Here is a 57,671-nt window from a genome sequence, read left to right as displayed (position 1 = left end):
AACAATTCTAGGACGTTTGACTGTTTTTAAATAATTTAATTCTTCACGTAACGCATCAGCGCCGTGAACTGTCATTGGATATTGACTCATAATTTTAATCTTATCTTTTATGTAAAATGAAATAAGTGCGAGTAACAAAGCTCGTTTAGCTAAAAGCAAAACGGAACACATAGCTTAGTAATTCATATAACTACTAAGTATGTATTCCAACAGTGCTTGTGCTTAAAAAAGCAAGTTAGTCTGCTTATTTACAACGCTTATGTAATTCTTGGATAGACGTAACAGTATTTCTATCATCAGCAGCATGCGCTTGACAAGCTGCAAATGCAGCATTTAGTGTTGTAGTATATGCCACTTTATAGCGCAATGCTCCACCACGTAATACTTTAGAATCTTCAATAGCTTTACGCCCTTCGGTAGTATTGATGATATAAGTATATTCACTGTTTTTAATTCTATCAAGAATGTGTGGGCGACCTTCATGTACTTTATTAACTAAACGAACGGGTACATTAGCTTCACCTAAGATAATTGCTGTACCGTGTGTTGCATCAAGTTCATAACCTAAAGCAACCATTTGTTTAGCTAGTTCAACTACACGTACTTTATCAGAATTACGAACAGAAATTAATGCCCTACCCGACTTAGGTACAGATACCCCAGCACCTAAATTAGCTTTAGCATAGGCTTCTTCAAAAGTATTGCCGACCCCCATTACTTCACCTGTAGAACGCATTTCAGGACCAACTAATGGATCACTACCATGGAATTTGTTAAAAGGAATAACCACTTCTTTTACAGAGTAAAATGGTGGGATAACTTCTTCAGTAATACCTTGTTCGGTAAGCGATTTTCCAGCCATCACACGAGCACCAACTTTCGCTAAAGGTATAGATGTCGCTTTTGAAACAAATGGCACGGTACGCGCTGCTCTAGGATTTACTTCGATTAAGTAAACCTGATCACCTTTAACAGCCATTTGTGTATTCATTAATCCAATCACACCTAGCTCAAACGCTAGATCTGTTACTTGCTTGCGCATAACATCTTGAATTTCTTGGCTTAGGCTATAAGCAGGTAATGAGCAAGCACTGTCACCAGAGTGAACCCCTGCTTGTTCAATATGTTGCATAATGCCACCAATAACAACTCTTTCACCATCGCAGATAAGGTCGATATCAACTTCAATAGCATCATCTAAGAAGTGGTCTAATAACACAGGAGAATCATTTGATACACTTACGGCTTCTGTCATATAACGACGTAAGTCTTCTAAATCATAGACAATTTCCATTGCTCGACCACCTAGTACATAAGATGGACGAACAACTAATGGAAAACCAATAGCTTCAGCCTTTGCCATTGCTTCATCTAATGATGTAACAGTCGCATTCTCAGGTTGTAATAAGCCTAAACGATCAACCGCTTGTTGGAAACGCTCTCTATCTTCTGCACGATCAATCGCATCTGGAGAGGTACCAATAATTGGAACACCAGCAGCTTCTAAAGCACGTGCCAGCTTAAGTGGTGTTTGACCACCATACTGGACAATAACACCTTTTGGCTTTTCAATTCGAACAATTTCAAGTACATCTTCAAAAGTAATGGACTCAAAATATAATCTGTCTGATGTATCGTAATCTGTTGAAACTGTTTCAGGGTTACAGTTAACCATGATTGTTTCATAGCCGTCTTCACGTAATGCTAAGGCAGCATGAACACAACAGTAGTCAAACTCAATACCTTGTCCGATACGATTTGGCCCACCACCTAAAATCATAATTGATTCTTTATCTGTAGGATTCGCTTCACATTCTTCATCATAAGTTGAATACATATAAGCAGTGTCAGAGCTAAATTCTGCAGCACATGTATCGACTCGTTTGTAAACTGGGAAAATATTCGCATTATGACGCTTTTTACGAATCTCAGCTTCTGCAACACCAATAACATCAGCAAGACGAGCATCAGCAAAACCTTTACGTTTAAGTTTACGTAAATAGTCTGCATTCAGTATTTTCAATCCGCCTTCAGCTACTTTGGCTTCCTCTAAAACGATGTCTTCTATTTGTACTAGGAACCAACGATCAATTTTCGTTAAACGGAATACATCATCAACCGTTAAACCTAAACGGAATGCATCGGCAACATACCAAATTCTGTCAGAGCCAGCTTCTTGTAACTCATGCATAATTTTGGTTTTAGCACCAGGTTGCGTTACATCAACCATAGAGTCGAAACCATTTACGCCAACTTCTAAACCACGTAATGCTTTTTGCATTGATTCTTGCTGATTACGGCCAATAGCCATAACTTCACCAACTGATTTCATTTGCGTCGTTAATCGGTCTTCACAACCAGCAAATTTTTCAAAGTTAAAGCGTGGTATTTTAGTCACTACATAATCAATTGTAGGTTCAAATGATGCTGGTGTTTTGCCGCCAGTAATATCATTTGTTAATTCATCAAGCGTATATCCTACCGCTAATTTTGCTGCGATTTTAGCAATAGGGAAACCTGTTGCTTTAGATGCAAGCGCCGATGAACGTGATACACGAGGGTTCATTTCTATAATAACCATACGACCGGTATCTGGACAAACACCAAACTGTACGTTTGAGCCACCTGTTTCAACACCAATCTCACGTAGCACGGCTAGTGAAGCATTACGCATAATTTGGTATTCTTTGTCTGTTAACGTTTGTGCTGGCGCAACCGTTATAGAATCACCGGTATGAATCCCCATAGGATCGAAGTTTTCAATTGAACAAATAATGATACAATTATCATTTTTGTCACGAACCACTTCCATTTCGTATTCTTTCCAACCAATTAATGATTCATCAATTAATAACTCTGATGTTGGTGAAAGATCTAAACCTCGCGTACAAATATCATTAAACTCTTCAATATTATAAGCAATACCACCACCTGAACCACCCATCGTAAATGAAGGACGAATTATACAAGGGAAACCTAAGTTTTTGCTTGCTGCATGTGCTTCTTCAATCGTGTGAACAATTTCAGCACGTGGCGTTTCTAAGCCAATGGCTTTCATCGCTTTGTCGAAACGACTGCGATCTTCTGCTTTATCAATTGCATCAGCAGTAGCACCAATCATTTCAACATTAAATTCTTTTAATACACCTTGCGCCTCAAGTTCAAGTGCACAATTCAATGCAGTTTGACCACCCATAGTTGGTAGTACCGCACAAGGACGTTCTTTTTCAATAATTTTTCTAACAACTTCCCAATGAATAGGCTCGATATAAGTTGCATCAGCCATATCGGGGTCAGTCATAATTGTTGCAGGGTTAGAGTTAACCAAAATAACTCGGTAACCTTCTTCACGTAATGCTTTACATGCTTGCGCACCTGAATAATCGAATTCACAAGCTTGACCAATAACAATTGGGCCTGCACCTAAGATCAAGATACTTTTTAAATCTGTTCTTTTTGCCATGTCTCTATTCTCTCTTCTCTTGTCAAGGGTGTGGGTTAAGCCTGTTTTGCTTTGGCGTCGGTTTTATATTCGTTAATCAAGTCAATAAAATGGTCAAATAATGGTGCGGCATCATGTGGGCCTGGGCTTGCTTCTGGATGACCTTGGAAACTGAATGCGGGTTTGTCAGTGCGATGAATTCCCTGTAAAGAACCATCAAATAGCGATTTATGTGTTGTTCTTAAGTTATCAGGTAAATTATTTTCATCAACAGCAAAACCATGGTTTTGCGAAGTAATCATAACTACATCCCGGTCAATATCTTTCACTGGATGGTTAGCACCATGGTGACCAAATTTCATTTTAACAGTCTTAGCGCCACTGGCTAAACCAAGTAATTGATGGCCTAAACAAATACCAAAGACAGGAATATCTGTTGTTAAAAACTCTTTAATCGCGGTAATAGCATAATCACAAGGCTCTGGGTCACCAGGGCCATTTGATAAAAAGATACCATCAGGGTTCATAGCTAACACATCACTTGCTGATGTTTGTGCTGGTACTACCGTTAGTTTACAACCACGGTCTACTAACATGCGCAAAATATTGCTTTTAGCACCAAAATCATAAGCAACTACATGAAAGTCGAATTTTTCTGGTTCAGAGAAACCTTCCCCCATAGCGCTACCAAGTGCCCAACTACCTGAGGTCCATTGATATTGCTCTTTAGTAGAAACAACTTTGGCTAAGTCCATTCCTTTAAGACCTGGAAATGCTTTTGCTTGCGCTAAGCCATTAGTTTCTGCAGCTTGTAAAGTCTCATCATTAGCGTCATCAATAGTTAAGATACAACCATTTTGAGCGCCTTTTTCTCGTAAGATACGCGTTAATTTACGTGTATCAATATCAGCAATACCTAAAATATTATTGCTAACAAGGTATTCACTTAAGCTTTGTTCACTTCTAAAATTACTTGCAAGTAATGGTAAATCACGAATTACCAAACCTTTAGCAAAAATAGCGTCTGATTCTTTATCTTCACAGTTAGTACCTGTATTACCAATATGCGGGTAGGTTAGCGTGATAATTTGCTCTGCATATGAAGGATCGGTGAGGATTTCCTGATAACCTGTCATTGAAGTATTAAATACTACCTCACCAACAGCCGTTCCCTTTGCACCAATTGCGGTGCCTTTAAATACAGTACCGTCTTCCAGTACTAAAATCGCAGATATAGCCAATGTAACCTCCAAAAAAGAAGAAAAGAATGCAGAACCTTTACTTTAAAAATTAAATTTAAACTCTATTTAAATTGTCTTTAGTAGTAAGGTAAAACAATCACAAAATTTGTACATAAAAAATGCCAAAAAACGGCTTTGAGCTAAATTTTTGACAAAATCCACTTATTTTACGCTTGTAGACCACTTTCGTCTAGTGAAATTTTCAAAAACCTATTCTTTTATGTGATTTATTCACTTTTAACTGTCAAGCAGTTAAAAGTAGTAGTTATCTATTATTTCAAACCTAAAACATCTTGCATATCGTAAAAGCCATTATCAGCTTCACTCAACCAAAATGCGGCTCTCATAGCACCTAATGCGAAAGTCATTCGAGAGCTTGCCTTGTGAGTGATTTCTATACGCTCACCTAAATCAGCGAAATAAGCCGTGTGCTCACCAACAATATCACCCGCTCGAACCGTAGCAAAACCAATCGTTTCCTTACTACGTTCTTCTGTAATACCTTCTCGCCCGTACACCGCACATTCATTAAGGTCGCGCCCTAACGTATCAGCAATTACTTGCCCCATTTTAACGGCAGTCCCTGAAGGAGCATCTTTCTTAAATCGATGATGTGCTTCGAAAATTTCAATATCAGTATAATCGCCAATGGCTTTTGCTGTAATTTCCAGTAACTTAAACATTAAATTAACACCAACAGAAGTATTCGGCGCTAGCACGATAGGCGTTGATTGTCCGGCCTCTTTAATACGATGGACCTGTTCATCGTTAAACCCTGTAGTACCAATCACTAGTGCCTTATTATGTTCTTTGCACCAGTTAATATTTTCAAGTGACGTTTCTATTGATGTAAAATCAATAAAGACTTCAGCTTCATTTAATTGGCTTAACTCCGTAACCGTAGTTAGCCCCATCGCGCCTATACCCGCTAATTCACCAAGGTCGAAACCTGCAAATGAAGAACTACTACGAACGCTACCTCCAATCAATTCAATACTTTCATGTTCATGGGCTGCTTGAATAAGATTACGCCCCATTCTGCCACTACAACCTAATATTGCTACTTTTACTTTCATGTTTATTCTCTACTTTGAACCTGTCAGCATAACAGGATGATCTAATGTCTGTGAATTGGATAAGTCATGGGAAACAACATTAATAATTTTCAGCTTATTATCAACTAAAATTAAATGATAAATTGCGCAAAAATCAGCAAATATCTCCCCTTTTTCATCAAGAAACTCCCAATCTACACTCATTAAAAATAAATGATCAGTGACTAGAGAGTAACTTGCCTTTTTAATGAGTATATCACTGGTTTTTGCTTGCTGTAATTGATTAAAAATCTTAGTAAGCTCTTGCTGACATGCTTTGATATCTGTCACTAAAACAACTTGGTCAGGAGTATGCAGAGTACAAGGTAGGTAATAAGCAGTCGCAGCCTTATTCAAATCATAATGGGCAAATGCCGATAAATATTCCTTTAAAAATAATGTAACTTTTTTAGTCTGCATTCTATGTGTCACCAACAAGACAAGTTGTGTTAATTTTCACTTAAAAAAAAGCCCTCAACTGAGGGCTTTAAAATAACTAACTAGCTAACGATGCTAATTAATTCAACATCAAATACTAAGGTAGCATAAGGTGGGATAGCACCTTGTGAACCTTGCTCGCCATAAGCTAAGTTATAAGGAACTGTTAGCTTCCATTTACTACCTTCAGGCATTAACTGTAATGCTTCTGTCCAGCCAGCAATTACACCGCCAACTGGAAACTCTGCCGGCTGACCACGTTCAACTGAACTATCAAATACATCACCATTAGCGAAGGTACCATGATAATGAACACGAACAGTGCTAGCAGCTGTTGGCTTATCGCCGTCACCTGTTTCAATTACTTCATATTGTAAACCTGACTCTGTAACAGTAACTTCATCACGTTTAGCATTTTCAGCTAAAAAAGCTTCGCCTTCGGCTGCTTTTTCTTTAGCAATAGCTTGCTCTTGCTCTTGTAATTTTTTAGAAACTACAGTGAAAGCTTCATTTAAATCTTCATCTGATACTTGGCTTGCTGCATTAATTAATGCATCAGCAATACCTGCTTGTACAGCGGTAATATCAAATTCTTTAAAAGGGTTGTTACGTAATTGGTCACCTAATTGACGACCTACACCGTAGCTTACACGTTGCTCAATTGTTTCGTATTTGTTTTCAGACATATTTTTCACTTACTTTTTAAAAATTTGCGAGAGTCTATCATAAAGCTTAGCCAGTATGTAGGGTCGGAGTATCGCAATTTGTTATTTTTTATAAACGCTTTAAATATAAATACCAATCACTACTTCACACCACGTTGATTTAACGAATATAATAGGCAACGCATGTAACATTTATAATAAGAATTTATATTTATGACCACTTCTGCAGCAGAAGATCAACCAATAACGAATAAGAAAAGCCTCATTGCTTTACTGCCTTTTGCCGTATTTCTTGGCATATTTTTAGGTACTGGTATTATTTTAACGCTTCAAGGTGTTGAATTCGCTTTTTATCAACTCCCTGCCAGCATTGCTATTATTCCTGCTATTTTTGTGGCTATTTATCTTGGTAAGGTGTTAAGTAAAGAGCCTATTGATAAACAAATAGGGCAATTCATCAGTGGTGCAGGCCACGCCAACATTATGACCATGTGCATTATTTATCTACTGGCAGGGGCTTTTGCAACGGTAGCGAAAGCAACAGGAAGTGTTGATGCTAGTGTACAATTAGGTTTAGCATTTTTTCCTACTTATCTATTATTACCTGGTTTGTTCTTAGTTGCGGCATTTTTATCAACCGCGATGGGTACCTCAATGGGCACTATTGCTGCCATTGCTCCTATTGCTTTAGGTTTTATAGAGTCTGCAGGTATAGATTCAGCTTTAGTGGCGGGTTGTTTAATTTCAGGGGCTATTTTTGGTGATAATTTATCTATAATTTCAGACACCACCATTGCCTCAACACGTAGTCAAGGCGCTCACATGAAAGATAAATTTAAAGTGAACTTTAAATTTGCCGTGCCTGCTGCCATTATTTGTTTAATTATATTTTCAGTGTCAGGACAAAATATTGATTATCAATTGGCTAGTGATCCTGCCGTTTTAGGGCTGATTCCTTATATTGTTATTCTAATACTTGCCCTTTCTGGCGTTAATGTTTTTGTGGTTTTATCGTTAGGCATCGTATTAGCGGCAGCTATTGGTATGTTAACAAGCGACTATCAATTATCAGCACTAATAACTGATATCAATGCTGGTTTTTCTAGTATGCAAGATATCTTTATTTTGTCGTTGTTTATTGGAGGGTTAAGTGAATTAATTCGTCACCAAGGTGGCTTATCTGCGCTCACAAAAACTATTGAATCATTCGCACGAAAATTAAGCCCACATAATAAAAAGCGTGCCGCTGGTTTAGGTATTGCCGGATTGACTTTTGGTTGTAATTTTTTTACTGCCAATAATACCGTATCAATTATTATCACCGGCGAGACGGCAAAAGATTTGGCCACTGATGGGGAATTAACACCGGCACAATCTGCCAGCTTACTCGATGTGTTTGCCTGTATTAACCAAGGTTTATTACCTTATGGTGCACAGGCTTTATTATTAGGATCAACGTTAAGCATTTCACCGCTGGCAGTGATCTCTCATGCGTTTTACCCAATGATATTGTTCTTTACTGCAGGTATTGCATTCTGGCGAATGACAAAGAATTAATGTTCAATATAAACTTATACTTACTTTATTAACGTAGTGCTATCTTTTGTAACACTATAAATATCACTTGGTTTAAAGCCTAGAGTTATATGAAAATCTTTACTGTTTAGCAAAAAACGCTGACGAATTGATTGCCCATCAGCACTTTGAGCGACAACAAAGTAGGTTTTACTATCATCGCGTGCCACTGTACCTAAACCAAGTAAGTTAATATTAATCTGATTCGATAATTCGCCATTAACACCTGAAGCAAGTAACTTTTCAACTAATGCTTTATCTGCTAGTTGATATTCAGGTGGGCTAACTAATGTCATATGAAATAGTTGATGATCACGTGCCGCTTGAAATGCTCTATATTGCGGAAATTCATCCCCTAGTAATTTCTCTAATTGGGTTAAGTACACAAATAATTCTGCACGACTAACGACTGCACCTAAATAAGTTTGCCCTTGATTATCGGTCAATTTAGAGACTTTCAAACTAATAGTTTTGATGTTTTTACTATTGTCAGATGGTTGATGCTGATTTGCACTTAATGACTGGAGCGCCCTAACCTGCTTATTTGTCAGCTCAACTTTATCATCGGTTATGTTATGAGCTGACACATGAAACTGCATCAAAAGAATAAACATGGTTATCGATATTTTAATCATTAAATTCTCTTTATAATAAATAAGCTTTTATTTAGGGTTAGTTATGCTTTGCTAATAAAGCAACTAAATCGTCTTCTGTTAACACAGTTACACCTAAGTCTTGCGCTTTTGCTAATTTTGAACCTGATTTTTCACCAGCTACTAAAAAATGTGTTTTTGATGAGATACTCCCTGAGACTTTAGCACCTAAAAGCTGTAAAGCCGCTTTCGCTTCACTTCGCCCCATTTGCCTTAGAGTACCTGTTAACACAAATGTTTGGTCTGTTAATGGTAATTCCTCAGCAGTTTTAACAACAATGTCAGGCCAAGTCATTATTGCATCTAATGCTAATACAACCGCTAAATTGTGCTCTTCTTTAAAAAAGTTAACAATGTTTTTAGCGACAACCGCGCCTACATCATCAACAGCTTGTAAAGCCTCAAAACTTGCTGTGCGAATCGCTGTTAAAGTGTAAAAATAATTAGCTAAGTTAGCTGCAGTCGCCTCACCAACTTCTCGAATACCAAGACCATAAATAAATTTAGCTAATGTTGTATGCTTTGCTTTTTCCACCGAGGCAATTAAATTTTTTGCTGATTTTGCCCCCATTCGATCCATAGTACTAATATCAATTTCAGTTAAACTGAATAAGTCTGCAGGTGTAGAAATAAGACCTTCATCAACCAATTGTTCTACTAATTTATCACCTAGACCATCAACATCATGCGCTTTACGCGAGGCAAAATGTTTAATTGCTTCTTTCCTTTGTGCTTGACAAAATAGCCCAGCAGTACACCTTAGAACAGCCTCACCTTCAACTTTACTCACTTTAGAATCACAAACCGGGCAGGTTTGTGGAAATATAACGTCTTTAGCATCCTCAGTACGTTTTTCAAGTACAACCGAGACAATTTGAGGTATAACATCACCAGCACGACGAATAATAACTGTATCACCAATTTTCAAACCTAAGCGTTCAATTTCACTTTGATTATGTAATGTAGCGTTTGATACCGTAACGCCGCCAACAAATACCGGTTTTAAACGAGCCACTGGTGTAATAGCCCCTGTGCGACCTACCTGAAACTCAACATCTTCAATAAGCGTTAATTCCTCTTGTGCAGGAAATTTATAGGCCATTGCCCATCGCGGTGCTCGTGCAACAAAGCCAAGTCGTTCTTGTAATAAAATATTATCTACTTTTAATACAGTGCCATCTATTTCATAACTAAGCTGCTCTCGTTTACTTAAAATATCTTGATAAAAGCTTTGCACTTGTTCCTGATCATCAAGTAAACGAACTTCAGGACACATAGGTAAACCTAATGACTTAATTTGACATAAGCGTTGGTAATGGGAGTTTTTCAAAAAACCTTGCTCACCTTCAGGTGCATTATTTACCGTTAAATCACCGACAAAGCCGAGACCATAAGCATAAAAGTCTAAATTACGTTTAGCGGTAACTTTTGAGTCCAATTGCCGTAGACTGCCTGCGGCAGCATTACGAGGATTAGCAAATGATTTTTCACCTTTCTTTATCGCCATTTCATTTAAGCGCTCAAAACTCGCTTTAGGCATAAAAACTTCCCCTCGAACTTCAATAATATCAGGGTAGTCAATACCACTTTCGCCATTAAGCCTTAGAGGAATAGACTTAATGGTACGAATATTCTCGGTAATATTTTCACCTATACTGCCATCACCTCTTGTTGCCGCTTGAACTAAAAAGCCTTGCTCATAACGTAAGCTTACTGCTAAACCATCAAGTTTTGGCTCTGCACAGATAACAAGTTTTTCATCACTATTTAATCGATCACGAATACGTTTAATAAACGCTTGCCACTCGTCTATTGAAAAGACATTATCAAGCGATAACATAGGTATTTGATGGGTAACTTGGCTAAAAGCTTTTAACGCTTGGCCTCCCACTTTTTGGCTAGGAGAGTCAAGTGTTTTCAGCTCTGGGTGCTCTTGCTCTATTGCTGTTAACTCGCGCATTAACCGATCATATTCAGCGTCAGGGACAGTTGGTTGATCAAGTACATAATATTGATGATTATAGTGATTAATGTCTTGATGAAGTTGTTTTACTTTTTCAAATAACACTTGTGGAAGGTCAGTTGTCGACATGGGGTATTAACTCAAAAAAAGGCAGAGAACGCTTGGAAAGAGTCACTGTTTAATATAATTAAACAGTGACTAAAAATTTATTATCAAAATCGAGCAAGGCGATGTTGTCTATCAAACTCACGAATTTTACTAACATAATGCTGCTCTGTTTGCTTAGTCATTATATTACGTTTGTCATCAAGTAATTGTGCATTAAATTCATTAGCTAGCTGCTTAGCGGCTAATAACATTTGATCAAACGCGGCAAAGGGGTCACCGGCATTAGGAAGAGTCATAAATAAGCTGACTCCTTGTGTTACAAATGTTTCCATGGTATCCAAATCAAAAGAGCCTGGATTTAGCATGTTAGCTAAACTAAAAGTAACAGGGCCATTACCAGCACTATCTTGATGACGATGAAAAATGTTCATTTCTCCATATTTCATGCCCAAGGTTAATAAACTAGGTAAAAGTGCAGCGCCTGACATTTGGTGATTATCAGGCATTACCACACTAAGAATAATCACTTGTGTATCGATATTATTATTAACTTCAGCTTCGTTAGGGCCAGTTTTTTCCTGTGCATTATCAGCAACATTAGTGTTTGGCACATTTTCATCATCAATAGATACACCTTCACCAAAATTAATTTCCATTTGGTTTCTTTTTATTTCTTCTTTAGATAATGATTCGACCGGCTTAGTTGGTGTAAATTTTTTACTGGCAACTTGACTAGTATTGCCTCTTGCAGGTTTTGCATTAGTTACAGGCTGTTGATACATTGGCTGTTCTAAAGAAATTTCTTTTTTCGCTTCTATTTCAACTTGTGCCTGACTATTTTTTTGCTTTTTTAATTCAACATCATGCTCCGAAACTTTTTCATTAACAGCAAAGTCATTGTATAGCTCTTGATGCTGGCCGTTATCTAGGTGATTAATTTCTTCGAGACTAATAGTTTGTTCAAAGTCTTTTTCACTTTCTACTTTAGGTTCATTAGCCTGCTTTAATACTTTTACTTGGCCTACACCATATTGATCAAAACCACTATCATCAAAATTTCTAGAGACTGGCTCAACTTTTTCCTTGCTGGTTTTAAGTTTATAAGGATTTTTTTGCTTGCGAATGGTCCATAAACCATGAATAAATATAGCAGCAATAATAAAACCGCTAAGAATAATTAATGCGTTTCTGAAGTTATCTTCCATTGTTATGCCTGTCTTGTAATTCTTTTTTAAGGAAAATTGTGATTATTATTATAGTCTTTCTTATCATACTCATGTTACCTCAAGATATTTAATTCAGCGAGAAAAAAGTATGATGAATAAAAATAAAATACCATATAAACTCTAACAGAAATAGTGCCACTTTGTAACAAGTTAGTACTGTAATTACATGCAATCAGACTTTATAATCAGTCGATTAATATTAAGGTGTTATTATTTATACATGTCTAGATATACAAACAAACAATTTACTAATAAAAATTCCCCTTTAGCGCTAAGTGGTGCCGGCTATTTATTCAAAGGTTTTGAGCTTATTCGTTTAAAAGGTATTCGTCGATTTGTTTTTATACCACTATTAGTTAATTTAGTGCTTTTTAGTTGTGCCTTCTATTATATATATAGAGAATTAGAACATTATATGCAGCTAATGATAGGGTGGTTACCAAGTTGGCTTGATTGGCTTAGCGCAGTGTTATGGCCTTTAGCTGTAATAACGGTATTAATAGTATTTTCTTTTTTATTTAGTACTGCGGCTAATTGGTTAGCTGCTCCCTTTAATGGTTTATTATCTGAAAAAATAGAACATTTGTTAGTAGGGGAAACTGGCCCAAGTGAGAGTATGTTAACCATCGTAAAAGATACCCCTAGAGCTTTAGGCCGAGAATGGACAAAACTCGTCTATTACATTCCTCGCGCTATTGGCTTTTTTGTTTTAATGTGGATATTACCAGTTATAGGGCAGGTTATTTGGTTTTTATTTGTTGCTTGGATGATGGCAATACAATATAAAGATTACCCTTTTGACAATCATAAAATTTCTTTTTTTGATATGAAGCAAGCATTAAAAAAACAACAAGGATTAAGTTATAGCTTCGGTATAACGGTTACAGTCTTTGCCATGATACCTATTGTTAACCTAATTATTATGCCTGTTGCTATTTGTGGTGCTACAGCCCTTTGGGTTGATCATTATCGTAAAGACTTTTTATAAAAACGAAAGGAAGTTCTTGCTCAATAAACGACTTCAATTTGTCAGTATTTTTTATTGCGCGTAACCTCGTACTCTAATAAAGAATCATCTATATTGATAATAGTTGCATTAAAGGAATAGGAGTTTATTACATGAAAGTAAAAAGTATAAGTAGATACAGCATATTAATTGCAGCTATTATATTTAATTTAAGTGCTATTTCGATGGCAAGTGAGATAAATAAAAGCCCTATTATTACCGTACCTGTGTTAAAAGATGCGCATATATTTGCTGACTTTACCGATACGCTTCCCGCTGTTGTTAATTATTATACTTTAGCCACTAAAGAACAAATTATCACTTATTATTCTCAGCAATTTGGCAAGCCTATTTCACAACAAAACACACAAAACTATTTAACCCTACTCTATCAACAAGAACAAAAAATGATTAGAATTGTTCTCTCTCAACAAGAAAATCAGCGTCAAGTTGATATTATAATAGAGTCAAATAAAAGTTAGCGTATATTCTATTAGGTTACTTTTATTAAAAAAAAGCCCTGTAATTCATTATGAATACAGAGCTTCATTAATTATTATTGATAAGACTATAGTCAATAACTTTATTCTGGTTCTATTTGTGCTGTTTTTACTTCCATGTCATCAGCGACTGAATTACTACTCAGTATTGCTGAAACGGTCATTACAAATACTGCAAAAATAACCGTTGTCAACTTTAACCCTTTAGGGGATGACTTTCGCATTTTAGCTACCTAATTTTTATTTTAATTTTATCTCTTACGTTAGTTGTCTATTCTTATTATTTTATAAACGTTCAATTTATGTACTTTTAATACAAAAACACAAAAAAACATTAATGTAAACAACCTGATTAAAAACTAAACTATTTGATTTCATAATTCAAGGCAATTATTGATTTTTCTATTATTTATTATGTTTTTACAAAAAAATTTATTAGTAAGGTCTAATTGTTATGTGCTGTGAGGACTTTTATCATTATTTACCCTATTTATTTTTTACAAAGGAATTAAAAACTAAATCCCTACCATATTTCAATTTCTTTATTTCTTAATAAAAATCAATATATATGTTTTTTTACACAAAAATTATACTTATCACCTTAAGTAACCGAAAAAAAGATAAAAAATTATGTAATATCATTTGCGATATATCTGATGGTAGGAGAAAATACGCGCAATTCAATTATACCCTTTTAATAAAAAGTAAATCGGAGCTAATATGTCGTCGCGTCAAGAACTAGCCAATGCAATTCGTGTTTTAAGCATGGATAGCGTACAGAAAGCAAAATCAGGACACCCTGGTGCCCCTATGGGGATGGCAGATATCGCTGAAGTTTTATGGCGTGATTTTTTAAAGCATAACCCTACTGACCCTAATTGGGCTGACCGTGACAGATTTATTCTTTCAAACGGCCATGGTTCAATGTTAATTTATTCTTTATTACATTTATCTGGTTATGATTTATCTATTGATGATTTAAAGAACTTCCGTCAATTACACTCTAAAACTCCTGGTCATCCTGAATATGGTTATACTCCTGGTGTTGAAACAACAACAGGTCCATTAGGCGCAGGTATTTCTAATGCCGTAGGTATGGCTATTGCTGAGAAGACTTTAGCTGCTCAATTTAACCGCGAAAATCATGACATAGTTGATCATTTTACTTATTGTTTCTTAGGTGATGGTTGTTTAATGGAAGGTATTTCTCATGAAGCTTGTTCATTAGCAGGTACGTTAGGATTAGGTAAATTAATCACTTTTTGGGATGACAATGGTATTTCTATTGATGGTCATGTTGAAGGTTGGTTTACAGATAACACGCCACAACGTTTTGAAGCTTACGGTTGGCACGTAATTAGTGTTGATGGCCATGATAGCGAAGCGATTGCAGCAGCAATTACTGAAGCAAAATCAGTGACAGACAAACCAAGTATGATTTGTTGTAAAACTATTATAGGTTTTGGCTCTCCAAATAAATCAGGCACACATGATTGTCACGGCGCACCATTAGGTGATGATGAGATAGCTGCCACACGCGAATTTTTAAACTGGCCACACGCACCATTTGAAGTACCAGAAAATGTATATTCACAATGGGATCAAAAAGCAAAAGGCGCAGCTAAGCAAGTAAGCTGGAATGAAAAATTCTCGGCTTACCAAGCGGCTTACCCAGAGCTAGCAAGTGAGTTTGAACGTCGTGTAATTAAAGGTGAATTACCACAAGATTTTGAAGAAAAAGCCAATGCATTTATTCAGCAATGTCATGAGAATGCTGAAAATATCGCGTCACGCAAAGCATCTCAAAATGCTATTGAAGCTTTTGGTCCTGTATTACCAGAAATGTTAGGCGGCTCTGCCGATTTAGCCGGTTCAAATTTAACCCTGTGGTCTGGCTCAAAAGGTATAGAAACTGATCCAGCTGGTAATTACATATTCTACGGTGTACGTGAATTTGGTATGAGCGGCATAATGAACGGTGTTTCATTACATGGCGGCTTCATCAACTACGGCGCTACTTTCATGATGTTTATGGAATATGCACGTAATGCTGTACGTATGTCTGCTTTAATGGGTATTCAAAATATCTTTGTTTACACCCATGATTCAATTGGTCAAGGTGAAGATGGTCCAACTCATCAGCCGATAGAGCAATTAACAAATTTACGTACTACACCTAATTTAACCACATGGCGACCATGTGATGCTACTGAGTCAGCTGTAGCTTGGAAAGCTGCGGTACAAAATCAAAAAGCACCTTCTGCTTTGATTTTCTCACGTCAAGGTTTACCTGCAATGGCCCGTAGTCAAGAGCAAGTAAACGATATTGCAAAAGGTGGTTATATTTTACAAAATTGTGAAGGAACTCCTGAGGTAATTCTTATTGCTACCGGTTCAGAAGTAGCATTAGCGATTGATTCAGCTAAATCACTGACAGAGCAAGGTACCAAGGTTCGTGTTGTATCTATGCCATCAACTAATGTTTTTGACGCACAAACAAGTGATTATAAAGAATCTGTATTACCTGCTAACGTTACTAAACGTGTTGCTATTGAAGCTGCTCATGTTGATTTTTGGGCTAAATATGTTGGTTTAAACGGCGCGGTAGTAGGTATGACTACTTTTGGTGAATCTGCACCAGGTAATGTATTACTTGAACACTTTGGCTTTACCGTTGATAACGTTATCAAAACAGTCAACGCGCTTTAAGCTTACAGCTTAGCTTTATACTTTAGTAATAAGCAAGTAGAAAACGGTGGGCAAGAAATTGCCCACCTTACACATCTAGGTACAGTGAATAACATCACTTCAAGTAATTTATGATAAATATTGCTATTAACGGCTTTGGTCGTATTGGTCGAAGTATTGTTCGCTCGCTTTATGAAAGCGGTAGAAATAACACTTTCAGAATAGTTGCGATAAACGACTTAGCACCCGCAACCGGTATTGCTCATTTATTGAAATACGATACAACCCATGGACGGTTTGCTTTTTCTGTTGAACAAGAAGACGAAAAGCTATTTATTTCCAATAAAAGTACCTCACAAACTAACCAATTTAGAAATGAAATAGCATTACTTCATTTTGACAAAATTGAACAAATCCCTTGGCGTGAACACAAAATTGATATCGTTCTCGACTGTACAGGAAAATTTGGCAGTAAAGCCGATGGTTTAGCGCACATTAAACAAGGTGCTAAAAAAGTATTATTTTCTCATCCTTGCACCCAAGATATTGATGCAACCATTATTTATGGAATAAATCATCAAGAACTTACCAGTGATGACACGGTTGTATCAAATGGCTCATGCACAACTAACTGCATAGTACCTGTAATAAAAGTGCTTGATGATGCCTTTGGTATTGAAAGCGGTACTATAACAACAATTCATTCTTCTATGCATGATCAACAAGTCATCGATGCTTATCACCCTGATCTACGACGTAGTCGTGCTGCTAGCCAGTCTATTATACCTGTTGATACAAAATTAGCGGTCGGCATTGAACGAATTTTACCTAAATTTAAAGGTAGGTTTGAAGCCATTGCTGTTCGAGTACCAACATTGAATGTTACAGCAATGGATTTAAGTGTTACGGTTAATGAAGATGTCAGTATTCATGCTATTAACCAAATAATACAGCAAGCTGAAGCAACACCATTAGCTCAACAAGGCTTACAAGGCATATTAGCTTATACCGAAGAAGCGCTAGTTTCTGTTGATTTTAATCACGATACCCATTCTTGTATCGTCGATGGTAATCAAACACGTGTTAGCCATAAACGTTTAGTTAAAATGCTAATCTGGAGTGACAATGAGTGGGGATTTGCAAATAGAATGTTAGACACTGCTCAAGCAATGGCCTCTATTTAGTCCTCATCACTGAGCTAACTAGTCAGTTAAACCGAATATTATAAAACAAAAAGCAGCCATGTAACTTATGACTGCTTTTTTATGATCTCAGTACCACTCTATAGGCTACTCATGCATAGAAATAAAATACTTAGAAAATACAGTGTTGTTTACTTAGCTTTTTGATAAAACTTCATTAAACTGGCTGTTGAACAATCATGCTTAGATGATATTGTATTGCTCTCTAATTCTTGCTGTATCTCAGCTGCTAACCCCTTACCTAATTCAACTCCCCATTGATCAAAAGAACATATTTGCAAGATAATTCCTTGAACAAATATTTTATGTTCATAGGCTGCAATTAAACTACCTAATGTTTTGGGATCAATACGTTTTAATAAAATAGTATTGGTTGGCCTGTTACCTTTATGTACTTTATGAGGGGCCACTTTATCAATATAGTCGGCTGTACGACCTTTTGCTTTAAGATCGGCCCTTACTTGTTCTTCGTTTACGCCAGCCATTAATGCTTGGGTTTGAGCAAAGAAGTTTGCCATTAACGTTTCGTGATGACCTTTTACCGGTGTCACACTTTCTACAGAGCCAATAAAGTCAGCAGGTACAACATTATTACTTTGATGCAGATATTGATAAAACGCATGCTGCCCATTAATTCCCAGCTCGCCCCAAATAGAAGGGACTGTCGCATAGTCAACTTCATCACCATCCCAAGTAACCGATTTTCCATTACTTTCCATTTCAGCCTGTTGTAAGTAAGCTGAAAGCATATGTAAAGTTTGATCATACGGTAGAATAGCTTGTGAGCGTGCGCCCAAAAAAGTGGTATTCCAAACACTAATTAACGCCATTATCACAGGCATATTATTACGTAATGGCGCGTTAATAAAATGTTGATCCATATCACTAGCACCATCAAGTAGCTCTTTAAATTTATCAAAGCCTAAATCGAGCGCAATTGCTAAGCCAATCGCTGACCATAATGAAAAACGTCCTCCAACCCAATCCCACATATCAAAAATGTTATCAGCTTCAATACCAAGACTCATAGCATTCTCTTTGTGAGCAGTAACAGCAACAAAGTGTTTCGCAACTGACTTCTCATCAAAGGACGCACTTGTTAACCACTTCATCGCTGTTTTTGCATTAGTCATAGTTTCGGTCGTTGTAAACGTTTTGCTTGATACAATAAACAAAACGTTTTGAGGATCTAGCGGCCTTAGAACTTCAACAATTTGAGCACCATCAACATTTGAAACATAATGAACGTTCACTGCGCCATCACTATAATGCTTAAGTGCTTCCGTCACCATTTGAGGGCCTAAATTAGAGCCGCCAACACCAATATTTACAATATCGGTAATACGCTTACCTGAATACCCCAACCAATGCCCTTGACGAACTTTATTTACAAACGCTTCCATTTTTATCAGTTGTTTATCGACTTGCTCGGTAATATTTTCACCATCTAAAATTAATGCTTCGTCACTTTTACGGCGTAAAGCGGTATGTAAAACTGCTCGCTCTTCCGTTTTATTTATTTTTTCGCCAGTGAACATTTTAGTCCGCCATTGGCAGACTTCTGTTTCTTCAGCCAAATTCAATAAATTATCCATGGTTTCACAATCAATTAAATTTTTAGAGTAATCAAGTAACAAATTAGGCAACTCAATAGAGAATTTTTCAAAACGCTCTCCATCATTAGCAAATAAAGTATTCATATGCTGAGTTTTCTTATCTAACGCTAATTGTTGTAGTTTTTTCCAGCTAGGTAATATTTGACGATCTGACATAGTTGTTCCTGTAAATGACTCTCATGATGAGTAAAGTATTATGCTCGTACATAGTAAGGCTAACACATGACGAGATTATGTTTTTATAAACAATTATGGTACCCTACTCAAGAATGACAACGCTGTCAATTATTGGTTCTTAGCTTATTATGCTTTTACTGTGTATTTAATTAGATAAAAATAGTATTAGTTATTGCTGCATAGATAAAGAAGCACTACTCTACTGCTGTAGTAATGGCTGCTCTAAAAATAATAAAGGTTAAATGGATAGATGAAAGCAACAATTAATGATGTCGCCAGACTTTCGGGTGTTTCAATTAAAACCGTTTCACGTGTAATGAATAATGAACCTTCGGTTCGTCAAATTACCCGAGAAAAAGTACAGGAAGCGGTAAAAGAGCTGAATTATCAGCCAAATTTAGCGGCCCGAAACTTAGCAGGTACAAAATCTTTTACTATTGCCTATGTATATGACAACCCAAATGCTTATTATATTATTGATATGCAAGAAGGTATTTTATCTGCATGTCGTCAACAGGGTTTTGAGCTATTAATTAACCCTTGCGACTCCCAAAAGGAAGATATTACCGAAGATATTATTAATACAATAAAACATGCACGTGTTGCTGGTTTAGTATTAACACCACCATTTTCGGAACAACCTGAATTTGTGAAGCGTATTACTGCGCTTGATATAAAAGTAGTTCGCATTATGTCAGGAGACGTTGCACCTGATGAATTAAGTCCCTGTGTTATGGTAAACGATAGAGAGGCCGCACAAACGATCACCCAACACTTGATCGACTTAGGACATAAAAAAATTGGTTTTATTGCAGGTGGTGCTGAGCATATGTCTACGATTGAACGTTACAAGGGATATAGACAGGCATTAAAAGTTAATGATATAGCATTTAATAAGAATTTAGTGATTGAAGGTGAATACTCATTTGAATCTGGTGTAAATGGCGCTCAAAAATTAATGGCAAAAGAAGTAAGCCCAAGCAATACACCAACAGCAATATTTTCGTGTAATGATGAAATTGCCGCTGGTGCTTTATTTGCAGCTCGATTAATGAATATAAAAATACCTGAACAGCTATCAATTACTGGTTTCGAAAATAGCCCTTTTTCTCGTCAAACATGGCCAAAACTTACCACCTCTGATCAACCTAATAAACAAATAGCACATGATGCAGCAAGCTTATTAATTAGTCAGGTACGTAAACAAAAGGGAATAAATGTTATAAGCCAGTACATTCCACAACTAATCGTTAGAGATTCTACTGGAGCCCCTTAGGTAGTAGCTAGGTATAATTACAGTTTATTAATTTCCCTAGCAACGCTAAACTCTGAAGATGTTACATACTGCTCAATACGTTGTAGTTGCTTCTCTAAAGAGCCAAACTTTCTTCGAATATCATGGAAAGCTTGTTTGGGTGGTTCACCTGATTGCCAAACTCTTGTTTTCACTTTAATTGATTCATTTTCATAATCGCTAGCTGATGGGGGAGTCCCCCCTGATGAATCAGATTTTGACGACTCTGTCTGATGAAATTTATTAGACATCTTAGGGTCTTTATCAAGAATAAGCCAAGCCGCAATATAACCTAAAATTAAAAAAGGTATGCCAAAGAGCACCCCTGACACTACTAAAATTCGTACTAACCAAGTCTCCCAACCAAAATAATCTGCAATTCCCGCACAAATACCCGCTATTTTACCGCGCGAGGTATTTCGGTATAAGTCTCCCCCTTTAATCCTCATAATTTACTTCTCCATTCAGGAGTCTCTGCATCCAAGATTGCTTCTAGCGTTTTAATACGATCAGCCATTTTATCTGCCATCTCGGATAAATCAGATAACTGAATATACTCTTCTTCAGTCAAGCCTTGATTTACTTGTCCTTTACTACGGTAATGTAATATTAGCCAAATGGGGGCAACAATAACCATAAAAATAATGACTGGCGCCATAATAATCTCTTCCACGATACTCTCCTTAACTTTTTCTCTAACTTATTAGCTAACGGTTTAGCCATTGGAAGTAATAAATAAACTTATTACTTAAGGTTTAATTACGTTAAACCTTACACTTTAGAAATAATAACTAACTCGCTAATAGTTAATCCTGTTGTTTTTTCATTTTCGCTTTTAACGATGCAAGTTCATCATCAACTTTCTCGTTTGATTCAAGCTCTGCAATTTCATCAGCTAAAGATTTACTACCTAAATCATATGATTCAACTTGTGCTTCAATACCATCAATTTTACTTTCATAACGGTCAAAACGACTTAGTGCATCATTCACTTTGTTACTATCAATATTCTGCTTCACCTTTAAACGAGAATTTACAGTTTTTTCTCGCATAATAATCGCCTTTTGACGAGTTTTGGCATCTGCTAATTTATCTTGCAGTTGTGATATTTCATCTTGAAGTTTAGTAATATGCTCTTCAACATTCACAAGCTCTTGTAATAAAGATTGAGAGTTTTCAGTACTCTTTTTCTTTTCCATTAAAGCCGCTCTAGCTAAATCTTCACGATCTTTGCTTAGAGCTAATTCAGCTTTTTCTTGCCATTGTGCGGCCTCATTCTCAAAACGAGTTACTTGACGAGTTAGCTCTTTTTTATCCGCTAATGTTTTAGCAGAGCTAGAGCGTACTTCAACTAAAGTGTCTTCCATTTCTTGAATAATTAACCTTACCATTTTAGCTGGGTCTTCAGCTTTATCTAATAAATTATTGATATTAGAATTAATAATATCGGTAAACCTTGAAAAAATACCCATAACAACCTCTCTCTAGAATTAATAACTTCATTTAAACGTAAACCATCTATATTATACGCTTGTTGAAATTAGTATAAATTCGAATTTAAATTTATACTAAGTTATATTCATGTTTTACGCCAATATGACATAAAACATTAACCTTTTGTTTTAAAGAGTTTTTTTATAATATTAAAAAATTCTTTTCTATAACTAATTAATGAAATACACTATTTGTTAGTTAAATTAACTAATACCAAGTCTTTCCTGTTATTTCTTATCCAACAAGAATAAACTGTATGATATTGGTATCAATATTAGGTCAGGTAATGGGACGCTTTAATAAACAAGATAACTTGCTGGGACAATCAAATAGCTTTTTAGAAGTATTAGAGCAAATATCTCAAATTGCACCACTTAGTAAGCCAGTATTAATTATTGGTGAACGCGGAACAGGTAAAGAATTAGTTGCTGCTCGTTTACATTATTTATCAAAGCGCTGGGAGCAAAGTTATTTAAAACTCAATTGTGCCGCTTTAAATGAAAACCTACTTGAAACCGAGCTATTTGGCTATGACTCTGGTGCTTTCACTGGCGCAAGCAAACGTCATGAAGGTCGTTTTGAACGCGCCGACAATGGCACCTTATTTTTAGATGAAATTGCGAATACGTCAGGCTTAATACAAGAAAAGTTATTACGCGTAGTTGAGTATGGTGAATTTGAACGTGTAGGTGGCTCTCGTACAATAACTACTGATGTACGCCTCGTAGCAGCCACTAATGAAGATCTTCCATCATTAGCTGCATCAGGGCAATTCAGAGCAGATTTACTCGACCGCTTAGCATTTGATGTTATAACACTACCACCATTGCGTGAACGACTTGATGACATTTTAATGTTAGCAGAGCATTTTGCTATGACAATGGCACGTGAATTAGAGTTTGAATTATTTAGTGGTTTCACCGAAAAAGCGAAAAGAGCCATGCTTGAATACGCTTGGCCGGGTAATATTCGTGAGTTAAAAAATGTAATTGAGCGTAGTGTTTATCGCTGTAATAACCCGCACTTGCCTGTTAATGATTTAATTATTGACCCATTCGAATCTCCTTTTAGACCTAACCAGCGCATTAAAACCCATGATAGAGTCCATACACCACAACATGAGACAATAAGTGACAACGGCGTAGATTCGATTGACAAGAATACGAGTAATGAGATAATTCAGCCGGAAGTAACCGCTACCACAGCACTAATAAACACTCAATTCCCTCAATCATTGAAGTCCTTATCACAAAATTACGAAATAGAATTGATTAAATCAGCTTTGGCGCACTGTCAATATAATCAAAAGAAAACCGCACAAGCACTAGAATTAACCTATCATCAACTAAGAGGTTATTTAAAAAAATACAATTTGCTTGATGGTAATGACACTGATGAATAAAATTAAGGTTAATCTACTTGCTTGCCTGAGCCTTTTCGCATTATCCGCGTGTTATGATGAAAGCACAGTTTCATTAGATGAACACAGTGTTATATATTGTGCGGAAGGCTCTCCTGAAACATTTAACCCGCAATTAGTAACATCTGGTACCACCATTGATGCTACATCGAATCAGTTATACGATCGTTTATTGAGTTATCAAGGAAAAGAGAATACGCTTACACCTGCAATAGCAAAAGCTTGGCATGTAACAAAAAACGGTAAAAAGATCACTTTCTATTTACGTAAAAATGTTGCTTTTCATCAAACAGAATATTTTACACCAAGCCGATTTCTAAATGCTGACGATATTATTTTTAGTTTTAATCGTATTTTAAATAAAAATCATCCATTTCATTATGTATCAGGCGGTGATTATCCCTTTTTTCAAAATATTGAGTTTAATAGCCTAGTAGAAAAAATAGAAAAAATAAATGATCATACTGTTCGCTTTCATTTAACTCATCCTGATAATTCCTTTCTTGCCAATTTAGCAACTGATTATGCGGTTATTTTATCCGCCGAATATGCTGAACAACTAAGTAAACAACAAAGAAAAAGCAATATAGATACCGATCCTATAGGCACTGGGCCATTTAAATTAAAAGAATATCGCATTGGCTCTTTTATTCGTTATTACCGTCACGAACAATATTGGCGAGAGCCGGTAAAAATTGAACAATTAGTTTTTGATATCACGCCAAGTAATACTGGAAGGCTAACAAAGTTACTAGCAAAAGAATGTGATATATCAGCTTACCCTATTGCCCATAATAAAATAGGTGAAAATAAAAGCTTAACCTTAGAGTCAATTACGGCATTAAATGTCGGCTATTTTGGCTTTAATATTAAAAAGCCACCTTTTGATAATAAACTGGTTCGCCAAGCGGTTAGTTATGCTATTAATAAAAAAGTATTACTCGATACCGTTTATAAAGGTAAAGCAGTATTAGCAAAATCGATACTACCGAATACCTCTTGGGCATTTGACGATACGATTCCAACTCATGAATTTAATCCTGTGCTGGCAAAAAGCCTATTAAATACGGCAGGGTTTCCTCAAGGATTCACTATGGATTTATGGGCTATGCCGGTACAAAGACCTTATAACCCTAATGCAATAACAATGGCTAAACTTATACAAGCCGATCTAAATGATATTGGAATTAAAGTTAACATTGTTTCTTATGAATGGAATACTTTCTTAAACCGCTTAAAGCTTGGCGAACATCAGAGCTTTTTATTAGGTTGGTCAGCTGATCATCCAGATCCTGATAACTTTTTCTCTCCTATGCTAAGCTGCTCTGCAAGTAATACAGGGAGTAATACCACTTTTTGGTGTAACCAAGAATATGATGATATTATTCAAAAAGCCTTACAAACAACTGACTTAAGTCAAAGAAAAAAATTCTATTCCCAAGCAATGAAAATTATAGAAGAGGAAATCCCTTTAATTCCCATTGCTCATTCAAAACGTTATCAAGCACGTAATAAAGAAATTACGGGTGATATCCTAGCAGCCTTTGGGGGTATTAATTTTTATCATATAGATAAAAATAAAAAAACGCCCCTAAGTGCAAAAAGTAACAACGCAGTGAAAGTGGCTCAACCTAATGTAGGTGAAAATTAATCATGTTAATTTTTACTTTACGTAGATTAAGCTTATTTATTTTTACAATGTTAGTACTAACATTATTATCTTTTAGCTTAAGTTTTTTATTTCCAGGTGATTCAATCATCAACATCTCGGGTGCTATTAACGCAACCCCTGCTCAATTAATAGAAATAGAAAAACATTACCACACTGAAAGTAATATCTTTTGGCAATATATTACTTATCTACATAACATTGTTAATGGCGAGTTAGGTATTTCAATGGCAAGTCAATCTGATATAGCCACGGAAGTGCTCAACCTATTACCTGCAACTATTGAACTTAGTTTGGTTGCTTTATTTATTGCAATGTTTGTTGGTATTCCACTTGGTTTTATTGCGGCAATAAAACACAACAAAACCACTGATAATATTATCGTATCAGTTTCAATGTTGGGCTATTCAATCCCCGTATTTTGGCTAGGTATATTGGCTATTTTAACCTTTTCGATAAACTTAGGCTGGTTGCCATCAGCCGGACAGATTAGTTTATTGTTTGAAATTGAGTTGATAACTGGTATTCAATTTATTGATATATTACTCAGTGATAGCCCTTATAAATGGCAAGCTTTTAGTGATGCCACCGCACATATTATACTACCTGCTTGTGTTATTGCTGTAGCTCCTGCCACTATATTTATTCGCTTAGCTAGAACATCAATGATAGAGGTTTTAGAAACAAGCTATATTCGAGCAGCAAATGCAAAAGGTTTAACCTTTCGACAAATGATATTTCGCCATGCGATCAGAAATGCGCTAATACAAATAATTCGTCACGTTGGTTTACAGTTTGCCAACCTGGTAACGATTGCCATGGTCACCGAAGTTATTTTTAGTTGGCCTGGTATAGGCCGTTGGCTCATCGAAAGTATTTACCAACGAGACTATACCGCGATACAAAGTGGCTTGTTGGTGCTGTCGTGTTTTATTTTTATCGTGCACATTTTAACTGACTTTATCTATGCTGCGTTAAATCCACTAGCCCGAGGTAATAAGTATGGCTCGTGATAAAATTTATTTAGAAGAGATATTCCCTTCACCTTTTATGCAGCTTTGGCAGGTTTTTCGTAAAACACCTTCTGCAATGGCAGGATTGAGCTGTTTTATATTCTTAATAATTTTAGCTGTTTTTGCACCAATACTAGCACCACATTCACCAATTGATGGTCAACTAGATATGCTATTATTACCTCCTGCTTGGCACCCTGATGGAAATATAAGTTATTTACTTGGTACTGATGAACTTGGCCGAGATATGCTTTCTCGCTTAATGTATGGTACTTCTTTAACCTTTGGCCTAAGCTTTATTGTAGTTATTACATCACTTATTATTGGTGTTGTTATTGGCTCCTTATCAGCATTAACCACAGGGATAAAATCAAGCTTCCTCAATCACTGTTTGGATGTCATCTTATCTATTCCTTCATTGTTATTGGCTATCATCATTGTTGCTATATTAGGACCTGGTATTAGCAATACCGTATGGGCTGTAGTAATAGTACTGATACCTCAGTTTATTCACATTACACGTTACGCCGTAAAAGAAGAATCGCGTAAAGATTATGTACTTGCATCTCGGCTAGATGGTGCAAGTCCTTTTAGAATATTGTATTACTCTATTTTTCCAAATATTGTCGATCGAGTAATGAGTCAGGCAACCTTAGCACAATCAGCCGCTATTTTAGATATAGCTACATTAGGTTTTTTAGGCTTAGGTGCTCAAATTCCACTACCGGAATGGGGAGCAACATTAGCTAACGGTTTAGATTTATTTTACATAGCCCCTTGGACAGTATATTTGCCAGGTTTAGCTATTTTGTTTGCTGTTATAGTTACCAACCTTGTTGGTGAAGGTATTCGCCATTCTCTTAAGCTTCGCAAGGACAAGTAATGAATTTACTCGACATTAGAAACTTATCCATTGAACTTATCAGTGAAAATAAAAATATTTTAGCGGTTGATAAAGTTAGCCTGATCATGAAAGAAGGCGAAGTTCGTGGGTTAGTTGGGGAATCAGGCTCTGGTAAATCACTTTTAGCACAAGCAATTGTTGGTGTACTAAACGACAAATGGAAAGTACATGCTGATAGGTTCCATTGGCGAGGTGTCGATTTATTGCGTTTATCTATTGCGGAGCGTAAAGCGCTTATATCGCGAGATATTGCTATGATATTCCAGGAGCCTATGGCCTGTTTAGATCCAACAACCACCATCAAAAACCAATTAGCTGAAGCGATTGATACTAGTTCACTCACCGGTTTTTTCTGGCAGAAACAGCGACAGCGTAATGAGGCAGCTATTAAATTATTACATAAGGTCGGCATAAAAAAACATAACGCTTGCCTTAACAGTTACCCACATCAATTAACAGATGCGCTATGTCAGCGCGTTATGATCGCTATAGCCCTAGCTAGAAGGCCGATATTATTAATTGCAGATGAACCTACTGCAGCAATGGAGAATACAAATCAGGGGCAAATATTTAGGCTGTTGGCTAGTTTAAATCAATTAAAAAACATGTCGATATTATTAATTAGTCATGATTTAGAAAATATTACACATTGGACACATAAGATAACAGTGATGTACAGCGGACAATTCGTTGAAGCTGGAACTACTGAACAAATATTCAAAAATCCATTACACCCATACACTAAAGCTTTAGTTGATAGTAGCCCGAGTGCAAATATAGAGTTGCCTGCTAAATCAAGATTAATGGCATTACCTGGTACTATTCCAATTTTGCAACATCTTCCTATTGGCTGTCGTTTAGGGCCACGTTGTCCAAGAGCCCAACAAGCCTGTGTACAAGCACCGACAATCACTAGCTTTCATGATCATAAAGTTAGTTGCCACTACCCTTTAATACCGACAAAAGCTAAACGTAAAGCTATTAAAGAGGTATGTTAAAATGACAGAATTACTTAAAGTTGAAGAGTTAAGCAAGTCTTATCAGCAGAAAGGCTTTTGGTTTAAAAAGAAAGTTACTATTGCATTAGAGCCTATTTCTTTCAGTATTGAAGCGCATAAGACTTTAGCTATTATTGGTGACACAGGCTCAGGAAAATCGACACTTGCTAAATTATTAGTCGGAGCAGAGCCAGCCAGTAGCGGTCATATTTACCTGAATGGCAAAAAACTACATGATAGTAGTTATAAAGAAAGATGTCAGCATATTCGTATGATTTTTCAAGACTCAGGGACAACTCTCAACCCTAGCCTAACTATTTTACAACTATTAGATGAGCCGCTTAAACTCAACACAACATTTAATGAAAAAAAACGCCAAGAGCTGATCAGGGTTACCCTACAACAAGTTGGTTTATTAGGCGATCATATGAATTTTTATCCTCATATGTTTTCTGGTGGGCAAAAACAACGTATATCCCTTGCTAGAGCAATTATTTTACAGCCTCAAGTAATCATACTGGACGAGGCATTAGCAGCACTTGACCCTTCATTACGCTCTCAAATGATTAATTTATTATTAGATCTACAACAACAAATGGGGCTTGCCTATATACTCATATCCCATAATTTGGGTATTATTCGCCATTTTAGTGATGAAGTTTTAGTGTTATCACACGGGAAGGTAGTTGAATCAGGAAAAACAATGGAGGTTATGAATAAACCTCAGCATAAAGTCACGCAAAGATTATTAATGAATCAAAACTTTCAACTGAGATCTAGAACCGTAAAATAATATCAATGAAAAGTAGCGAGCTTTGTTACTCGCTACTTACTACCAACTAAAAGCTCGTTGGCGCTGCCACTGTATTTATCTTTATCTTTGCATCTAACTTTAATGAATCAACATAGCTTGCGTAAGCAGACTGCGCTAATTGAGAAGTTTGTTGCTGAGAAAGCTGCGGGTTATCAATAATAACTTTTGGTACATTCACTGCTTTTAGCTCTACTAGAGCCAAATCACCGTTACTTAAAGCAACTGAAGAGGCAGAAATACTCCCATCAACAGGGTGTGGTAATACAAATGCTTCACGAGTGATACTTTGATCTATATCTGTACCATAACGTGTCATATTTTCTTTGCTAGTAAAGCTTGCATAGTTTTCAAGTAACTGTTCAGTAATATCTTCACCCGCTTTAAACTTCGCAAGTAAATCATTTACTGTTGTCTGAGCTTTTTCTGTCGCTTTTTGAGAGACTAAAATAGCTTTTATTTGCTCTTCAACTTCAGCAAGTGGTTTAACATTCGCTTCTTGGTATTCATTTAAGCGTAATACTAATGAAACACTATCGCTTACTTCAATCACATCAGAATTCATATTATCTTGTAAAACTATATCTGAAAACGCTGCCTCAATAACTTTAGCATTATCAAAAGGTGCAGCATTGCCTGTAGGAGATAACCAAGAAGAAGTTTCTACAGTAGCATTCACTTCACTTGCTGCATCTTCTAAACTGTCAGGAAACTCAAAGCTAATACGCGCCATTTCTTGCGTTAAGGTGTAAAACTGCTCTTGAGCTTTATCACTACTTACCTTGATGTATAGCTCATCTTTAACGTCAGCTAAACTCTGAATTTCTTCAGGCTTAAGGTCAGTCAATTTAATGACATGATAGCCAAAGCTTGATTTAACAAGCCCTGTTGTATCACCAACAGTCGTTAATTCAAATGCGGCTTCATCAAAAGCCTCTCCCATCACGCCACGTTCTATATAATCTAAATCACCACCATTTTCACCGCTAAAAGTATCAGTAGATAACGCTTTAGCTAATTCGGCAAAATCTTCACCGGCAGATAAACGAGCTAATACAGTTTCAGCTTGAGCTTTAGCTGCTGCTTCGCTGTCATCATCACCTTCAGTAAAGCCAATTAAAATATGTGAAACACGACGTTGTTCTGCTTGGGTAAAGCTTGCAATGTTATCTTGATAATATGTTTCAACATCACTGTCAGACACTTCAATATTTTTAGCAATATCATCAACAGCTAAACGAATATAATTTACTTTAACTTTTTCTTTATTTTCAAAACGTATTTGATTCGTTTGATAGTAAGTTTTAATTTCTTCTTCACTTACCTCAACACCGGCTTCAAACTGTTTAGCTGATAGCGTTGCATAACGAATATCACGTGTTTGACCTTGCAAGTTTTGTTGTAGTTTTTCTTGGTAAGGTAAATTAAATTCTGTAGCTACTAGTGCTTGTGATAACTGACTACGTGTCATTTCTACACGTAGGTAATCACGAAAGCTAGACGACTGATAAAAACCGGCTTGATTAATAACCGCTAAATAACGATTGTTATCAAAAACACCATCCACCTGAAATTCAGGCATTACACGAATAGTCTCTTTAATGCGCTCATCTGAAACACGTATTGCAAGATCTTCTGCACTTTGATCTATTAATTTTTGATTAATTAAATTATCTAATACGCCTTGACGAAAGTTAGCCATATAGTTAGCGTCATTCGATAATGTATCAAACATTTCACCAAACTGTTGAGCCATACGATTGCGCTGTGCTTGATATGCTCTATCAAACTCTTGTTGACTTATTTTCTCGCCATTAACCGTTGCGACAGAAGTATCTACAGAATTAGTGTAGCTACCCAGACCTGCAACAGCGAAGGTTAGTATAATAAGACCAAGGATTATTTTGGCTGTTAAGCCCTGCGAGCTTTCTCTAATATCTTCTAGCATTTTTTTCTCTTATCTCCAAAGCCGATTTTTTAAAATCGATAAATATTAAACCGATAAAAAATATCGATACTTAAGCTATAGTTTTTGTTGCTCGCGATTTTAGCAGATGCGGACCATCGCTTGAAGTGCAAGATGTGTTTTATTTGATTAAATTATTTATAAATAATTTAATCAAATAAATTAAAAGCAAAAGACCACCTAAAGGTGGTCTTTAAATATATCTTTAATATAAAATCACGAAATGTAATTAATTATATTATTAGCTATTACAAGCATCTTTTAATGCTTTACCCGCTTTGAAAGATGGGATTTTAGCTGCAGCGATTTGAATAGTTGCACCAGTTTGTGGGTTACGGCCAGTACGTGCTGCACGGTCACGTACAGAGAAAGTACCAAAACCAACTAAAGCAACTTGCTCACCACTTTGTAATTCTTCAGTTACAGCGCCAATAAATGAATCTAATGCGCGACCCGCAGCAGCTTTTGAAATGTCAGCGCCTTCAGAAATTTTCTCGATAAGTTGAGATTTATTCACAGTGTATACCCCTTCAATTGTTATTATTACAACGCTATTTTACTTTTCTTTAATAAAAGTTTTAATAAAAGTTCGTCCTAAAAAAATAAAGATTCGTTATGTTATTTTATTTTATTGAACATCAAGCGCCGAGTTGAAAAAAAACTATTATGCCTAATCCTTTATTATTTATACCTATTGAGCAGCAGCCTCTTAGGTATACTAAACAAGGGGTCTAGCGACATAAGCGTTGTTAACTTACCATAGTTTCAGCGTTTGAAAAGCCTTTATTTCACTTTTTTACTGTTTTTTCGCGTTTTTTTGCTTTTTTTGCTTATTTCTATCAAAAATGCAACTTTTTACGCATAAAAATTACTCTGCCTTCCACTGCTCTACAGGGTGTTCAAGTGCTATAGAAAGTACGTCATCAATCCATTTTACAGGGTGAATAGCGAGATCTGCTTTAACATTTTCAGGTATTTCTTTTAAATCACGTTCATTTTCATGAGGAATAATAACCGTTTTTATACCACCACGATGAGCCGCTAGTAGTTTCTCTTTTAAACCACCAATAGCAAGCACTTCACCACGCAATGTAATTTCACCTGTCATAGCAACATCAGCCTTGACCGGGTTACCTGTTAAACTAGAAACAAGTGCCGTACACATACCTATACCTGCACTAGGTCCATCTTTTGGTGTTGCTCCTTCAGGAACATGAACATGTATATCTCTTTTTTCATAGAAATCATCGTTAATGCGTAATTTTTCTGTTCTGCTACGTACAACCGTCATTGCTGCTTGAATAGACTCTTGCATAACATCACCCAATGAACCAGTGTAGGTTAGCTTACCTTTACCTGGTACAGACGCTGTTTCAATAGTCAGTAATTCTCCGCCTACTTGTGTCCATGCTAACCCAGTCACTAAACCAACTCTATTCTTATCATCAGCTTTACCGTAATCAAAACGTTGTACCCCCAAATATTCATTTAGGTTTTCTTGGTTAACAACCACTTTTTTCAGCTTTTTATCGAGTAAGATAGCTTTAACTGCTTTACGGCATAACTTAGATATTTCACGTTCTAAATTTCGAACACCCGCCTCTCGCGTGTAATAGCGAATAATACCAATAATGGCACTATCTTCAATTTTAATTTCATTAGCCTTTAAACCATTACGTTGTATCTGCTTCTCAACCAAGTGACTACGCGCAATATTTAGCTTTTCATCTTCGGTATAACCAGACAAACGAATAACTTCCATTCTATCAAGTAATGGACCTGGAATATCCATGCTATTTGATGTCGCAACGAACATCACATCTGATAAATCATAATCGACTTCTAGATAATGATCATTGAAGCTTGAGTTTTGCTCAGGATCTAATACTTCTAATAATGCTGATGCTGGATCACCACGCATGTCCGATGCCATTTTATCTATTTCATCTAATAAAAAGAGTGGATTTTTAACCCCCACTTTTGACATTTTTTGAATAAGTTTACCTGGTAATGAACCAATGTAAGTTCGACGATGACCTCTAATTTCAGCTTCATCACGTACACCACCTAAAGCCATACGAATATATTTTCGGCCTGTAGATTTTGCAATAGATTGCCCTAATGAGGTTTTACCTACACCGGGAGGACCAACTAAACAAAGAATTGGACCTTTCAGCTGGCTAACACGCTGTTGTACGGCCAAATATTCTAATATACGCTCTTTAACTTTATCTAAGCCATAGTGATCTTTGTCTAGCACTTCTTGTGCTAACGCCAAGTTACGTTTAAGCTTACTACGTTTTTTCCATGGCACATTAATCATGCATTCGATATAGCTACGAACGACAGTAGCTTCAGCTGACATCGGCGACATCATTTTTAACTTCTGCAATTCAGCTAAGGTTTTATCTTTTGCTTCTGTCGGCATTTGTGCTTCATCAATACGCTTTGACATTTGCTCAAGCTCATCAGGTGTTTCATCACCTTCATTAAGCTCTTTTTGAATCGCTTTCATTTGCTCATTTAAATAGTATTCACGCTGACTTTTTTCCATTTGCTTTTTAACGCGAGTACGAATTTTTTTCTCAACTTGTAATAAGTCAATCTCACCTTCCATCAATGCCATTAAATGCTCTAAGCGTTTAACAATATCAACTATTTCTAATACTTTTTGCTTCTCTTCTAGCTTCAATGGCATATGAGCAGCCATAGTGTCAGCTAATTGCTCGGCATCATCAATTCCCGAAACCGAAGTAAGTACTTCTGGTGGAATTTTCTTATTTAGCTTTACATAACCTTCAAACTGAGAAATAGCAGAACGAATTAATACTTCATTATCATCTTCCGCACTATTTTCTATCGTTAAATACTCAATATTGGCACTGAAGTATTCTTCTGTTTCAATAAACTCAGTGACTTTAGCACGTTGCACACCTTCCACTAGCACTTTAACAGTGCCATCAGGTAGTTTTAACATCTGTAAAATAGTTGCTACAGTGCCAGTTTCATAAACATCCACAGCTTGAGGATCATCGACTGCAGCATCTTTTTGTGCAACTAAAAATACTTGCTTATCATTTTCCATCGCAAGATCTAAACAACGGATAGATTTTTCTCTGCCTACAAATAATGGAATTACCATTTGTGGATAAACGACAACATCTCTTAAGGCAAGAACGGGGATTTCAACTACACTAGTTAATTCTTCGGTCATGTGTGTCTCTTTGGAAAGTTTAAATTACTGATAAAATCTATATGGGGATAAATAGAAAACTTACAAGCAATAATAACAATTTGATTTTATTTATTCCCAACTCATGGTTGAGATTTATACATATTAAAGCACACAGAGCTTGTTAGAGGTAGCCCAACTTAGTTACCTTAATATCACTATTATGGCTGTTAAAAAACAAAAAAGAGCCCTTAGGCTCTTTATATTTCAATATTAATTTGTCAGCAATGATTTACTCTGATGCTGCTTGCTCTTGTTGACTATCGTAAATAACCAAAGGTTTAGATTCACCTTTAATTGTAGTTTCATCAACAACTATTTTACTCACGTTCTCCATTGATGGGAGTTCGTACATGGTATCAAGTAAAACAGCTTCAACAATTGAACGTAAGCCACGAGCACCTGTTTTTCTGTCCATTGCTTTTCTAGCAATGGCGTTAAGTGCATCTTCTCGGAACTCTAATTCAACATTTTCCATATCAAACAATGCCGTAAACTGCTTAGTTAATGCATTTTTAGGTTCTTGTAGAATTTGGATTAATGCTGCTTCATCCAATTCACGTAAAGTAGCAACTACCGGTAATCGACCAATAAATTCAGGAATCAATCCGTATTTTACTAAATCTTGCGGCTCAACATCTTCCAATCTTTCAGTTAAGGTGACTTCTTCATCTTTACCGCGCACTTCGGCACCAAAACCAATGCCAGTTCCAGTGTGACAACGCTGTTCAATCACTTTATCAAGGCCTGCAAACGCACCGCCACAAATAAATAAAATTTTAGAAGTATCTACTTGTAAAAACTCTTGCTGAGGGTGCTTGCGACCACCTTGTGGTGGTACTGAAGCGATAGTACCTTCAATAAGTTTTAATAAGGCTTGTTGAACACCTTCACCAGAAACATCACGCGTAATTGACGGGTTATCTGATTTGCGAGAAATTTTATCTATTTCATCAATGTATACTATGCCACGCTGTGCCTTTTCAACATCGTAATCACATTTCTGTAATAGCTTTTGAATTATATTCTCAACATCTTCACCAACATATCCAGCTTCAGTTAATGTCGTTGCATCAGCCATAGTGAAAGGTACATCAAGGAGGCGCGCTAAAGTTTGCGCTAATAATGTTTTACCTGATCCTGTTGGACCAATAAGTAAAATATTACTTTTACCTAATTCAACACCATTGTGTGAATCACCATTGCGTAAACGCTTATAGTGATTATAAACCGCTACTGCGAGTACTTTTTTCGCATGGTCTTGGCCTATAACATAGTCATCCAAGCTTTCACGTATTTCAACAGGAGAAGGTAAAGCTTCCTTTTCTTCTTTAGGAGAAATTTCTTTTATCTCTTCACGAATAATGTCATTACATAATTCAACACATTCGTCACATACAAATACTGATGGGCCAGCAATTAGCTTACGTACTTCATGTTGGCTTTTGCCACAAAATGAACAGTAAAGTAATTTACCATTGTCACCGTCACCACTTTTAATATCGGTCATGCCCTACCTCAAATCTTAATTCCGTTAATGATTACTATATCTATAAATAATTATAATATGGCAATCATTCAATCATCTTTTAAGTTGAACTTGATGAGTCAAATTCAACTTACAGTTAATATTAACTATTTCTTTGTTCTAATATGGAGTCAACTAAACCATATTCAACTGCGCTTTCAGCACTTAAGAAATTATCGCGATCAGTATCTTGAGAAACTTTCTCAAGAGGTTGCCCTGTATGCTCCGACATTAAACGATTTAATTTATCTTTAATAAACAATATTTCTTTCGCATGAATTTCGAAGTCAGATGCTTGCCCTTGGAATCCACCAAGAGGTTGATGAATCATCACACGTGCATTAGGTAAACAATATCGTTTACCTTTTTCACCACCTGAAAGCAAAAATGCTCCCATGCTTGCAGCTTGACCAATACATACAGTAGAAATATTAGGTTTAATAAATTTCATTGTATCATAAATGGCCATACCTGCTGTTACAGAGCCACCCGGTGAATTAATATAGAGGAAAATATCTTTATCAGGGCTTTCTGATTCTAAGAATAATAATTGCGCAATAATTAAATTAGCCATGTGATCTTCAACTTGGCCGCATAAAAATATAACACGTTCTTTAAGTAATCTTGAGTAAATATCATAAGAACGTTCACCCTTAGCTGTCTGTTCGACTACCATTGGTACTAAAGCACTCTCTGGGCTAGTCGCTGAATTTTGAGAGTTTGATTGGGAATTGAATTGGGAATTAAACAAGTGTGTTCCGTCCTTAAATATAAAATACATGATTACTTTAACTAAGCAGCTTAAATTAAGCTACATTCTTTAAGTAATCATTAAAATAATACGCTAAATAAAAATGGCTTGTATGAAGATATCCATACAAGCCATTAAATTTAAGCGATTGCTAAGCTTTTTGTCAATAAAAAAGCGATATTACTTCCCTTCAGGGTTCATAATTTCTTTAAAAGTTGCTTTTTTATTTTCTACTTTCGCTTTTTCAACTAAAAATTCAACTGCCTGCTCTTCTAAAGCGACATTTTGCATTTGTTGCATTAATTCTTTGTTGTTTGCGTAGTATTCAATAACTTCTTGTGGATCTTCATAAGCTGACGCTGCTGTTGCAATTAACTCATCAACTTTAGCCATATCAACTTTCAGTTCATTAACTTTAATCACTTCGCCTAATAACAAACCAATTTTAACACGACGTTCAGCTTGCTCTTTAAACATCTCGTTAGGTAGTTCAGGTAAGTTCTTCGGATCCATTTGACCTTGGAAACGTTGCATTGCTTGTTGACGTAATACGTCAATTTCTTGTGCAACTAAAGCTGATGGTAAGCTAACATCATGGCTAGATAATAAACCTTCAAGTACTTGCTCTTTAACTTTAGCTTTAACAGCTTGAGTTAATTCACGAGTCATGTTTTTACTAACTTCTTCACGTAAAGCTTCAACACCACCTTCTTCAACACCAAAAAGTTTTGCAAACTCTTCATCAACAGGAGGTAATACAGCACCTTCTGTTTTATGAACAACAATATCAAACTCTGCTTCTTTACCTTTTAGGTTTTCTGCATGGTAATCGTCAGGGAAAGTTACTTTAATTGTTTTTTCTTCACCAGCTTTCATACCTGTGATTTCTTTTTCGAAACCAGGAATCATGCGGCCAGCGCCAAGTTCTAGTTCAAAACCTTCAGCTTTACCACCTTCAAACTCTTCACCGTCAATGCGGCCAGTGAAATCAAGTACTAACTTGTCACCTTTCTTAGTTTTACGCTTATTTTCTTTCCACGTTTGGTGCTGCTTCTGTAATGTTTCAAACATTTCATCTAGATCGGCATCTGACACTTCAACATCAGGACGCTCTACTTTAATATCTTCTAGACCTTTTAACTCAACTACAGGGTAAACTTCAAAAGTTGCTTCAAATTTTAATTCTTTACCATCTTCATTGCTTTTTGCAACAAATGAAGGACGACCCGCAGGGTTAATTTTTTCAGCAACAATAGCATCAACAAAGCTGCGTTGCATGATTTCACCGGCAACTTCTTGACGTACAGATTTACCGTAACGTTTTTGAATAACTGATGGTGGAACTTTACCTGGACGGAAACCGTTGATACGTTGGGTTTTACTTACTTGACGAAGACGATTCTTAACTTCAACATCTACTGTTTCGGCTGGAACAGAAATAGTCAAACGACGTTCCAAACCTTGTGTAGTCTCAACTGAAACTTGCATTTATATACCTCAAAACTTAGCGTGTTACGCTTTCTTATATAGCATCAATTTTACTTGCTAATAATAGTAAAAAAAGTGCCTTGCTCATACGAACGGTTAAAATTTATGACGCGGAATTATAGCTAGACACAAAAGAAGTTGCAAGGGCAAGTTTCTGGCGGAAATCGTAGCCTAAATAAAGCCTCGTCGAGGATACTCTTACCTACAGCATAATGACTGTTACACCAACTACCAAGGTAGTTAAAATACATATACATTATAATAACTTACATATAAAAAAAGGGTAACATAAGTTTAAGTAAAATAAATTAAATACCATGAAAGTGATCAAATAACACTCGCCCCTCTCTTATAAAGGAACAAATTGTATTCTCGAACATTGCAAACAACCAAGATAATTACCGTAAAACATAATTTTCTACTTCATTGGTAAATGGCTTTTATTCGCCAAGTATAAGTTAAAAATTCATTATTAATGTAAAGTTCAACATTGCAACGGAACTTGATAACACCCAAACCAATTTTGGTCAGATATAGGAGATAATATTTTTGAAAAGTGGTCGGTGATGCAAGATTCGAACTTACGACTGAACCTGATGACACCCAAACCAAAATTTAGTGAATGATGAGCTTAATAAATATCAATCATGAATATGGAATTAAATTGAGAAGTTGTCAGTAATGAAGATTAGAACTTGCGACTGAACTTGATGACACCCAAACCAATTTTGGTTAGGTATAGGAAATAATATTTTTGAAAAGTGGTCGGTGATGCAAGATTCGAACTTGCGACCCCTTGGACCCAAACCAAGTGCGCTACCAAGCTGCGCTAATCACCGATTTTCAAATTCTTTGAGTAAGGAGCTCAAAGTAAATATGGGGTGGCTAAAGGGACTTGAACCCTCGACAACCGGAATCACAATCCGGGGCTCTACCAACTGAGCTATAGCCACCATTATATCTTTTCTATCTACTTTTAGTATGGCACGCCCTGCAGGATTCGAACCTGCGACCCACGCCTTAGAAGGGCGTTGCTCTATCCAGCTGAGCTAAGGGCGCACATTAACCTACAAAAGCATTATAACTTATTCACTGAATAAGTTATGCCTGGCGATTTATAATAAAATTCATGACTAAATGAACTTAATAAACACCAAAGCTAACACTTCATCTTTTAAATAATTTTTTAAAGAAATTAGTAAGAAAAAGTGGTCGGTGATGCAAGATTCGAACTTGCGACCCCTTGGACCCAAACCAAGTGCGCTACCAAGCTGCGCTAATCACCGACATTTGTTTAAAACAAACTAAAACATTAGCTGTCTTCAACGGGTGCGGATATTACCGATTTGCGCGTGCTCAGTCAAACTATTTTTATAAATAAATACCTGTTCGTTCACTTTTAATGCAACTTGCTTAATTAGTATCAAATACCTTATATATACAAGACAACACTAAGAATTAAGCATTATCAGTACGGGATGCCACTATTCAAACTTTTCTTATGAAATTATTCTCACTCTTAACTATAACTAGCGTAGGGTTTATGGCAAAATAACCTCAATTTTACAGCTCATTTATCTCATTAATTTATTTAAGGTTACAGTTAAGTATTATGACGGCATCATTAATTGACGGCAAAGTTATTGCCAAAAAAGTTCGCGACTCTATTAAAGAAAAAGTTAGCCTACGTAAAAATAAAGGTCAAAGAGCTCCAGGACTAGCAGTTATTTTAGTAGGTTGCGATGCAGCTTCTCAGGTTTATGTAGGTAGTAAACGTAAAGCTTGTGAGGAAGTTGGTTTTGTATCTCGTTCTTATGATTTAGCTGCCACCACTTCACAGGATGAGTTATACCAATTAATTAATGAACTAAATAACGACAATACTATTGACGGAATTTTAGTTCAGCTTCCCTTACCAGAAGGGTTAGATGCTAACTTGATTATTGAACACATCCACCCTGAAAAAGATGTAGATGGTTTTCATCCCTCTAACGTGGGTAAGCTTGCTTTACGTCAACCTGGCCTTCGCCCTTGTACACCAAAAGGAATTATGAAACTCATTGAGTCCACAGGTATTCAACCACATGGCTTAGATGCTTTAGTTGTTGGTGCTTCAAATATTGTGGGTAGACCAATGATGTTAGAGTTATTACTAGCAGGTTGTACCGTTACCACTACCCATAGATTTACTAAAGATCTAGAAGGTAAAGTGAGAAACGCTGACTTAATTGTCGTCGCAGTTGGAAAACCTGCTTTCATTCCTGGCGAATGGATTAAAGACGGTGCAGTCGTTATTGATGTAGGTATTAACCGCTTAGAGTCAGGTAAGCTTGTCGGTGATGTTGAATTTGATGTAGCTAAAGAAAAAGCCAGCTTTATTACACCAGTACCTGGCGGCGTTGGCCCAATGACAGTGGCTTGTTTGATTGAAAACACATTTATCGCTTGTGAGCAGTTCGGCAAATAAAAATTTTTGTTTTCTATGTATTATATAAATCCAAGAAAAGAGTGTACAAATAGTTTGTACACTTCAAATCATTATTAACGCTGAAATAATTAACTAATTATTCTTTCGCCAAGTTGTTTTACCTGCGCTATCTTCTAGAATAATATTCATCGCATTTAACTTATCACGAGCTTCATCAGCAAGCGCCCAATCTTTATCTATTCGTGCTTGATTACGTTGCACGATAAGCGCTTCAATTTCAGCGACGTCTTCATTCGCATTTTGCCCTTGTAAAAAACTTTCTGGCGCTAATTGTAATAAACCAATAACACCACCTAACGTTTTTAATGTTGCCGCTAATTTTTCAGCTTGTTCAATATTGTTACTTTTTACGACATTTAATTCTTTAGCAATTTCAAAGAGTACTGCTAATGCCTGCGGCGTATTAAAATCATCATCCATAGCCTGACAAAACTGTTTAACATAAGTAGAAGATTTATCTAAAATAAAATCATCACTAATATCAACGTCTCTTAAGGCCGTATAAATACGCTCTAATGAAGCTCTTGCTTGATTCAAATTATCAGTCGAGTAGTTTAGTTGACTACGATAATGCCCTGTTGTTAAGAAAAACCTAACCGTTTCAGCATCATATTGAGCAAGCACATCACGAATAGTGAAGAAGTTGCCTAAAGATTTTGACATTTTTTCCTGATCCACTTGTACCATCCCTGTATGCATCCAATAATTTACATAAGGTGTTTCAAGTGCACAACAACTTTGGGCAATTTCATTTTCATGATGAGGGAATTGTAAATCTGAGCCACCACCATGAATATCAAAATGATGACCTAACTCTTTTGCATTCATCGCTGAACATTCTATATGCCAACCAGGTCTACCCTCACCCCACGGTGATGACCAACTAGGCTCGCCGGGTTTAGCCGACTTCCATAAAACAAAATCTAATGGGTTGTTTTTGGATTGATCGACATCAACTCTTGAACCTGATTGTAACTGCTCTAAATCTTGTCCACTTAATTTGCCATAATCAGCGTAGCTAGAAACGTCAAATAACACATCACCTTTACCTGTATTATTGGTATCACTACTGTCTTTTTCACCCGCAATATAAGCATGCTTTTTCGCGATCAACGTTTCGATCATAGCAATAATTTCATTCATATGAGTCGTTACACGCGGCTCAATATCTGGACGAGCTATATTTAATGCATCAAAATCTTCATGCATATAAGCAATGGTACGCTCAGTAAGTTGCTCAGTTGTTTCATTATTTTGTGCAGCACGATTAATTATTTTATCTTCAACATCAGTAATGTTGCGTACATAATTCACATCATAACCAGAAAATCGCATATAACGCGCTATATTGTCGAAACTGATGTATGTACGTCCATGACCAATATGGCACAAATCATAAACAGTACAACCACAAACATACAATCCTACTTTACCTGGGTTAATCGGGGTAAAAGCTTCCTTTTTACGAGTTAAAGTATTGTATATCTGTAACATGAGGGTTTACGACTCCAGTAAATAAAATAATAATGTACTACATTGAAAATGGATTGTACCCCAAGCGTGTTATCGAATCACCATGCCAGATGCACTTTATATCAATTAATATCCAAGTAAATTAAATATATTAAAACCTCTATTTTTAATTCCGCGAATGATCGCGTACAATTCCGTTAAATTTTACCTTGTAGAAGAGAACGATATGATTATATTCAAAACAAGCCTTGGCGATATTAAAATTGAATTAGATTTTGAGAAAGCACCAATTACTGCAAAAAACTTTCAACAATACGTTGAAGAAGGTCATTACAATGGCACTATCTTTCACCGTGTAATTAAAGGTTTTATGGCACAAGGTGGTGGTTTTGCTCCAGGCTTAGAAGAAAAAGAAACACGCGCGAGCATTAAAAATGAAGCCAACAATGGTGTAAGTAACAAGCGTGGCACATTAGCAATGGCACGTACTCAAGAGCCTCATTCAGCTTCAGCACAATTTTTTATTAACTTAACTGACAATGACTTTTTAGATTTTAAAAATGAATCAGTACAGGGTTGGGGTTATTGTGTATTTGGTGAAGTTGTTGAAGGTATGGACGTGGTAGATAAAATGACTTTAGTACCAACAGGTAGTTTGCACGGTCATGGCGATGTGCCTAAAGAAGATATTGTTATTGAATCAGCAATTGTTGAGTAATTGTTAGCTGTAAATATTAACACTCAAAATTAGCACTCACTAATAGAAATAAGCACTAGAAGCAACTGCCAATGCCAAGTACAAATAACTCCGTAACATATTTCATTGCTGATTTACATTTAGCACAAAACAGACCTGATATTACCGCCTGTTTTTTACGCTTTTTGAAAAATGATGCAACACAAGCACAAACGCTTTATATTCTCGGTGACTTATTTGAAGCTTGGGTTGGTGATGATGATGACAGTGCTTATTTAGTCACAATAGCTAAAGCATTAACCACTCTATCAAACCTTGGTACCACTATTTATTATATTCATGGCAACCGAGACTTTTTACTAGGGGCTAGTTTTGCAAAAAAATCAGCCATGATATTACTACCTGAAGTTGAGTTAATCGACTTATACGGACAAAGCGTGGTCATTATGCATGGCGACACTCTATGCACACGTGATGTTGCTTACCAGCAATTTCGTAAAAAATCGCGTTCTTGGTGGTGGCAAACCATGATAAAAAGCTTACCACTATTTGTACGTAAAAAAATCGCTGCCGATTACCGGAAAAAAAGTGCAGCAGCTACATCAATAAAACCCCAAGATATTATGGATGTAACACCCTCGGAAGTGGTCAATTGTTTGGAAGCTCATCAAAGTCAATTATTGATTCATGGTCATACTCATAGACCTGCTGTACATGAGTTAACCGCCAATAACAAACCCGCAAAACGCATTGTACTAGGCGACTGGTATGAACAAGGAGCTTGGTTAAAAGTAACACCAAGCAATATGGAATTACTCAACTCCCCATTTAATCAAACAGATACGTCAGCATAAATTTATACTGACATCCCTAATTAATCTGAATTCATTGGGTTATAATATCTGTTATCAAAACTTATAAAAGGTTATAGCGCCATTGAATACCTAAGCTAACAATGGAGCTAACTTGTGATAATTCATTGCTTTCATCTCTCATCCATTCAGTACGTAATATAAAATCAGGATGAAATGCATAATGCCAACCAACACTTAGTCTGTTTGGTTCAAACCCATTATTACTTAAACCTACTTGCTCAATGAATGTCTCTGTTGTTTGAGAGAACTTATTATCAACACTTAAAATTTCATATTCAAGGTGAAGACTGTGCTTTTCTCTCTCTACAAAAGCGGCTAAACGATATGAACTTTGAACTGCATCCATGTAGGCACTTTGTGTTGTCGTTGAGATTTGACCATCTATTTGTGCTTGAATCCATTCAAACTCACCATGAAAACGCCATTGCTCATAATCCCACGTTCCATCAAGATATATACCTGTACTCAAGGTATCCCCCGTAAAAAATGATTGAACTACATTGTCTACCGATACACCATGGCTATGGCCTTCACTATAACGTACATCTTCCCTTTGCTCTGCTTTAGCATACATTACCCAAAGTTTAGCTATCGACTGAAAAGATTGTGACTGAAAAGTCAAATGGCTAAATGCCGATATACTGCCATCACCAGAAGTTGCAGGAAAATTATCACCACTAAATAACTCTATACCTAACTTATAACTTGAATTTAACTGATCAATTGAATTCATTAACGCAAATCGCGCGCCTATATCGGTAAAATGACGGCCAAATAATATATCTGCAGATAATGGTGCCTGACTAAAAATATCTATAGATGAATGATAATTAATGGTATCTGTTACTTCGGTTGAAATCTTCCCTGCTTCAATTTGAAACATTTGCTGTGCAAATTGAAACTCAGTACCAAACCAAAGATTTTCTAATTCAAGACTATTTTCACCGCTGTGACTATGTGCACTTAATTTAGCGGCAACATAGTATTCTTTATTTAGGTTCATGTACCCCTGCAGTTGTGCATCATCTAAGCTTGCACCGTCTTCTGCAGGTACTGCTTCACCACCAACTAAAAAACCTTGCGGTTGCCATATTTCACCGCTCTCTACTATTTGGTTGTTACGGTAAGTTATAGCAGCCAAAACTTTAATTGAGTCCTTCTCAGACAAAGAAACTTTTTGGTGAGCCATTACTGGTTGATAAACAATAGAAAGTAAAGGTAATAGCCATATTGGCTTAATACGCTTAAGCATTAATTTTCCTCATGCGGATTCGAAAATTTTTCGTTATTAATAAAATCATAATCAGAAAGTGACTCTAAAAAAGAGACTACAGCGTCAATTTCTTCATCTGTAGCCGAAAAGCCAAGTATCAGTGCTGATTTATAAGGGCTATTTTTTCCATCCCCCGCGTTAACACCATATTCTGTCAATGTTCCACCTCTGGCATAATGCTCAACAACCTCGCGTAAAGTACCGATACTGCCATCGTGCATATAAGGTGCTGTAAACTCTATATTTCGTAGTGACGGTGGCCTAAATTTACCTTTATCGGTCGGGTCAGACGATAAATCAAAGATTCCCTGATCTTCTGCAGGATAGCTTCCATCCGAATTTACGTTGTACAAACCGTTATTAAAAAATGGAAATAAAAGTGCATCATTCAACGTATTGGCATCTTTATATGACACAGTAAAGTTAATACCAGTATGACAATGAAAGCACTCAAATTTTTCACCATTAAATAAACTAAAACCTAGTTTTTGCTGTGCTGTTAAAGCCTCTTTATCACCTAATAAATATTCATCGTAAGGACTCTTAGCACTGATCATCGTTCGCACAAAGCTTGCCAATGAAAAAATAACTTTATTCATTGTTGCGCCTGAATCACTATCAGGAAAAGCAGCTTCAAACATCTCTTGATACTTCTCATCGTTATTAAAACGGCTTAATACGGTATCAAGTTCAGCATCAGTAACCCCTAATTCAATAGGATCATCGGCACGAATTGGTACATTTAATTGATCTTCTAACTCAAAAAAAGTGTCATTACTCCAAGTAAACGTTGCGTTATATGCCACGTTACTTAACCCTTGGCTGTTACGTACTAAAGCATGCCCTGTTGAGCCTATTGGTGTACTAATGCCATCGGCAAAGGCATCAGACTGAAAGTGACACGAACCACAAGATTGAGTTTGGTTAGCGGATAGCTGTTTATCGTAAAATAAAAAACGCCCCAGCGTTATTTTTTCCTTGGTGAGCGGATTAAACTCAGGAATAGCCGGTAAAGGCATATGATCGGGTAAGTCTAATAATGTACGTAAATCCTGTTCTGTTTCAGTTGAAGTAACTGTTGTCGTAGAAGATACATTGCAACCAGAAACAAAAAGCATCACGAATAATGACAGCGGTAAAAACATGAAACTCAATGAAGAATCAACTTCACTGAGTTTAGGCAACGTTAACCGACCTAGAGATCTAAATAGCATTTACTTATTCTTTAATAAATACAAGATTTGCATCAGCATCAGCACTACCATCAGTAATGTCTAAACCAAAATTTTCAAAAAGAGCAGTACAATCTGTTTGCGTAGGGTTAGAATGACAAGATACTGTAGGAGTTACTTCATCACCTGTTGCGGAAAATTGAACATTATTTAACATTGCATCAATATCAAGTACAACAACGTCGTTAACAGGATTAAAGTTATCAAGAGTCACTTTCGGCGTATTCACGAAATCACAAGTATCTTTCTCTTCTAAAGCAAGCAAACCATCACCGCCACAATCTCGACTACCCAAATGTATAAGACCTTTACCCTCAACTTCTTCAGTATTTTCAATCGTAAAATTCATCACAAAATGACGGTACCCACTTGCCCAAGACCAATATAATTCATTTAATGGTGTTGGCGCATCTTCTTGCGTGTTGGTCGCAATAACATCTTTCATAACCGCTTGTGGTACACCGACATCAAAACTAACGCTATTGACAGTACCAGTGCCACCAATAATCGTTCCACTAATAGCGGTATTTGTTCGCTCTGTACCACCTAAAGCATCATCTGTACACGCACCAGCAGTGTTGCTAGTAAAATCGATTAAGCCAACGAATCCTTGTTCACTATGACGTTGAAAGTCATTAGCATCTAACTCAGCACTAATTTCTTCATTATTTTCATTATAGAATTTAAGGTTACTTATATAAAAGCGTAAATCACTTACAGAAATAGCATGTAATTCTTCAGTACCAAATTGGTTGTGGCTAGTATCACAAGCCACAGTTTCACCAGCACTTTTTGCTGTAAAATCAAGTGTAAAAGGTGTGTTTTCTTCCGTTGGCGTACCTGTATCGACAGTACTTTCACTACTAGAGCCACAACCAGCCAATAGCACTACTGATGCGAAGGTTAATGATAGAGGAGATTTAATACCAGAAATAAAGCGTGTAAACATTATCGTAAGTTCCATTATAATAAGAATTACGTCATTATAGATTCACAACCTTTAATAACAGAGTGACAAATTGTCGCACTTCTGAAGAAAGTTCTATTTTACAATAATGTAAGTTAAGTTATTGGCAGGTTTAATTATTAAATTACTCAAAGCAGGCGCTAAGAGAAAAATATTCTAAGGCAAAAATTCGATAAAATGATCGGTGTCAATCACTCAACGCAATTGATATCTTATTAGTTTTTTACAATCACTATTTTAATTTATCATGCTGTATTATAAATAGGCTTTTGTTAGGTATTTCAGTAAATTCAGCAAGCTTAGTTTGGTTTTTTTCATAGCCTTTCGTTAAATAAACTACCCAATATTCTACGTGAGGTGACTCCCACTTTTTTATAAAAGCAACTCCGATTTCATCTTGCTCTTTATAGAAGTCAAGATCACCTAATAAATGTGTTCGATGAAGTTCCGATCTTTTAAAGGCATCCCAGACTTCTTCTGCATCAGAATAACCACCTGCAATAGCCTCTACTTGGTTGCTATTAAAATCATAACCGTAATAATATGGGAGTTTATAACCTACATTGCGTAAACGTGAATTTGGCCCCCCTTCAAGATTATGTACAACCAAACCTAATTCAGACATTTTTTTAGCTTTCGCTTCAGTAAGCAAGCTATTACAACGGATAGATATTCGTTTTTGCTGATTATCACTTTTAATTAATTTAACTAAAGCTCTTGCTTCATTATTGTTACCACATTCATCAATTTCATTAGCTAAAACAAATACAGGAAAAAAAAGAAGTATAATTATAAAATGCAATTTTGACATAAAGCCCTAATAGTTTCTTATAGAGGCTTTTCAGTACTGTTAGCCCTATAATTTTTGTTTATTGTCATTTAATATTGCACAAATCAAAAAAATTAGATAGCTTAAAACAACATGAAAAACAATTACTTAAATTTCATTACTATTAATAGCGGGAATATTTACTTATGATTCTGCTCTAAAAGGACTTAGTTTTAGAGCAAACAAATTGAATTTGGCTTACCTGAGTGAAATTTAAAATCGGTATCTGGTGATTGAATAAGTTCAGCTTCAATAGCACCAAAAAAAGTAACTCGCTCTGTTATATCTACTTTGGAAATTTGCTCTGCTAGTGCTAAGTAGTCTTGATAATGACGTGCTTCAGAGCGAAGTAACGATAAATAAAACTTACCAATTTTTGAGTCTAAATACGGTGCTATTTTAGCAAAACGTTCACAAGATCTTGCTTCAATGTATGCACCAATAATTAACTTATCAATAAGCGCTTCTGGTTCATAGGTACGAACATTTTTAAGCATCCCCTTCGCATACCGTGATGCAGGTATTGGATCGTAAGGAATATTATTTTCTTCAATAATTTCTAATACTTGATAAAAGTGATGTAACTCTTCTCTTATTAATAAAACCATTTTATCAACCATATCTTGCCCGTATGAACAATCAGACTTAGCTTTAATCGACTTAGATAAAACATTCATCCCTTTAAGCGTTTCAGTGTTACCAATACGTTTATAGGCAAACTGCTCATAAGGTTTCATTAGATCAGTTAATTGCTCTGCACCTTCTGCTGTTAGTGCATAACGTTTAAGTAAAAATAATGCACTTTGAGCGGCTTTTAATTCACAAATTAAATGATCCCGAAGAAGTATTGGTAAGTTTTCTGTTTTTTTTGCTTCTTCAACCCAAGACTCAGGAGTCTTACATTTTAAGAAAGCGTTAATTGGCGCTAATAATTCTTCGTACATTGTTTTTATAAGTTCAATATTATTGATAATTTAGAATAATTTTAACATGAAGTTTACTAAATATATTACTTTATTCTGCCGTCCTTAAATGAATACAGATAAACATTATGATTAATTTAACTTTTAATTAAACGATGACACTATTTTAAAAAGCAATAAATTGAGATACTAGTAGCACCTATACTCCGCAGGTTTTGATCATGACCCATAACTTTAAAGATAACGTCCCTAACAATAAAGAAGCAAAGAAGTTAATTGAGCAACATAATAAACTTGTTCATACCGATAATATTAAGGTTATCTCACATGTTCAACGTGAAGCTGATGATTGGGTTATTAATACGCTTATGTTGGAAGATATAAGTGTTGCTTTTAAATATAAACGAAAAAAATTATATAAAAGTTTAAAAGGGCAACGCGTAAATATTACTTACTACCCAGACAATGAAAATATCGCAGGTTTTGATATTGAAATAATGAAAATAGTTAGAATAAAGGTCGCCTAATGTGCATAAATAGAATTTAATGACGTACTCCCAATTCAAACTTACTTATATCCATACGTGATAAGTAAAATAGTTTTTACTTATATTCAATATAAAAAGTATTTATTTTCATCTTTTATTGTCTATTTACCGATCAAACCTTGACGAATGGGCTGGCATCTTACATAAATAGGTTATCGACAATATAATTTTTTTAATGTCGAATGTTTATTTAGTGAACAATAATAAATTTATATAAAATAGCTAAATAATTAATCGGGGACTGCAAGAGGAAGTTGTTATGATATTAAATCATATTTGGGGCTTATACACTCACCCAAAAGACGAATGGCAAACAATTGAAAAGCGCCACGAAAGTTTAACCTATAGCATGATACATATATTAGTAGTGGCACTCATCCCTACTATTTGTGGATACTATGCCGCTGCACATATCGGTTGGACAATCGGTGTTGGTGATCCAATAAAAATAAATCAAAGTAGCGCTCAATTAATGGCGGTAGCACTATATTGCGCTTTAATTGTTGGTGTATTAGCACTCGCCTACTTAATTCAATGGATGGCAAAAACCTTTGATGCAAAACCAAGTTTTGTACAATCATTAGAGCTTGCTGCATATACTTCAACACCTATGCTAATGGTTGGTATTGCTGCGTTGTACCCAGTACTTTGGTTTGTTGCATTAGCTGGAGTTGCCGCGGTATGTTATTCCATTTATTTATTATATTCAGGCGTACCTATTATGATGAATATTCCTGAAGAAAAAGGATTTATATATTCAAGCTCGGTAGTTACTTGTGGTCTAGTGCTACTCGTGGGAATTATGGCATTTAGTGCGGTATTATGGTCTATGGGATTTGGACCTGAATATATTTCTTAGCTAGTCATTTAAGAGTTACTAACAATAACAGCATAACGAGTAGCCAGTTGAAAATTAACCGCTACTCGTTACTTTATACTCTACAGTTTCTTTATCACTATTTAGATATAACGTAAAGTTACTCTGCACCTTCATTGTACATATCAATAACAGTATCAGCATTTTTATCTGATGCTTCTTTACTGCTATTATTTCTTTGTGCATCAAGTTTTTCTAAATAAGCATTATCTATATCGTTGGTCACATAGATACCATCGAATACAGAAGTATCAAAGCTCTTAATTTCAGGGTTCCCTGCTCTCACAGCAATAACTAAGTCTTCTATAGATTGGTAAATAAGTTTATCTGCACCAATTAATTCACAAACATCGTCAACGTCACGACCATGAGCAATCAATTCGTTAGCGCTTGGCATATCTATGCCGTAAACATTAGGAAAACGAACTTCAGGGGCAGCAGAAGCAAAATAAACTTTATTAGCGCCTGATGCGCGAGCCATTTCAATAATTTGTTCAGAGGTTGTGCCACGTACAACAGAGTCATCTACGAGTAAAACATTTTTACCTTTAAACTCTGCTCCAATTGCATTCAGCTTTTGACGAACAGACTTTTTGCGCTGCTCTTGTCCTGGCATGATAAAAGTACGGCCAATATAGCGGTTCTTAACAAAGCCTTGACGATAAGGTAAATTTAATTGTTTGGCGATTTGCAACGCAATATCACATGATGTTTCAGGAATAGGAATAACAACATCTATTTCAACATCATCCCATTCTTTGGCTATTTTTTCACCCAACTTCGTTCCCATTTCAACACGAGAGGCATAAACAGAAATTTTATCTATTGTTGAATCTGGGCGAGCAAAATAAACAAACTCAAAAATACACGGGCTGTAGTTAGGTTTATCAAAACATTGCTGGCTATGAATTTGACCATTTTCTGAGAAGAAGATGGCTTCACCTGGAGCAACATCACGAACAAACTCAAACGAACAAGCGTCAAGAGCAACCGTTTCAGACGCTATCATGTATTCGATACCATGTTCAGTTTCACGCTTACCAAAAACGAGTGGTCTGATACCATTTGGGTCACGAAACGCAACCATGCCATAACCAATAATTAAAGCGACAGTAGCATAAGCACCTCTAACACGTTTATGCACATTAGTTATAGCAGTAAAAATATCATCAGGTGTTAAGGATGCGCTCTCACTTTGCTGTAATTCATGGCCTAAAATATTTAACAGTAACTCTGAATCAGAAGTTGTATTTACGTGACGTCGAGCTTTAGTATTAAGCCAAGTTTTTAATTCATCTGCATTGGTTAGGTTACCATTATGTGCTAAAGAGATACCATAAGGTGAATTAGCATAAAAAGGCTGAGCTTCTGAGGAACTAGAAGTACCTGCAGTTGGGTAACGAACATGGCCAATACCTATATTGCCTTGTAATCTAAGCATATGACGCGTATGAAAAACGTCTTTAACTAAACCATTACCTTTTCTTAAACGAAATGTATCGTCATGGATAGTAACAATACCGGCAGCATCTTGTCCTCGATGCTGTAACACTGTTAATCCGTCATACAAATATTGATTAACCGGGGTTTTACCGACAATACCAACAATACCACACATGAATTTTTCTCCGCTGGGAAATTAGCTAATAGTTTTATGAATTAACGTTATGTTAGAAAACTTGATGATTGTTTGAGATACTCAAAAAACCATTCAACAACCAACCTGAACTCAGGTATTAATTGTGAACTTTTCCACCACTCTGTTGTTGCTGCACCAGTGAAAGCATCCATAAAGAATAACACTGCACTGATAATTAACACGCCACGTAATGCACCAAATACAAGTCCTAGAACTCGATCGGTGCCAGATAATCCTGTCTTCCTTACTAACTGTCCAATAAGATAGTTAATTAAAGCGCCCAAGACTAAAGTAGTTATAAATAAAATCGCGATTGCGGCTGCATTTCGCAAAAATTGATCAGAGATATTAGTAAGAAGGTTAGCTAGATTGGCATAAAAGGTACTCGCAATAAAAAAAGCACCTATCCAAATAATTAACGATACAGCTTCTTTTGCAAAGCCTCGCACCAAGCTAATTAGTGTTGATATGCCTATTACGGCTAAAATGGCGTAATCTATCCAAACCATGGTTTAAGTTTCTCATTCATTAGAGGCGCGCATTCTATCAGAATCAAAAAACAAATGCCCAACCTTTTGGCTGTAATACCGTTATTAATTTGGGTAAAATCGAGAAACTTTACCCTGTACATTTGTTAATTTTTTTAATGCTGGAATTTTTTTAGTCAAAGATGCTTCTATCAGTTCAGGTCCTACAAAAACTTTTGTTAACGTGCCTTTTTTAGTTTGAATAGGCTTAGTAAAGACAGTATAACCATTACTTTTTAACTTGTTCACTAATTCTTCAACATTGCTTTTATTTCTAAAACTACCTAGTTGAATAACCCAAGCTTCTTTGTTAACGGCTTTAGCTGGGGTTTTTCCTAATACAGGTTTATCAATTGCTGAATTACTTTTTGTCTTCGAAGCACTATTCATTTCAATTTTTTTCGGCTTATTTGCCGGTGTTACTTTAGTAATTTGAGTGTCACTAAGCGCATTTTCACTTTTCTCATTATCTATTAATAATTGCTCATCTATAGCTTCTTCATTAGAGGTACTAGGTGCTTCTTGCTTTACTAATGCTTCATTTGGAAACGGCGCTTGGATTGTTTCCCCCTTAAAAGCAGGAGCTTGTGGAATTGTGTCGAAGTCGGCTTGACTAGACTGTTTTTTGCCATCAAGTATATCAGGTAAGAAAATAACGATTGCGGCAGCAACAATAATGGTACCAACAAGGCGATTTTGAAACGGTGTAGACAAACGATACTCCAAATAACTTAAGCTATAGTCTAAATTAAAAGCTGCCTAATTTCGGCAACCGTGTAGAAAGAGCCAAAAACAAGAATCAAGTCATTTGATTCACTTTTAAGATTAGCCATTTTAAATGCCTGAGTAATATTGTCAAAGCAATTGATAGAATTAGTAAAATGAGATAGCTCATTTACCATTTGTTCAGCGGTTGCTGCTCTTGGAACCGTTAATGGTGCTAAATACCATTCATCAACAACATCATTAAAAGGAGTTAAGGTATTAGCAATATCTTTATCTGCAAGCATAGCAACAACGGCAATAATACGTTGATATTGATTTTGAGCTTTAACTTGAGCTATTTTTTGTGCTAAATATCGACCTGCATGTGGGTTATGACCAACATCGAGCATAACATCACATTGCGCCACAAAAGTATTACTGATTACATCGCTACTTTCGGCTTTACCAACCTGCTGGCTTTTTAGATTAAATAGCTCTGTTCTTCCTGCTACTTGGGTATTTGAAATTAGGCTGTTAACTTTGTTAGTCGTTAACTGAACTCCAAGTTGCTTTAAGACCATTAATGCTGTGACAACATTATCTTGAGGAATATAAGTTGTGATAAGGTTATGCAAATTACATTCTATTTTTTGATTTTTTTCATCAACGTCAATAAACTGAAGTTGCCAACAGGGCTCGTCCTGATTATTAAAAACACTGTTATTAACAATAAAAAAATCTTTATTACGTACTTTTATTTTTTTTAATGCTTGCTGTAAACCTTGTTCATCAGCGACTTCATTGACTTGCTTAGCATAATTTAATACAGATTGTGGTACATTAGGGTCACCAATAATAATATGCTGATTACCACGCATAATACCTGCTTTTTCAAAACCAATCGTTTCTCTATCGTTACCAAGAAAAGCTTGATGATCAAGGTCAACGGTTGTGATAACAGCCACATCAGCATCAATGATATTGGTTGCATCAAGACGTCCGCCTAAGCCAACCTCTAATATAATTATGTCTGGTTTAACCTGCATCAGTACAAGAAATGCAGCTAAGGTTGTATACTCATAATAGCTTAGAGATATTTCTCCCCTTGCGAACTCTATTTTTTCAAACGCAGTAATAAGTGATTGATCATCGATGTCACTTTTATTAATACGTAACCGTTCATTAAATTTTTCAATATGTGGTGATGAGTATACAGCCACGGTTTGTAAACGAATATTATCTTTGGAATTATCGTTTTCGATGGTCTTCTCATCTACTTTTTTGGACCTAACTTCACCAAGTAGCGCATTTTCTAAAAAAGCACACGTAGTTCCTTTGCCATTAGTGCCAGCAACGGTAATTACACAAGCAAAACTAAAATCAATATTTAGTCTTGTAGCAACTTCGCTAATGCGAGATAGCCCAAGATCAATTTCAGTGCTATGGATGGTTTCTAAATAACAAAGCCACTCATTAAGATTAGAAAAATCTTTCGAGTGGCTTTCAGTTTGTTTCAACATATATTAATAGACTTTAGCTAATTTAAGATAATATTATAAAGGGCTAACTTGTCCTGTAAATTTGGCTAACATGCGAGCTAATGTTTCACGCATATTACGGCGATCAACAATCATATCAATAGCCCCTTTTTCTAATAAAAACTCACTGCGTTGAAAACCTTCTGGCAGTTTTTCACGAACGGTTTGTTCGATAACACGTGGGCCTGCAAAACCGATTAATGCTTTTGGCTCTGCAACATTGATGTCACCTAACATAGCTAAACTTGCAGAAACACCACCCATAGTAGGGTCGGTTAATACAGAAACATAAGGTAAACCTTTTTCACTCATTTTAGCTAATGCTGCACTTGTTTTGGCCATTTGCATTAATGAAAATAATGCTTCTTGCATACGGGCACCGCCACTTGCTGAAAAACATATAAAAGGAAGGTTATGCTCTAAACAATATTCAACACCTTTAACGAAACGAGCACCAACAACGGAAGCCATAGAGCCACCTAAAAATGCAAATTCAAATGCAGCAACAACAACAGGCATACCATGAAGTTCACCTTTCATTACAACTAAAGCATCTTTTTCACCGGTATTTTTACGCGCGGCACTTAATCTATCTTTATAACGCTTTGAGTCTTTAAATTTTAAAATATCTTGTGCTTCAAACTCTTCACCTAGCTCTTGACGGTTATCTTGATCAAGAAAACTGTCGATGCGTTTACGCGCACTAATACGCATATGATGATCACACTTTGGACAAACAGATATTTGTCTATCTAGCTCAACTTTATACAGTACCGCATTACATGAAGAGCACTTACTCCAAACACCTTCAGGAATATTGCTTTTTTGGGTAGATTTTGCTTTTGGGAGAATTTTTTCAATCCAGCTCATAATTTTATTTTTGCCTATTGCAACGAATATAAATCAACTTTTTTACTGATAAACCTTCATAAAAAAGTTAAGTAGAATGTGATAACAAATATAACCAATAATTAGAACATACTTTATCCTATATGTTATATAAAAAACTGGTCTGTTTTGTTATTTAATAATGATAATTACAGTTTAATTTAAAAACAATGGTCCAAACGGTCTTTTAGGCAAGTCAAACTGCCCTGGATAATCAACCTCGACAAAGTATAAACCTTCTGGTGGTGCAGTTACACCTGCCATACAACGATTTTTAAGCTCCAATACTTCTTTAATCCAAATTGGCTTTTCTTGTGATTGCCCAACACGCATTAAACTACCAACCACATTACGCACCATATGGTGTAAAAAAGCATTCGCTTTTATATCAACGATGATATATTCACCTTGACGAGTTATTTCACAATGTTCAATAGTGCGAACTGGTGAGTGTGATTGACAGTGAACTGTTCGAAATGAAGTAAAGTCATGCTTACCAACGAGGTATTGTGCCCCCTCTTGCATGAGTTTTTCATCTAACCAATAATGGCAATGGCTAATACCGTAACTTAAAATAGCAGAGCGTAATTTATTATTATAAATAATATAACGATAGCGTCTCGCTGTAGCACTAAAGCGAGCATGAAAGTCATCACTAACAGCTTTAACCCAAGTGACTGCTATGTCTGTAGGTAAATGAGTATTGACCCCTAGAGTCCACGCAATATCCTTACGCTGCTTAGTAGTATCAAAATGGATAACTTGATTTGTCGCATTAACACCTGTATCGGTACGACCAGCACAAATAACTTCAATAGGCTCGTCTGCAATTTTAGATAATGCTTGTTCTACTTTTTGTTGTACGCTAATTACGCTTTTTTGCCGTTGCCAGCCACAATAATTTTTCCCATCGTATTCGATACCTAGTGCGTAACGCATGTAAACCTCTTAAGCCAACTGTGTATAACTCAAATTGGCGCATTATCCATTATTTTACTGCGCTATGCCAATATTGTTAGTAATTCGATTACGTTATATATCGTCTTAAGTCTCGTTTAACAGTCTCTGTGCTTCTTCTTGCTGTTCAGCTGTACCCAATTTAATAACTTCTTTTAAAATAACTTGAGCATTATCTTCGTCTCCTATTTCAAGGTAAACTTTTGCTAAATCAAGTTTAGCGGCCATACCGCTCTCATCAATATCAACATCAATTAAGTTGACATCACGAGTAAATTCTGGAAATTCATTCAATCCAACATCTATATTAGCGTTTTCATAAGGTTCATCAAAATTGACTTCTCCTTGGCTATCAGAAAGTAATGAGTCAACAGAGACAAAATCACTTTCGTTGCTATCACTACTTGCAAAGTTTCCTGCCTCTGCACTATCTTTCGATGAAATGTCTTGAGAATTAAAGTTATCGAAATCTTCTAATGTTACTTTATCGCTATCATCAAGGTTTTCATTAAAATTAGCACCTTGATTGGCAATACTAGACTCTTCTTCGATATTTGCTAAAAGCTCATCAAAATTTAAATTATTTAACTCTTTAATATCATTAATTTCACTAGCTTCTGTTACTTTGCTACTACTATCTTCATCACTATCATTTAACAAATCTGCTAATACATTTTGATCTGAAAAATCAGGTGATAACTCAATAGCATGTTCGTTATCTTCCAATAATTCTTCAAGTGCTTCCTTATCGAAAGCACCTGAAACTAAATCATCGCCAATATCAAGTTTATCTTCAACAGGGCTTTCAGTTGACTGTTCCATGTCGGCAATTAGCTCATCAATGTCAAAGTCTTCATCATCAATTAACTCATCTTCAACTTCATTTTCCATTGGAGTTTCATTTGACTTCTCCAAGTCAGCAATTAGCTCATCGATGTCGAAATCTTCATCATCAAGTAACTCATCTTCAACTTCACTATCAACGGCACTATCGATTGAGCTATCATTTGACTGTTCCATATCAGCAATTAGTTCATCGATATCCAGCTCGTCATCAGCGGTTAACTCATCTT

Annotated in this window: 50 protein-coding genes and 4 tRNA genes (1 of these 54 running past the window's edge); 17 read left to right on the top strand and 37 right to left on the bottom strand. The window is 36.1% G+C overall.

Annotated features, from left to right (window positions below; genetic code table 11):
* The 6 genes from greA to Q4503_RS15165 all read right to left on the bottom strand — a co-directional run.
* Positions 1-90, bottom strand: partial view of a transcription elongation factor GreA gene (greA, locus tag Q4503_RS15190; RefSeq protein WP_215972645.1) — the beginning only. The gene continues 387 nt to the left of window position 1, outside the view; 90 of the gene's 477 nt are visible here — the first part of the coding sequence; it begins with the start codon at positions 88-90; the stop codon falls past the left edge of the window.
* 154 nt (positions 91-244) lie between these two features.
* Entirely contained in the window at positions 245-3,463 is a 3,219-nt protein-coding gene (gene carB, locus Q4503_RS15185; RefSeq protein WP_215972646.1) for a carbamoyl-phosphate synthase large subunit, read from the bottom strand.
* Positions 3,464-3,498: 35 nt separating this feature from the next.
* Positions 3,499-4,683 (bottom strand): glutamine-hydrolyzing carbamoyl-phosphate synthase small subunit, encoded by a 1,185-nt coding sequence (gene carA, locus Q4503_RS15180; RefSeq protein WP_215972647.1) that lies wholly within the window; start codon positions 4,681-4,683, stop codon positions 3,499-3,501.
* Between the two features lie 272 nt (positions 4,684-4,955).
* Positions 4,956-5,759: a 4-hydroxy-tetrahydrodipicolinate reductase gene (gene dapB / locus Q4503_RS15175; protein WP_303602781.1), complete on the bottom strand. Its 804-nt coding sequence runs from the start codon at positions 5,757-5,759 to the stop codon at positions 4,956-4,958.
* 9 nt (positions 5,760-5,768) lie between these two features.
* Positions 5,769-6,197 (bottom strand): hypothetical protein, encoded by a 429-nt coding sequence (locus Q4503_RS15170; protein ID WP_303602780.1) that lies wholly within the window; start codon positions 6,195-6,197, stop codon positions 5,769-5,771.
* An 80-nt stretch (positions 6,198-6,277) separates the two neighbouring features.
* A complete protein-coding gene (locus Q4503_RS15165; RefSeq protein ID WP_303602779.1) occupies positions 6,278-6,901 on the bottom strand; it encodes an FKBP-type peptidyl-prolyl cis-trans isomerase in 624 nt (207 codons plus the stop codon).
* A gap of 192 nt (positions 6,902-7,093) precedes the next feature.
* On the opposite strand from Q4503_RS15165, the gene Q4503_RS15160 reads away from it, so the two are divergent.
* Positions 7,094-8,437: a Na+/H+ antiporter NhaC family protein gene (locus tag Q4503_RS15160; protein ID WP_215972651.1), complete on the top strand. Its 1,344-nt coding sequence runs from the start codon at positions 7,094-7,096 to the stop codon at positions 8,435-8,437.
* Positions 8,438-8,457: 20 nt separating this feature from the next.
* Here Q4503_RS15160 and Q4503_RS15155 read toward each other — a convergent pair whose 3' ends face one another.
* The 3 genes from Q4503_RS15155 to zipA all read right to left on the bottom strand — a co-directional run bounded on the left by Q4503_RS15155 (position 8,458) and on the right by zipA (position 12,384).
* Entirely contained in the window at positions 8,458-9,090 is a 633-nt protein-coding gene (locus Q4503_RS15155; RefSeq protein WP_215972652.1) for a hypothetical protein, read from the bottom strand.
* A 37-nt stretch (positions 9,091-9,127) separates the two neighbouring features.
* A complete protein-coding gene (ligA, locus tag Q4503_RS15150) occupies positions 9,128-11,200 on the bottom strand; it encodes an NAD-dependent DNA ligase LigA (protein ID WP_303602778.1) in 2,073 nt (690 codons plus the stop codon).
* A gap of 83 nt (positions 11,201-11,283) precedes the next feature.
* Entirely contained in the window at positions 11,284-12,384 is a 1,101-nt protein-coding gene (zipA, locus tag Q4503_RS15145; protein WP_303602777.1) for a cell division protein ZipA, read from the bottom strand.
* Positions 12,385-12,625: 241 nt separating this feature from the next.
* Between zipA and cysZ the strand changes: the two genes are divergently transcribed.
* Both cysZ and Q4503_RS15135 read left to right on the top strand, forming a co-directional pair.
* Positions 12,626-13,393 carry a sulfate transporter CysZ gene (gene cysZ, locus Q4503_RS15140; RefSeq protein WP_215972655.1) on the top strand — a complete coding sequence of 256 codons (768 nt, stop codon included), beginning with the start codon at positions 12,626-12,628 and terminating at the stop codon, positions 13,391-13,393.
* 131 nt (positions 13,394-13,524) lie between these two features.
* Entirely contained in the window at positions 13,525-13,893 is a 369-nt protein-coding gene (locus tag Q4503_RS15135; RefSeq protein ID WP_215972656.1) for a hypothetical protein, read from the top strand.
* A 101-nt stretch (positions 13,894-13,994) separates the two neighbouring features.
* On the opposite strand, the gene Q4503_RS15130 is transcribed toward Q4503_RS15135, so the two are convergent.
* A complete protein-coding gene (locus Q4503_RS15130) occupies positions 13,995-14,135 on the bottom strand; it encodes a hypothetical protein (RefSeq protein ID WP_215972657.1) in 141 nt (46 codons plus the stop codon).
* Between the two features lie 496 nt (positions 14,136-14,631).
* Between Q4503_RS15130 and tkt the strand changes: the two genes are divergently transcribed.
* Both tkt and epd read left to right on the top strand, forming a co-directional pair.
* Complete coding sequence (gene tkt, locus Q4503_RS15125; RefSeq protein WP_303602776.1) at positions 14,632-16,620, top strand: transketolase; 1,989 nt, start codon at positions 14,632-14,634, stop codon at positions 16,618-16,620.
* Positions 16,621-16,730: 110 nt separating this feature from the next.
* Positions 16,731-17,783 carry an erythrose-4-phosphate dehydrogenase gene (gene epd / locus Q4503_RS15120; RefSeq protein WP_303602775.1) on the top strand — a complete coding sequence of 351 codons (1,053 nt, stop codon included), beginning with the start codon at positions 16,731-16,733 and terminating at the stop codon, positions 17,781-17,783.
* Positions 17,784-17,932: 149 nt separating this feature from the next.
* On the opposite strand, the gene pgi is transcribed toward epd, so the two are convergent.
* Positions 17,933-19,573, bottom strand: a complete 1,641-nt coding sequence (gene pgi, locus Q4503_RS15115) for a glucose-6-phosphate isomerase (RefSeq protein ID WP_303602774.1) — start codon at positions 19,571-19,573, stop codon at positions 17,933-17,935.
* A 271-nt stretch (positions 19,574-19,844) separates the two neighbouring features.
* On the opposite strand from pgi, the gene Q4503_RS15110 reads away from it, so the two are divergent.
* On the top strand, positions 19,845-20,870 hold the full coding sequence (locus Q4503_RS15110; RefSeq protein WP_303602773.1) for a LacI family DNA-binding transcriptional regulator: 1,026 nt from the start codon (positions 19,845-19,847) through the stop codon (positions 20,868-20,870).
* A gap of 17 nt (positions 20,871-20,887) precedes the next feature.
* Here the strand turns inward: Q4503_RS15110 and pspC are convergent, their stop codons facing one another.
* The 3 genes from pspC to pspA all read right to left on the bottom strand — a co-directional run bounded on the left by pspC (position 20,888) and on the right by pspA (position 22,360).
* Entirely contained in the window at positions 20,888-21,337 is a 450-nt protein-coding gene (gene pspC, locus Q4503_RS15105) for an envelope stress response membrane protein PspC (RefSeq protein ID WP_215972662.1), read from the bottom strand.
* Entirely contained in the window at positions 21,334-21,564 is a 231-nt protein-coding gene (pspB, locus tag Q4503_RS15100; protein WP_303495826.1) for an envelope stress response membrane protein PspB, read from the bottom strand. Before pspB ends, pspC begins: the two co-directional genes overlap by 4 nt.
* Before the next feature lie 130 nt (positions 21,565-21,694).
* Positions 21,695-22,360 carry a phage shock protein PspA gene (pspA, locus tag Q4503_RS15095; protein ID WP_215972663.1) on the bottom strand — a complete coding sequence of 222 codons (666 nt, stop codon included), beginning with the start codon at positions 22,358-22,360 and terminating at the stop codon, positions 21,695-21,697.
* 308 nt (positions 22,361-22,668) lie between these two features.
* Here pspA and pspF point away from each other — a divergent pair, with 308 nt between their 5' ends.
* From pspF to Q4503_RS15065, 6 genes are read left to right on the top strand one after another with little or no spacing between them, the layout of a single operon-like run.
* Entirely contained in the window at positions 22,669-23,784 is a 1,116-nt protein-coding gene (pspF, locus tag Q4503_RS15090) for a phage shock protein operon transcriptional activator (RefSeq protein WP_215972676.1), read from the top strand.
* Positions 23,777-25,453, top strand: a complete 1,677-nt coding sequence (locus tag Q4503_RS15085; RefSeq protein ID WP_252727439.1) for an ABC transporter substrate-binding protein — start codon at positions 23,777-23,779, stop codon at positions 25,451-25,453. Before pspF ends, Q4503_RS15085 begins: the two co-directional genes overlap by 8 nt.
* 2 nt (positions 25,454-25,455) lie before the next feature.
* Positions 25,456-26,484, top strand: coding sequence for an ABC transporter permease subunit (locus Q4503_RS15080; RefSeq protein WP_215972665.1), 1,029 nt, complete (start codon positions 25,456-25,458; stop codon positions 26,482-26,484).
* Positions 26,474-27,367 (top strand): ABC transporter permease subunit, encoded by an 894-nt coding sequence (locus Q4503_RS15075; RefSeq protein WP_215972666.1) that lies wholly within the window; start codon positions 26,474-26,476, stop codon positions 27,365-27,367. The genes Q4503_RS15080 and Q4503_RS15075 overlap by 11 nt, the downstream gene beginning before the upstream one ends.
* Positions 27,367-28,386 (top strand): oligopeptide/dipeptide ABC transporter ATP-binding protein, encoded by a 1,020-nt coding sequence (locus Q4503_RS15070; protein WP_215972667.1) that lies wholly within the window; start codon positions 27,367-27,369, stop codon positions 28,384-28,386. The genes Q4503_RS15075 and Q4503_RS15070 overlap by 1 nt, the downstream gene beginning before the upstream one ends.
* Before the next feature lies 1 nt (position 28,387).
* The gene (locus tag Q4503_RS15065) at positions 28,388-29,179 is read left to right on the top strand and encodes an ATP-binding cassette domain-containing protein (RefSeq protein ID WP_215972668.1); all 792 of its coding nucleotides are present in this window, start codon (positions 28,388-28,390) and stop codon (positions 29,177-29,179) included.
* Positions 29,180-29,225: 46 nt separating this feature from the next.
* Here the strand turns inward: Q4503_RS15065 and Q4503_RS15060 are convergent, their stop codons facing one another.
* From Q4503_RS15060 to Q4503_RS15015, 10 genes are all read right to left on the bottom strand, one after another.
* A complete protein-coding gene (locus tag Q4503_RS15060; protein WP_215972669.1) occupies positions 29,226-31,145 on the bottom strand; it encodes a SurA N-terminal domain-containing protein in 1,920 nt (639 codons plus the stop codon).
* A gap of 259 nt (positions 31,146-31,404) precedes the next feature.
* Positions 31,405-31,680 carry a nucleoid-associated protein HU-beta gene (gene hupB / locus Q4503_RS15055; protein WP_159821154.1) on the bottom strand — a complete coding sequence of 92 codons (276 nt, stop codon included), beginning with the start codon at positions 31,678-31,680 and terminating at the stop codon, positions 31,405-31,407.
* 351 nt (positions 31,681-32,031) lie between these two features.
* Complete coding sequence (gene lon, locus Q4503_RS15050; RefSeq protein WP_303602772.1) at positions 32,032-34,377, bottom strand: endopeptidase La; 2,346 nt, start codon at positions 34,375-34,377, stop codon at positions 32,032-32,034.
* Positions 34,378-34,627: 250 nt separating this feature from the next.
* Positions 34,628-35,905, bottom strand: coding sequence for an ATP-dependent protease ATP-binding subunit ClpX (gene clpX, locus Q4503_RS15045; protein ID WP_215972671.1), 1,278 nt, complete (start codon positions 35,903-35,905; stop codon positions 34,628-34,630).
* A gap of 121 nt (positions 35,906-36,026) precedes the next feature.
* Positions 36,027-36,674: an ATP-dependent Clp endopeptidase proteolytic subunit ClpP gene (clpP, locus tag Q4503_RS15040; RefSeq protein WP_289847530.1), complete on the bottom strand. Its 648-nt coding sequence runs from the start codon at positions 36,672-36,674 to the stop codon at positions 36,027-36,029.
* Positions 36,675-36,854: 180 nt separating this feature from the next.
* Positions 36,855-38,162: a trigger factor gene (gene tig / locus Q4503_RS15035; protein ID WP_215972673.1), complete on the bottom strand. Its 1,308-nt coding sequence runs from the start codon at positions 38,160-38,162 to the stop codon at positions 36,855-36,857.
* A gap of 762 nt (positions 38,163-38,924) precedes the next feature.
* A tRNA-Pro gene (locus tag Q4503_RS15030) sits at positions 38,925-39,001 on the bottom strand.
* 38 nt (positions 39,002-39,039) lie between these two features.
* Positions 39,040-39,115, bottom strand: a tRNA-His gene (locus Q4503_RS15025).
* 29 nt (positions 39,116-39,144) lie between these two features.
* Positions 39,145-39,221, bottom strand: a tRNA-Arg gene (locus tag Q4503_RS15020).
* 150 nt (positions 39,222-39,371) lie between these two features.
* Positions 39,372-39,448: transfer RNA gene (locus Q4503_RS15015), tRNA-Pro, on the bottom strand.
* A gap of 326 nt (positions 39,449-39,774) precedes the next feature.
* Between Q4503_RS15015 and folD the strand changes: the two genes are divergently transcribed.
* Positions 39,775-40,629 (top strand): bifunctional methylenetetrahydrofolate dehydrogenase/methenyltetrahydrofolate cyclohydrolase FolD, encoded by an 855-nt coding sequence (gene folD / locus Q4503_RS15010; RefSeq protein WP_215972692.1) that lies wholly within the window; start codon positions 39,775-39,777, stop codon positions 40,627-40,629.
* Positions 40,630-40,722: 93 nt separating this feature from the next.
* On the opposite strand, the gene cysS is transcribed toward folD, so the two are convergent.
* Positions 40,723-42,144 carry a cysteine--tRNA ligase gene (gene cysS / locus Q4503_RS15005; RefSeq protein WP_303602771.1) on the bottom strand — a complete coding sequence of 474 codons (1,422 nt, stop codon included), beginning with the start codon at positions 42,142-42,144 and terminating at the stop codon, positions 40,723-40,725.
* A 205-nt stretch (positions 42,145-42,349) separates the two neighbouring features.
* Here cysS and Q4503_RS15000 point away from each other — a divergent pair, with 205 nt between their 5' ends.
* Positions 42,350-42,841, top strand: a complete 492-nt coding sequence (locus tag Q4503_RS15000; RefSeq protein WP_215972690.1) for a peptidylprolyl isomerase — start codon at positions 42,350-42,352, stop codon at positions 42,839-42,841.
* A gap of 71 nt (positions 42,842-42,912) precedes the next feature.
* Complete coding sequence (gene lpxH / locus Q4503_RS14995; RefSeq protein WP_215972689.1) at positions 42,913-43,674, top strand: UDP-2,3-diacylglucosamine diphosphatase; 762 nt, start codon at positions 42,913-42,915, stop codon at positions 43,672-43,674.
* Positions 43,675-43,735: 61 nt separating this feature from the next.
* Here the strand turns inward: lpxH and Q4503_RS14990 are convergent, their stop codons facing one another.
* From Q4503_RS14990 to miaE, 5 genes are all read right to left on the bottom strand, one after another.
* A complete protein-coding gene (locus tag Q4503_RS14990) occupies positions 43,736-44,947 on the bottom strand; it encodes a hypothetical protein (protein ID WP_303602770.1) in 1,212 nt (403 codons plus the stop codon).
* Positions 44,947-46,182, bottom strand: a complete 1,236-nt coding sequence (locus Q4503_RS14985) for an MbnH family di-heme enzyme (protein ID WP_303602769.1) — start codon at positions 46,180-46,182, stop codon at positions 44,947-44,949. The genes Q4503_RS14990 and Q4503_RS14985 overlap by 1 nt, the downstream gene beginning before the upstream one ends.
* 4 nt (positions 46,183-46,186) lie before the next feature.
* Positions 46,187-47,149 (bottom strand): MbnP family copper-binding protein, encoded by a 963-nt coding sequence (locus Q4503_RS14980; protein WP_303602768.1) that lies wholly within the window; start codon positions 47,147-47,149, stop codon positions 46,187-46,189.
* Positions 47,150-47,399: 250 nt separating this feature from the next.
* The gene (locus tag Q4503_RS14975) at positions 47,400-47,969 is read right to left on the bottom strand and encodes a CAP domain-containing protein (protein ID WP_303602767.1); all 570 of its coding nucleotides are present in this window, start codon (positions 47,967-47,969) and stop codon (positions 47,400-47,402) included.
* A 200-nt stretch (positions 47,970-48,169) separates the two neighbouring features.
* The gene (gene miaE, locus Q4503_RS14970; protein ID WP_303602766.1) at positions 48,170-48,940 is read right to left on the bottom strand and encodes a tRNA isopentenyl-2-thiomethyl-A-37 hydroxylase MiaE; all 771 of its coding nucleotides are present in this window, start codon (positions 48,938-48,940) and stop codon (positions 48,170-48,172) included.
* 200 nt (positions 48,941-49,140) lie between these two features.
* On the opposite strand from miaE, the gene Q4503_RS14965 reads away from it, so the two are divergent.
* Together Q4503_RS14965 and Q4503_RS14960 are read left to right on the top strand one after the other, a co-directional pair.
* Positions 49,141-49,446: a hypothetical protein gene (locus tag Q4503_RS14965; RefSeq protein WP_303602765.1), complete on the top strand. Its 306-nt coding sequence runs from the start codon at positions 49,141-49,143 to the stop codon at positions 49,444-49,446.
* Between the two features lie 280 nt (positions 49,447-49,726).
* Positions 49,727-50,326, top strand: coding sequence for a Yip1 family protein (locus Q4503_RS14960; RefSeq protein WP_215972683.1), 600 nt, complete (start codon positions 49,727-49,729; stop codon positions 50,324-50,326).
* Between the two features lie 118 nt (positions 50,327-50,444).
* On the opposite strand, the gene purF is transcribed toward Q4503_RS14960, so the two are convergent.
* From purF to Q4503_RS14925, 7 genes are all read right to left on the bottom strand, one after another.
* A complete protein-coding gene (gene purF, locus Q4503_RS14955) occupies positions 50,445-51,962 on the bottom strand; it encodes an amidophosphoribosyltransferase (protein WP_215972682.1) in 1,518 nt (505 codons plus the stop codon).
* Between the two features lie 47 nt (positions 51,963-52,009).
* Entirely contained in the window at positions 52,010-52,492 is a 483-nt protein-coding gene (locus Q4503_RS14950; protein WP_215972681.1) for a CvpA family protein, read from the bottom strand.
* An 84-nt stretch (positions 52,493-52,576) separates the two neighbouring features.
* Positions 52,577-53,224, bottom strand: coding sequence for an SPOR domain-containing protein (locus Q4503_RS14945; protein WP_215972680.1), 648 nt, complete (start codon positions 53,222-53,224; stop codon positions 52,577-52,579).
* Positions 53,225-53,253: 29 nt separating this feature from the next.
* Positions 53,254-54,735 (bottom strand): folylpolyglutamate synthase/dihydrofolate synthase family protein, encoded by a 1,482-nt coding sequence (locus tag Q4503_RS14940; RefSeq protein ID WP_303602764.1) that lies wholly within the window; start codon positions 54,733-54,735, stop codon positions 53,254-53,256.
* Between the two features lie 33 nt (positions 54,736-54,768).
* Positions 54,769-55,623: an acetyl-CoA carboxylase, carboxyltransferase subunit beta gene (gene accD / locus Q4503_RS14935; protein ID WP_215972678.1), complete on the bottom strand. Its 855-nt coding sequence runs from the start codon at positions 55,621-55,623 to the stop codon at positions 54,769-54,771.
* A 174-nt stretch (positions 55,624-55,797) separates the two neighbouring features.
* Positions 55,798-56,580, bottom strand: a complete 783-nt coding sequence (gene truA, locus Q4503_RS14930) for a tRNA pseudouridine(38-40) synthase TruA (protein ID WP_215972677.1) — start codon at positions 56,578-56,580, stop codon at positions 55,798-55,800.
* Positions 56,581-56,685: 105 nt separating this feature from the next.
* Positions 56,686-57,671, bottom strand: a 986-nt coding sequence (locus Q4503_RS14925) for a FimV/HubP family polar landmark protein (RefSeq protein WP_303602763.1), incomplete at its 5' end; no start/stop codon positions are given.

Origin of the sequence: Colwellia sp. 6_MG-2023, assembly GCF_030547765.1 — a bacterium.
Classification (GTDB): domain Bacteria; phylum Pseudomonadota; class Gammaproteobacteria; order Enterobacterales; family Alteromonadaceae; genus Colwellia.
The sequence above is the reverse complement of the archived record's forward strand: the minus strand, read 5'-3'. Positions and strand labels throughout refer to the sequence as shown.

Coding starts and splice junctions, on each gene's coding strand:
- Q4503_RS15075 (WP_215972666.1), top strand. CDS start 26,474: ATGGCTCGTGATAAAATTTATTTAGAAGAGATATTCCCTTCACCTTTT.
- truA (WP_215972677.1), bottom strand. CDS start 56,580: ATGCGTTACGCACTAGGTATCGAATACGATGGGAAAAATTATTGTGGC.
- Q4503_RS15060 (WP_215972669.1), bottom strand. CDS start 31,145: ATGCTAGAAGATATTAGAGAAAGCTCGCAGGGCTTAACAGCCAAAATA.
- carB (WP_215972646.1), bottom strand. CDS start 3,463: ATGGCAAAAAGAACAGATTTAAAAAGTATCTTGATCTTAGGTGCAGGC.
- Q4503_RS15065 (WP_215972668.1), top strand. CDS start 28,388: ATGACAGAATTACTTAAAGTTGAAGAGTTAAGCAAGTCTTATCAGCAG.
- Q4503_RS15155 (WP_215972652.1), bottom strand. CDS start 9,090: ATGATTAAAATATCGATAACCATGTTTATTCTTTTGATGCAGTTTCAT.
- Q4503_RS15070 (WP_215972667.1), top strand. CDS start 27,367: ATGAATTTACTCGACATTAGAAACTTATCCATTGAACTTATCAGTGAA.
- Q4503_RS15110 (WP_303602773.1), top strand. CDS start 19,845: ATGAAAGCAACAATTAATGATGTCGCCAGACTTTCGGGTGTTTCAATT.
- dapB (WP_303602781.1), bottom strand. CDS start 5,759: ATGAAAGTAAAAGTAGCAATATTAGGTTGTAGTGGCAGAATGGGGCGT.
- pspA (WP_215972663.1), bottom strand. CDS start 22,360: ATGGGTATTTTTTCAAGGTTTACCGATATTATTAATTCTAATATCAAT.
- folD (WP_215972692.1), top strand. CDS start 39,775: ATGACGGCATCATTAATTGACGGCAAAGTTATTGCCAAAAAAGTTCGC.
- ligA (WP_303602778.1), bottom strand. CDS start 11,200: ATGTCGACAACTGACCTTCCACAAGTGTTATTTGAAAAAGTAAAACAA.
- Q4503_RS15165 (WP_303602779.1), bottom strand. CDS start 6,901: ATGTCTGAAAACAAATACGAAACAATTGAGCAACGTGTAAGCTACGGT.
- epd (WP_303602775.1), top strand. CDS start 16,731: ATGATAAATATTGCTATTAACGGCTTTGGTCGTATTGGTCGAAGTATT.
- miaE (WP_303602766.1), bottom strand. CDS start 48,940: ATGTACGAAGAATTATTAGCGCCAATTAACGCTTTCTTAAAATGTAAG.
- Q4503_RS14985 (WP_303602769.1), bottom strand. CDS start 46,182: ATGCTATTTAGATCTCTAGGTCGGTTAACGTTGCCTAAACTCAGTGAA.
- Q4503_RS14980 (WP_303602768.1), bottom strand. CDS start 47,149: ATGTTTACACGCTTTATTTCTGGTATTAAATCTCCTCTATCATTAACC.
- Q4503_RS14965 (WP_303602765.1), top strand. CDS start 49,141: ATGACCCATAACTTTAAAGATAACGTCCCTAACAATAAAGAAGCAAAG.
- clpX (WP_215972671.1), bottom strand. CDS start 35,905: ATGACCGATATTAAAAGTGGTGACGGTGACAATGGTAAATTACTTTAC.
- lon (WP_303602772.1), bottom strand. CDS start 34,377: ATGACCGAAGAATTAACTAGTGTAGTTGAAATCCCCGTTCTTGCCTTA.
- Q4503_RS14990 (WP_303602770.1), bottom strand. CDS start 44,947: ATGCTTAAGCGTATTAAGCCAATATGGCTATTACCTTTACTTTCTATT.
- Q4503_RS14960 (WP_215972683.1), top strand. CDS start 49,727: ATGATATTAAATCATATTTGGGGCTTATACACTCACCCAAAAGACGAA.
- Q4503_RS15170 (WP_303602780.1), bottom strand. CDS start 6,197: ATGCAGACTAAAAAAGTTACATTATTTTTAAAGGAATATTTATCGGCA.
- Q4503_RS15130 (WP_215972657.1), bottom strand. CDS start 14,135: ATGCGAAAGTCATCCCCTAAAGGGTTAAAGTTGACAACGGTTATTTTT.
- purF (WP_215972682.1), bottom strand. CDS start 51,962: ATGTGTGGTATTGTTGGTATTGTCGGTAAAACCCCGGTTAATCAATAT.
- pspC (WP_215972662.1), bottom strand. CDS start 21,337: ATGAGGATTAAAGGGGGAGACTTATACCGAAATACCTCGCGCGGTAAA.
- cysS (WP_303602771.1), bottom strand. CDS start 42,144: ATGTTACAGATATACAATACTTTAACTCGTAAAAAGGAAGCTTTTACC.
- Q4503_RS15135 (WP_215972656.1), top strand. CDS start 13,525: ATGAAAGTAAAAAGTATAAGTAGATACAGCATATTAATTGCAGCTATT.
- tig (WP_215972673.1), bottom strand. CDS start 38,162: ATGCAAGTTTCAGTTGAGACTACACAAGGTTTGGAACGTCGTTTGACT.
- Q4503_RS15000 (WP_215972690.1), top strand. CDS start 42,350: ATGATTATATTCAAAACAAGCCTTGGCGATATTAAAATTGAATTAGAT.
- zipA (WP_303602777.1), bottom strand. CDS start 12,384: ATGGAAGATAACTTCAGAAACGCATTAATTATTCTTAGCGGTTTTATT.
- accD (WP_215972678.1), bottom strand. CDS start 55,623: ATGAGCTGGATTGAAAAAATTCTCCCAAAAGCAAAATCTACCCAAAAA.
- Q4503_RS15160 (WP_215972651.1), top strand. CDS start 7,094: ATGACCACTTCTGCAGCAGAAGATCAACCAATAACGAATAAGAAAAGC.
- tkt (WP_303602776.1), top strand. CDS start 14,632: ATGTCGTCGCGTCAAGAACTAGCCAATGCAATTCGTGTTTTAAGCATG.
- pgi (WP_303602774.1), bottom strand. CDS start 19,573: ATGTCAGATCGTCAAATATTACCTAGCTGGAAAAAACTACAACAATTA.
- Q4503_RS14950 (WP_215972681.1), bottom strand. CDS start 52,492: ATGGTTTGGATAGATTACGCCATTTTAGCCGTAATAGGCATATCAACA.
- pspF (WP_215972676.1), top strand. CDS start 22,669: ATGGGACGCTTTAATAAACAAGATAACTTGCTGGGACAATCAAATAGC.
- lpxH (WP_215972689.1), top strand. CDS start 42,913: ATGCCAAGTACAAATAACTCCGTAACATATTTCATTGCTGATTTACAT.
- Q4503_RS15085 (WP_252727439.1), top strand. CDS start 23,777: ATGAATAAAATTAAGGTTAATCTACTTGCTTGCCTGAGCCTTTTCGCA.
- cysZ (WP_215972655.1), top strand. CDS start 12,626: ATGTCTAGATATACAAACAAACAATTTACTAATAAAAATTCCCCTTTA.
- Q4503_RS14940 (WP_303602764.1), bottom strand. CDS start 54,735: ATGTTGAAACAAACTGAAAGCCACTCGAAAGATTTTTCTAATCTTAAT.
- Q4503_RS15080 (WP_215972665.1), top strand. CDS start 25,456: ATGTTAATTTTTACTTTACGTAGATTAAGCTTATTTATTTTTACAATG.